Source organism: Cellulomonas sp. EB106-03-03-XG116, assembly GCF_058792015.1.
In genome coordinates, this window is the sequence record NZ_JBYTEP010000014.1 from 1 (window position 1) to 57,671 (window position 57,671).

Consider the following 57,671-nt stretch of genomic DNA (forward strand, 5'->3'; position numbering starts at 1 on the left):
GGCTCGGGGATGGGGAGAAGAGACAGGGTCCCCGGCGCCCCCGCGGCGGCCGCCGCCCGGGACGCCGCGCGGCTCGGCCACGTCGACTCCGCGCCCGGGCCGGTGTGCCCGCGCTCGGCGCGCCAGGCGTTGAACGCCTCGGCCCACGCCCGGTGCGCGGTCACCTGGTAGTCGTGCAGCGAGACGAGGTCGAGGTCGCCCAGGTGCGGGAACCGCCCGACGATCCGGTCCAGGACGTCGAGGGTCGCCACCACGTCGACGTCGGCGGTGTGCAGGCTGCCGGTGTCCACCACCTGGTAGACGCCGCACAGGTCCACGAGCTTGCGCTTGCCGGACCGGTACCGGTCCTCGGCGCGGTCCAGCACGAGCGGGTCGATGACCGGGCGCAGCTCGCCGCCGAGGCGGTCCTCGACGGTCGGCAGGTCGTGCCGGCGGAGCTCGGCCTCGAGCAGGCACAGGTCGAAGGAGGCGTTGTAGGCGACGACCGGGATCCCCTCGCGCACCGCGTCGGCGATGGCGGCCGCGATCTCGTCCAGCGCGCCGCGCGGCTCGACGCCGTGCGCGCGGGCGTGCTCGGTGCTGATGCCGTGGATCGCGCTGGCGCCCTCGGGGATCTCGACGCCGGGGTCGACCAGCCAGGTGCGCACGTCGGTGCCGTCGCGGTCCCGCCGGACGAGCGCGGCCGTCACGATGCGGTCGTGGTCGGTGTCCACGCCGGTGGTCTCGGTGTCGAACCCCAGCAGCGGCCCGTCGGTCCAGGTCATGCGTCTCCCTCTCCTTCCTGCGCGGTCAGCATCGCACCGGCCACCGACGCTCCCGGGGACCCCGCGCGGCGTGTGGCCCGGCCCGGATGCGACCGGCGGCCGTCCGGGTGAGGGTGGAGCCAGACCCCGCGGACCGCGGGGAGCCCCACGGAAAGGAGTCGTCATGGCCCGCCTGACCGGCCGTACCGTCGCGTTCCTCACCAGCTCGAAGGGCATCGAGGAGCCCGAGCTCACCACGCCCTGGAAGGCCGTCGCCGACGAGGGCGGCACCCCCGTCCTCGTGTCCGCCGAGGCCGGCACCGTCCGCGCCGTGAACAACGACCTCGACCCGGGCGGCGAGTACCCGGTGGACCGCACGCTGGACCAGGTGTCCGCGGACGAGATCGACGCGCTCGTCATCCCCGGCGGCACGGTGAACGCGGACACGCTCCGCACCCAGGAGGGTGCTCAGGCGCTGGTGAAGGCCGTCCTCGGCGCGGGCAAGCCCGTCGCCGCGATCTGCCACGGCCCGTGGACGCTCATCGAGGCCGGCGTCGTGGACGGCGTCACGCTCACCTCGTACCCGAGCCTCGCCACCGACCTGCGCAACGCCGGCGCCACCTGGGTGGACGAGGAGGTCGTCGTGTCGCAGGCCGCCGGCGCGACGCTCATCACGTCCCGCAACCCGGACGACCTGCCGGCCTTCAGCGCGGCGGTCGTGGACGCGGTCGCGGGCTGAGCCGCAGCACCCACCCGGGCCCCGTCGCACGCCGCGGCGGGGCCCGCGTCGTGCGTCCGCGCCGGTAGCCTGTCCCGGTGAGCAACGAGATCGAGATCGGCCGCGGCAAGCGGGGACGGCGCGCATTCTCCTTCGACGACGTCGCCGTGGTGCCCTCCCGGCGCACCCGGGACCCCGAGGAGGTGTCCGTCGGCTGGCAGATCGACGCGTACCACTTCGACCTGCCGGTGCTGGCGGCGCCGATGGACTCCGTGGTGAGCCCCGCGACCGCCGTCGCGCTGGGCCGCGCGGGCGGCCTCGGCGTGCTCGACCTCGAGGGCCTGTGGACCCGGTACGAGGACCCGGAGCCGCTGCTGGCGCAGATCGCCGAGCTGCCGGCCGCCGAGGCGACCGCCCGGATGCAGGAGATCTACTCCGCCCCGATCCAGCCGGAGCTGATCCGCCGCCGGGTCGGCGAGGTCCGGGACGCGGGCGTGACGGTCGCGGGCGCCCTGTCGCCGCAGCGCACGCAGGAGTTCTGGAAGGACGTCGTCGACGCGGGCGTCGACCTGTTCGTCATCCGCGGCACCACCGTCTCGGCCGAGCACGTGTCGGGCCGTGCGGAGCCGCTCAACCTCAAGCGGTTCATCTACGAGCTCGACGTGCCGGTGATCGTCGGCGGCGCGTCCACCTACACCGCGGCGCTGCACCTCATGCGCACGGGCGCGGCGGGCGTGCTGGTCGGCTTCGGCGGCGGCGCGGCGCACACCACCCGGGTGTCGCTGGGCATCCACGCCCCGATGGCCACCGCGGTCGCGGACGTCGCGGCCGCGCGCCGGGACTACCTCGACGAGTCGGGCGGCCGGTACGTGCACGTCATCGCCGACGGCGGCGTGGGGCGGTCCGGCGACCTGGTCAAGGCGATCGCCTGCGGCGCGGACGCGGTCATGCTCGGTGCCGCGCTGGCCCGCGCGACCGACGCCCCCGGCGGCGGCTGGCACTGGGGCCCCGAGGCGCACCACCCGCACCTGCCGCGTGGCGAGCGGGTGCAGGTCGGCCAGGCGGGCACGCTGGAGCAGGTGCTGTTCGGCCCGGGCCACACCGCGGACGGCTCGCTCAACCTCATCGGCGCGCTGCGGCGGGCGATGGCGACCACCGGGTACTCGGACCTCAAGGAGTTCCAGCGGGTGGAGATCGTGGTCTCCCCGTACCAGCCGCGCTGACGCCGGCACCCGCGCACGCCGAGGGCCGCGGCTCCCCGAGGGGAGTCGCGGCCCTCGCCTCGTCCGGGGGTGTGTGTGGTGCCCGGCCGTCCTGCGCTTGCGCCCGCCGCCGCGCCCTTCGTTCGCCCTTGCCCTCGCCTCCCCGGCCGCTGGCCCGCTGACCGCGCCCAGCAGCAGCCTTCGACAGTGGAAGGTTGTGACGGACACGCCGACGGCGCGTCCGTCACAACCTTCCACTGTCGGCGTCAGCGGCAGCGGTAGCGCTGGCGGTGGTGGTGCGGCGCGGAGGCGGGCCGGGGCTGACGTCGGGCAGCAGCCGGACCGGCGATCCGGGCGTGGGCGGATGCCCGTTTCGGTCGCGTTTGAGTCCGAGTCGGTTTGATTGCTTGCGTTTCGGTGTCCGAATGCGGCATGCTGGGTCCCGCAGCCGCCCAGCGCCGGGCCTCCCTCGGCGCCCCGGGCCACCTGCGCAGACGACCCGGAACCGACGGAGGCGACGTGTACGCAACGGAGCGCCAGCAGCAGATCCTCGCCGCCGCGCGGCGGGACGGGCGCGTGGACGTCGCCTCGCTCGCGACCACCCTGGACGTCACGCCGGAGACCGTCCGCCGCGACCTCACCGTCCTGGAGCGGCACGGCCTGGTCCGCCGGGTGCACGGCGGCGCGATCCCGGTCGAGCAGCTCGGCTTCGAGCCCGGCCTGGCGCAGCGCGAGGGCCTGCTGTCGGGGGAGAAGGACCGGATCGCCAAGGCCGCGCTGGAGGAGCTGCCGGCCGGCGGCGCGATCATCCTCGACGCGGGCACGACGACCGTGCGGCTGGCGGAGCTGCTGCCGACCGACCGCGAGCTGACCGTGGTCACGCACGCGCTCCCGGTCGCCACGGTGCTCGCGACCCGCCCCGGCATCACGCTGCACCTGGTCGGCGGGACGGTCCGCGGCCGGACGCTCGCGGCGGTGGGCACCTGGGCGCTGCGCGAGCTCGCCGACATCCACGTGGACACGGCGTTCCTCGGCACCAACGGCCTGAGCGTCGAGCACGGCCTGACCACCCCGGACCTGGCGGAGGCCGCGGTGAAGCGCGCGCTGGTCACCGCGGCCCGGCGCACGGTCGTGCTGGCCGACCACACCAAGCTCGGCCGGGCGGACTTCGCGCACGTCGCGTCGCTCGAGCAGGTCGACACGCTGGTCACCGACTCCGGGGTGATGGCCGAGCTCGCGGACGAGGTCGAGGCCGCCGGCCCGCGGGTGGTGCGCGCATGACCGCGCCGCGGGTCGTGACCCTGACCCCGAACCCCAGCCTGGACCGCGCCCTGCACCTGGAGCGCCTGGCGGTCGGCGAGGTGAACCGCGCCGCGGCCACCCACCTGCACCCGGGCGGCAAGGGCATCAACGTGTCCCGGGCCCTCGCCGCGCACGGCGTCGCGTCCCGGGCGGTCATGCCGTCGGGCGGTCCGGACGGCGCGCAGGTCGTGGCGCTGCTCGCGGCGCAGGGCGTGGACGCGCGGCCGGTGCCGGTCGCCGGCGACACCCGGTCGAACATCACGCTGACCGAGTCGAGCGGCGCGACGACCAAGATCAACGCCCCGGGCGCCGCGCTGACCCCCGACGAGGTCGCGGCGCTGCTGGCCGCGGTCGAGTCCGAGCTCGCCGGGGCGACCGCGGTGGTCGCGGCCGGCAGCCTGCCGGCCGGGCTGGGCGACGACTTCTTCACCGCGGTCGCCGACCTGGGCGCGCGGCACGGCGTGCCGGTCGTGCTGGACACCTCGGGCGCGCCGTTCGCCGCCGCGGTCCGGCACGGCGGCCTCGCGCTGGTGAAGCCGAACGACGAGGAGCTCGCCGAGCTCGCCGGCCACGAGCTGGTGACCGTCGGCGACGTCCTCGCCGCCGCCCGCGCGGTGCGGGCGCTCGGCACCGCCGCCGTGCTCGTCAGCCTCGGCGCGCACGGCGCGCTGCTCGTCGCCGACGGCGGCTCCTGGTGGGCCGGCGGCCCGGGCCTGGTCCCCGTGTCCACGGTCGGCGCGGGGGACTCGACCCTCGCCGGCTACCTCGCGGCCGACGGCCCGCCCCCGGACCGGCTGCGCCGCGCGGTCGCCTGGGGCCGCGCCGCCGTCCTGCTCCCGGGCAGCGCCGTGCCGCGCCCGTCCGACGTCCGTCCCGACGAGGTCGCCCTGGTGGCCGACCCCGACCCCGCCCTCGCCCTGAAGGAGCTCTGACATGAGCCTGCCCCTGACCTCCGCCGACCTCGTCGGCGTCGACCTGGTCGCGGCCGACCGCGACGACGCGACCCGCCAGCTGATCGCCCTGCTCGCCGCCGCGGGCCGGGTCACCGACGCCGAGGGCTTCCACGCCGACGTCCGGGCCCGCGAGGCGCAGATGGCCACCGGCATGCCCGGCGGCGTCGGCCTGCCGCACGCCCGGTCCGAGCACGTGTCCGCCCCGAGCCTCGCGGTCGGCAAGCTGCGCAAGCCCGTCGACTGGGGCGCCCCGGACGGGCCGGCCCGCCTGGTGTTCCTCATCGCCGCGCCCGCGGGCGGGGACGCCGACCACCTGCAGATCCTGGCCGCGCTCGCCCGCCGGCTCGTCCACGAGTCGTTCCGGCAGTCGCTGCTCGACGCCCCCGACGCGGCCACCGTGGCCGACATCGTCCAGCGAGAGGTGGTGCCGTCATGAAGTTCGTCGCCGTGTCCTCGTGCCCCACGGGGATCGCCCACACGTACATGGCCGCGGAGGCCCTCGAGCAGGCCGGCAAGGCGGCCGGCCACGAGGTGCACGTCGAGACGCAGGGCGCCGCGGGCTCGACCCCGCTGGACCCCGCGATCATCGCCGCGGCCGACGGCGTCATCTACGCCGCCGACCTCGAGGTCCAGGCCAAGGACCGGTTCGCCGGCAAGCCGTTCGTCGACGTCGGCGTGAAGAAGGCGGTGCACGACCCGAACGGCGTGCTCGCCCAGGCCGTCGCGGCCGTCGAGGCGGGCGTGCCCGCGGCCGACGCCGCCGCGGCGGGCGCCGCGCCCACCGCCGCCGGGGCCCCGCGCCCCGCGGTCAAGGTCGACCCGAACGCGGGCGTCGGCACCCGGATCCGGCAGTGGCTGATGACGGGCGTGTCGTACATGATCCCGTTCGTCGCCGCGGGCGGGATCCTCATCGCCCTCGGGTTCATGATCGCCCAGGCGGCGTGGCCGGGGAACGAGGGCCCGGTCGCGGTGACCGCCGTGCCGGTGCAGGACCTGATCACCTCGTTCAGCATCACGTCCGGGCAGGACTGGGCCGTGCTGCTCTACCAGACCGGGGCGGCCGCCTTCGGGTTCCTCGTGGCGGTGCTGTCCGGGTTCATCGCGTACGCGATCGCCGACCGGCCCGGCCTGGTGCCCGGCTTCGTCGGCGGCGCCATCTCCGTGGTGATCGGCGCGGGCTTCCTCGGCGGCCTGGTCACCGGCTTCGTCGGCGGGTTCCTCGCGCTGTGGATCAGCCGGTGGCGGGTGCCGAAGGGCGTGCGCGGCGTGATGCCGGTCGTGGTGACGCCGCTGCTGTCCTCGCTGGTCACCGGCTTCCTGATGTTCGTCGTCATCGGCCGGCCCATCGCGAACGTGATGGACGGGCTGACGAACTGGCTGAACGGCCTGTCCGGGTCGAACCTCGTGCTCATGGGCGCGCTGCTCGGCGCGATGATGGGCTTCGACCTCGGCGGCCCGATCAACAAGGTCGCGTACACCTTCGCGGTGACCGGCCTGGCGACCCAGGGGCTCACGGGCGACGCGGTGCAGTACCGGATCATGGCGGCCGTGATGGCGGCCGGCATGGTGGCGCCGCTGGCCATGGCCCTGGCGACCGTCGTCCGCAAGGGCCTGTTCACGCACGCCGAGCGGGAGAACGGCAAGGCGGCCTGGCTGCTGGGCCTGTCGTTCATCTCCGAGGGCGCGATCCCGTTCGCCGCGGCCGACCCGTGGCGGGTCATCGTGTCGTCGGTCGTCGGGTCCAGCGCCACCGGTGCCCTCACGATGGCGGTCGGCTCGGGGCTCCGGGCGCCGCACGGCGGCATCTGGGTGCTGCCGCTCATCTCGAACCCGCTCGGGTTCCTCCTGGCGGTCGCGGTCGGCACCGTGATCACCGCGGGCGTCGTGGTCGTGCTCAAGGGGCTGCGACCGAGCCCGCTGGTCGAGGCCGAGCGGGAGGCCGACGCCGCGGCCGCCGCGACCGCGCCGGCCGCCGCCCAGCCCGCCGTCGCCTGACGGCATCCTGGTGTCCCCGGGCCCGCCGCGGCCCGGGGACGCACGGGCGGGACCTCCGCCCCTTCACAGACCGATCTCGACGGGGAGACGCTCGCACCATGACCGACACGCGAACCGAGACGACCGCACCGCCCGCCGCCGGGACGGTGCTGCAGGGGGTGGGCGTCGGGCGCCGCGTCGCCGTGGGCCCGGTGGTGCGGGTGCGGCCCGCCCCGGCCGTGCCCGGCGACGCGCCGGTGCTCCGGGACGGCGCTCCGGTGCCGGCCGACGAGCTGCCCGACGCCGTGGCCGCCGCCTTCGCGGCGGTGGGCGACGGGCTGCGCGAGCAGGCGGCCCGCGCCACGGGCACCGTCGCCGAGGTGCTGGGCGCGACCGCGATGATGGCCGACGACCCCGCGCTCCGGGACCAGGTGCTCGGCCGGGTCCGCGGCGGCGAGCCGCCGGTCGCGGCGATCGACGCCGTGGTCGGCACGTTCGCCGCGATGTTCGAGCAGGCGGGCGGGTACCTCGCCGAGCGGGTCACGGACCTGCGCAGCGTCCGGGACCGGGTCGTGTCCCGGCTGGCCGGGCTGCCCGCGCCGGGGGTGCCCGAGCTCCGGGAGCCGTCCGTGGTCGTGGCCCTCGACCTCGCGCCCGCCGACACGGCCGCGCTCGACCTGGAGCGCGTGCTCGCCCTCGTCACCGAGGAGGGCGGCCCGACCGGGCACACCGCGATCATCGCCGGGCAGAACGGCATCCCCTGCGTCGTCCGGACCACGGGGGCGTCGGCGCTCGCGGACGGGGTCGTGGTCGGCGTGGACGCGGCGGCGGGGACCGTCCTGGTCGAGCCGTCGGCCGACGACCGCGCGGCGCTGGACACCCGCGCCGCCGCCGAGCGCGCGCTGGAGTCCGACACCGACCCGGGCGGCACGGCCGACGGGCACCGGGTGCAGCTGCTCGCCAACATCGGCACCGCCGAGGACGCCGAGAAGCTGGTCGGCGCGGCCGTCGAGGGCGTCGGGCTGTTCCGCACCGAGGTGCTGTTCCTCGGGCGGCAGCAGGCGCCGACGGTCGACGAGCAGGCCGCCGCGTACGCCCGGGTGCTGCGCGCGCTCGGCCCGGACCGCAAGGTCGTCGTCCGGACCCTCGACGCCGGGGCCGACAAGCCGCTCGCGTTCGCCAACCTGCACACGGAGGAGAACCCGGCGCTCGGCGTGCGCGGCTACCGGCTGGTCCGGTCCGCGCCCGGGCTGCTCACCGACCAGCTGACCGCGCTGGCCCGGGCCGGCGAGGAGACCGGCACCGAGCCGTGGGTGATGGCGCCGATGATCGCCACGCCGGCCGAGTCGCGCGCGTTCGCGGACGCCGTGCACGCCGCCGGCCTGCGGACGGCGGGCGTCATGGTCGAGGTCCCGGCCGCCGCGCTGCGCGCCGGAGCGGTGCTGGACGAGGTCGACTTCGTCTCGCTCGGCACCAACGACCTGGCCCAGTACACGATGGCCGCCGACCGGCTGCGCGGCGAGCTCGTCGACCTGCTCGACGCGTGGCAGCCGGCCGTCCTCGAGCTCGTCGCGGCGACCGCGCGGGCCGGGGCGGCGAAGGACCGGCCGGTCGGCGTCTGCGGCGAGTCGGCGTCGGACCCGCTGATGGCGCTCGTGCTCACCGGGCTCGGCGTCACCAGCCTGTCCATGTCGCCCGCCGCCCTGCCCGCGGTCCGGTTCGCGCTGCGGCGGCACACGCTCGAGGCGTGCCGCGCGATGGCGGACGCGGCGCTGGCCGCGGCGGACCCGGCCGCGGGCCGCGCGGCGGTCGCGGGGCTGCTCGACCCGGAGGCGCGGGCGGCGCTGGGGGTGTGAGGCGCGGGGGTGCGCCCCGGGTCCGGCGGTCCTAGGCCGCGGCCGGGGCGTGCCGCCGCGTCCGCGCCGGGGTCTCGCCGACCACGGCGCGGTACCGGCGGGTGAAGTGCGCCTGGTCGGTGTACCCGAGGTCCGCCGCGAGGCCCGCGAGGTCCGTGCCGGGGTCGGCGAACAGCGTGGTGGCCGCCGCCTGCAGCCGCCGGCACTCGATCAGCCACTTCGGCGTCAGCCCGGTGTGCTGCCGCACCACCCGGCTCAGGGTGCGCGGCGTCGTCCCGAGCAGGTCGGCCAGGTCGGTCACCCGCAGCACGTCCGCGCGCTCCTCGGCGACCCGGCACGCCGCGTTCGCCAGCCGCCCGGCGTCGTCCACCCGCGCGGCGGCCGGGGCGAGCCAGGCGCGCAGCAGCGCGGCGACCTCGGCGTCCGCCGCGTCCGGGGCCAGCGCCATCGCGGCGGCCACCGCCGGCAGCGGCGCGCCGGGCAGCGGCTCCCACCGCCCGACCAGCCGGGTGGGCTCGGTCGCCGTCAGCGCGCGGGCCGCGGCCGGCCGGAGCAGCACGCCGACCACCCACGACCGCCCGGTGAGGTCCTGCGTGGTGAGCACCCGGGACGGGCCGTGCAGGGTCGCGCCCGACGGCTGGAGCACCGCGTTGGCGGCGGGGTAGGTGAGCACGCGCTGCGTCCGGACCTCGCCGGGCGTGACGTCCCAGCGGGCGACCCAGACGTGCCGGACGAGGTCGTCGAGGCCGCCGCCGGGCACGGCGGGGTGCCCGAGGACGAACCGGGAGAACGCGACCCCGGGGTCGCCCGGGTTGAGGTGCCCCGCCGACTCGACCACGCGCCGCCCTCCTGTCCCGTTCGTACAAGACCCGCCGCCCCGGCCGGGCGAGGCTCGACCCCATGACCGAGAGCACCGCACCCGCACCCACGACCGGCACCGCGCCCGCGAGCGGCGCGCACACCACCGACGGCGTCCCGCACGGGATCACGTCGCTGACCCCGCACCTCGTCGTGCACCCGGCGGCCGAGGCCATCGGATTCTACGAGCGGGTCCTCGGCGCCCGGGTCGTCGACGTGTTCCGGATGGGCGACCTGGTCGGCGAGGCCTCGCTCGACCTCGGCAACGGCCGGTTCACGCTGGGCGACCCGATGCCCGCCTACGGCGTCACCACCCCGGACCCCGACGCCGCGACCTACTCGCTCGCCGTGCACGTCCGGGACGTCGACGCCACCGTCGAGCGCGCGGTCGCCGCGGGCGCGACGCTGCGCGAGCCCGTGACGACGTTCGTGTCCGGCGACCGCTACGGCTCGATCACCGACCCGTTCGGCGTGCGGTGGACCGTGATGGCCCGGGTCGAGGACCTGTCGCCCGAGGAGTCGGCGCGCCGGGTGGCGGCGTGGGCGGCGGAGCAGGCGGCGCAGGGCTGAGACGCCGGGCGCAGGGCGACGCCGGGGGCGCGGCGCCCTGCGTGCCGGGTCCGGGACCAGCCCCGGCCCGGCGCGTAGCCTGGCCGCATGGTGCCCGAGCACGGCGTCCTCGACCCGGAGACCGACCCCCTCGCCACGTACGTCCTGGAACCGGACGACCTGCGCGACCTGGCGGGCCGGGTCGCGAGCTCGCCCGCGGCGGGCACGCGCACGCACCACGCGCCGTGGACCCGCGCACCGCTCGCCACGCTCCCGCAGTCGACGCCGGACGACGTGGCCCGGGCGGCGCGCGCGGCCCGGGCGGCCCAGCGCCGGTGGGCCGCCGTCCCCGCCCGGGACCGCGCGCGCCTGCTGCTGCGCGTGCACGACCTGCTGCTCCAGCGGCAGAGCGACGTGCTCGACCTGGTCCAGCTCGAGAACGGCAAGGCGCGCGGCGCCGCGTACGAGGAGGTCGCCGACGTCGCCCTGCTCGCGCGGCACCTCGGCCGGACCGCGCCGCGGACGCTCGCGCCCGAGCGCCGGCCCGGGCTGGTGCCGGGCCTCACGTCGGTGCGCGTCGTGCACGACCCGGTGGGGGTCGTCGGGGTCGTCGCGCCGTGGAACTACCCGCTGAGCCTGACGCTCGGGGACGTGCTCCCGGCGCTCGCGGCCGGGGACGCCGTGCTGCTGCGGCCGGACCCGCAGACGCCGCTGACGGCCCTGTGGGCGGTGGAGCTGCTCGAGGACGCCGGGATGCCGCGCGGGCTGGTGCAGGTCGTGCTGGGCGACGGGCCGACGGTCGGCGCGGCGGTCGTCGACCACGTGGACCACGTCGTGTTCACCGGGTCGACGGAGACCGGCCGGGTCGTCGCCGCGCGGGCGGGGGAGCGCCTCGTGCCGAGCACGCTGGAGCTCGGCGGCAAGAACGCGATGTACGTCGCCGAGGACGTGGACGTCGAGGTCGCCGCGGAGGGCGCGGTCCGGGCGTGCTTCGGCGGCACCGGTCAGCTGTGCGTGTCCGTCGAGCGGCTGTACGTGCACCGGGACGTGTACGACGCGTTCGCCGCGGCGTTCGCGCGCCGGACCCGGGCGCTGCGCGTCGGCACCGGCCTGGACCACCGGTCGGACGTCGGGTCGCTCACCTCGGCCGAGCAGCTGGCCCGCGTCGTCGAGCACGTGGAGGACGCGCTGTCCGGCGGGGCGCACGTGCTCGCCGGCGGCGTGCACCGCACCGACCTCGGGCCGTACGTGTACGAGCCGACCGTCCTGGAGGGCGTCGGCCCGCACGCCCGGGCCTTCCGCGAGGAGACGTTCGGGCCGGTGGTCGCGCTGGCGCCGGTCGCCTCCGACGACGAGGCCGTGGCCGCCGTGAACGACTCGGCCTACGCCCTCAACGCGTCCGTCTGGACCCGGTCGACCCGGCGCGGCGCGGCGCTCGCGGCCCGGCTCCGCGCCGGCAGCGTGAACGTCAACGACGGCTACCAGGCGGCCTGGGGCTCGGTGGCGGCGCCGCAGGGCGGCCGCGGGGCGTCGGGCTGGGGGCACCGGCACGGGCGCGAGGGGCTGCTGGCGCTGACCGCGACCCGGACCGTCGCGGTGCAGCGCGGCGTGCACGGCGTGCGCGTCGCTGGCCGCACCGTCGTCCCGCCGCTCGGACCGGGCCGGCTGCTGGCGGGCGACCCGGGGCGCTGGACCGCGACGGTCACCGCCGCGCTCCGCGTCGCGAGGGCGGCCCGCCTGCGCTGAGCCGCGCGCCCCGCGCGCCCTGCGCTCCGCGCCCGGCGCCCGGCGCCGAGTCTCCACTTCCGCACTGCGCGCGCGGCGACCACGACAGGCGCGGGACGGAGACTCGGCGAGACCCGGCGCGGGGGCGAGGGCGGGCGTGTCAGCTCGGCTGGCAGGCGGCGGCCGTGCCGGCCGACGGGGTGCGCGGCCCGCCGGCGCGCGAGTCGCCCGCGGTGCGCGGGACCGGCACCGGGAGCGCCGCGGGGGTGGCCGGCGTGCCGTCGAACACGACCCGGTTCCGCCCCTCGCGCTTCGCGCGGTAGAGCGCCGCGTCGGCGCGCGAGACGAGCGCGTCGCCGGTCTCGCCGTCCGCGGCCATCGCGCCGCCGAAGCTCACCGTGACCCGCAGGCCCGGCGACAGCTCGTGCCACGGGTAGCCGGCGATCGTGGCGCGGATCCGCTCGCAGACGGCCAGCGCCTGCTCGTGCGGGGAGTCGAGGAGCACGAGCGTGAACTCCTCGCCGCCGATGCGCGCCGTGGCGTCGCCGACCCGCACCGCGCTGGTCATGATCTGCGCGACGCGCCGGAGCACCTCGTCCCCGACGGGGTGCGAGTGCTGGTCGTTGACGGCCTTGAACAGGTCGATGTCCGCGACGACGTAGGCCAGCTCCTCCTCGCGCCCGAGCCGCGCGGCGAGCACCGCGTCGAGCCCGCGGCGGTTCAGCAGGCCGGTGAGCGGGTCGTGCGCGGCGTCGTGCTGCAGCGTCTCGTTCAGGGCGGTGAGCTCGGCGGCGCGCTTGCGGGCCTGGTCGCGGGCCTGGCGGACGCGCTCGACGTCCAGCTGGGCGTTCACCACGATGCCGCGGCGCTCGGCGGCCTGGTCGCGCTGGGCCATGACGGCCTCGTGGTAACGGCGGTGGGTGTCGAGCGCGGCGCGCAGGTCGCCGGCGTCCTCGTGCACCTGGACGAGCTCGAGCAGGACGTCCGCGCGCTCCATCGGCCGCAGCGACTGCTCGGTCAGCAGCAGCCCCTCGTGCAGGGTGGCGACGGCGCCCGCGTGGTCGCCGCGCAGCCGGCGCAGCCGCCCGAGCGCCGCGTGGTACCGGATGGTGAGGTACCGGGCGGCGACGCGGGGGAGCGCGGCCTCGGCGGCGGTGAGGGCCTCCTCGGCGGCGTCCAGGTCGCCCCCGGCCATGTGGGCGCGCGCCAGCCGCACCTGGGCCTCGGCCGCCATGCGCGGGTTGCCGGAGTCGCCGCCGTCGGCGTCCGGGACCCCGTGCGCGGCCTCGAGCCCGCGCAGCGACAGCTGCACCGCCCGCTCGGCCAGCGCCCGCGCGCGCACGGGGTCGGTGGCGCGCAGGGCCTCGCTCTCGTCGGTGTCGAGCTTCGCCAGCCCCGAGAGGGTGGCGCAGGTGCCGTCCGGGCGGTCCAGCTCGGGCCACAGCCGCGCCGCCTCGTCCAGCAGCTCGCGGGCCTTCTCCGGGAACCGCCCCATCGAGATGTAGGTGTCCGCGAGGTTGTTCAGCGCCGCCGCGAGGCCCTCGGTGTCGTGGAGCTCGCGCCGGATGGTGAGCGACCGGTCCAGCAGCTCGAGGGCGGACAGGTTGTCGCCGAAGCCGTTGTAGACCGCCGCGAGGCCCTGCAGCAGCCGGCCCTCCCAGGCGCGCATCCCGTGGGTCGTCGCCAGCTCCAGGGCGTGCTCGATGGCTCGCAGCGCCATCGGGTCCTCGCCGAGCAGGTGGTGCGCCCAGCCGCCGTTGTACTCGAGCTCGATCTCGACGGCTACGGCGCCCTCCGCGCGGGCCTCGTCGAGCAGCGCGGGCAGGGCCGCGACGCACAGCGCGGGGGCCGCGTCGCACAGCCGGTCGACGCGCGCCAGCTCCGAGCGCCAGTAGGACTCGCGGTCCTCGGCGGTGGCTCGGGCATGCGTCATGTTCGTCGTATCGGCGGACCCCCCGGAGGGCTGGAGCGGTCGATCGGGTGAAGTCCGGGGCGGACAGGTGACGTCCCGGTGGCCGGTACGTGACGGGACAGGGACCGAACGGGTGACGCGTCAGGGACGGCGCGGCGCGGCGACTTGGGAGGCGCCGAGGGCCCGCCCCGGACGTGCCGGGACGGGCCCTGTCGTGCGGTGCGGCGCGGGCCGCGCGGCGTCAGGCGATCGCCGCGACCGACTGCCGCGCGATCTCCAGCTCCTCGTTCGTCGGGATCACCAGCACGGTGACCTCGGCGCCGTCGGGGGAGATGACCTTGGGCTCCTTGACCCGGCCGGCGTTGCGCTCCGGGTCGACCTGGATGCCGAGGCGCTCCAGCCCCGCGAGGGCGTTGAGGCGGACGATGTCGTCGTTCTCGCCGATGCCGGCGGTGAAGGTGATGACGTCGACGCGGCCGAGCTCGGCGTAGTACTTGCCGACGTAGCCCTTGATGCGGTGGTAGTAGACGTCGAGGGCGGTCTTGACCCGCTCGTCGCCCGCGGCCACGGCGTCGTGGACGTCGCGCATGTCGGTGTAGCCGGACAGGCCGAGCATGCCGGACTTCCGGTTGAGCAGCTCGTCCAGCTGGTCGATGGTGTAGCCGCCGACCCGGGCGAGGTGGAACAGCACGGCCGGGTCGATGTCGCCGGACCGGGTGCCCATGACCAGGCCCTCGAGCGGGGTCAGGCCCATCGAGGTGTCGATGCAGGCGCCGCCGCGCACGGCCGACGCCGAGGCGCCGTTGCCGAGGTGCAGCACGATCGTGTTGAGCTCCTCGAGCGGCTTGCCGAGGAACTCGGCGGTCGCGCGGGAGACGTACAGGTGCGACGTGCCGTGCGCGCCGTACCGGCGGATCTTGTACTGCTTCGCGACCTGCTCGTCGATCGCGTAGGTGTACGCGGCCGGCGGCATCGTGCGGTGGAACGCGGTGTCGAAGACCGCGACGTGCGGGATGTTCGGGAACGCGTGCCGCGCGGCCTGGATGCCCGCGACGTTCGCCGGGTTGTGCAGCGGGGCCAGCGGGGACAGCTCGTCGATCTGCGCGAGGACCGCGTCGTCGATCACGGCCGGGCCGTCGAAGACGTCGCCGCCCTGGACGACGCGGTGGCCGACGGCGGTGAGGTCCTCCTCGCGGAGCTGCGGGCCCTGCTCCTCGAACAGGCCGAGGACGAGGCGCATGCCGGTCTCGTGGTCCGGCACGGGCTGCTCGAGCACGGTGGCGCCGTTCGGGCCCTCGTGCTTGACCTTGCCGACCTCGAGGCCGATGCGCTCGACGATGCCGGAGGCGAGCGCGTCGCCGGAGGTGGCGTCGACGAGCTGGTACTTGATCGACGAGGAGCCGGAGTTGATGACGAGGACGTGGTTCACTTCGAGCCTTCCGGGGTCGCGCCCATGGCCTGGGCCTGGATCGCCGTGATGGCGACGGTGTTGACGATGTCCTGCACCAGGGCGCCCCGGGACAGGTCGTTGACGGGCTTGCGCAGGCCCTGGAGCACCGGGCCGACCGCCACGGCGCCGGCGGAGCGCTGCACGGCCTTGTAGGTGTTGTTGCCGGTGTTGAGGTCCGGGAACACGAAGACGGTGGCGCGGCCCGCGACGGCGGAGTCGGGCATCTTGGTCTGGGCGACCGAGGCGTCGACGGCGGCGTCGTACTGGATCGGGCCCTCGACGCTCAGGTCGGGGCGCCGCTCGCGGACGAGCTCGGTGGCGGTGCGGACCTTGTCCACGTCGGCGCCCGAGCCGGACGACCCGGTCGAGTAGGACAGCATCGCGATGCGCGGCTCGATGCCGAACTGCGCGGCGGTCTCGGCGGAGGAGATCGCGATGTCCGCGAGCTGCTCGGCCGTCGGGTCGGGGTTCACGGCGCAGTCGCCGTAGACCAGGACGCGGTCCTCGAGGCACATGAGGAACACCGAGGACACCACGGAGGTGCCGGGGGTGGTCTTGATGATCTCGAAGGACGGCTTGATGGTGTGCGCCGTGGTGTGCGCGGCGCCGGAGACCATGCCGTCGGCCAGGCCGAGCTGGACCATCATCGTGCCGAAGTAGGAGACCGAGGAGACGATCTCCCGCGCCCGCTCGACGGTCATGCCCTTGTGCTTGCGCAGCTCGGTGTACTCCGCGGCGAACCGCTCGAGCAGCTGGCCGGCCTTCGGGTCGATGACTTTCGCGGCGGACAGGTCCAGGCCGAGCTCGGTGGCGCGGGTCCGGATGGACGCCTCGTCGCCGAGGATCGTCAGGTCCGCGACCTCGCGCTGCAGCAGCGTGGACGCGGCGCGCAGGATGCGGTCGTCGCTGCCCTCGGGGAGCACGACGTGCTTGCGGTCGGACCGGGCCCGGTCGAGCAGCTCGTACTCGAACATGAGCGGCGTGACGACCTCGGGGGCCGGCACCTCGAGGGCGGCCAGGGCCTCCTCGGCGTCGGTGTGCTTCTCGAACAGCGCGAGGGCGGTGTCGACCTTCCGCTGCGAGTCGGCGGACAGCCGGCCGCGGGTGCCGGCGGCGGCGCTCGCGGAGGCGAAGGTGCCGAGCTCGGTGCGGATGATCGGCAGCCGGCTGCGCAGGCCGTCGACCAGGCGGGACACCGTGGCCGGGGGCTCGAAGCCGCCGTTGAGGATGATGCCGGACAGCGACGGGAAACCGTCGGCGGCGTGCGCCATGAGCAGGCCGAGCAGGATGTCGGACCGGTCGCCCGGGACGATCACGACGACGCCGTCGGACAGCCGCTCCAGCAGGTGCTCGATCGACATGGCGCCGACCAGGACGTCGGTGGCCTCGCGGGGCAGCAGCTGGGCGTCGCCGCCGACCAGGCTGCCGTCGACGGACTCCATGAGCTGGCGGACGGTGGGGGCGACGAGGAACGGCTCCTCGGGCAGGGCCCAGGCGGTGGCGCGGGTGGACAGCTCGGCGCGGATCGCGTCGAGGTTGTCGGGGTCGCACCGGTTGGCGACGATCGCGACGACCTGGGCGTGCCCGGCCTCGAGCTCCGCGGCGGCGACCTCGGCCACCTGCCGGACCTCCTCGGGGGAGCGGCCCTGGCCCTTGACGCACAGCAGCACCGGCGCGCCGAGGTTCGCGGCGATCCGGGCGTTGAAGCCGAGCTCGGCCGGGCCGGCGATGTCGGTGTAGTCCGTGCCGACGACGACCACCACGTCGCAGTCGCGGGCGACCGCGTGGTACCGCTGCACGATGGTGGCGAGCGCCGCCTCGGGGTCGTGGTGCACGGCCTCGTAGCTGGTGCCGATGCAGTCCTCGTAGGACAGGTCGACGCCGTCGTGGGCGAGCAGCAGCTCCAGCACGTAGTCGCGGGTCTCGGTGGAGCGCGCGATGGGCCGGAACACGCCGACCTTCTGCACGGTGCGGGTCAGCAGGTCGACCAGGCCGAGGGCGACGGTCGACTTGCCGGTGTCCCCCTCGGGGGACGTGACGTAGATGCTGCGGGCCACGGGTGGGCTTCTTCCTCGTCGGCGTGGGCCGGGGTCGCCGGCCGTCAGGTGGTGGGATGAATTCTGCCGGACGTCCGGCGCCGGATCGCGCCGGAGCCCGGGTGACGCGGGCCACCCGCGGTCCCTCCCGGCCGCCTGGCGGCCGCCCCGTGTGACCTAGGTCCCAGAAGGCCGATGGCCCGCACCGGGTGGTGCGGGCCATCGGCCACGTGGGGGTTACTCGTTGTCGCCGCCCGTCGACAGGGTGGCGGTGGACTGCTGCGGGCCGCCCTCCTCGGTGCCGGTCTCGCCGGCGTCCGGCCACACCCAGTCGCGCACCTCGGGGAGGTCCTCCCCGTGCGCCCGGGTGTAGTCGTGCGCCCGGAGCCGCGCGTCGACCATGCGCTGCCGCAGGCCGGCGTACTTCGAGCCCAGCGACGGCACCTGGTCGATGACGTCGATCACCAGGTGGTACCGGTCGAGGTCGTTGAGCATGACCATGTCGAACGGCGTGGTGGTGGTGCCCTCCTCCTTGTACCCCCGCACGTGCAGGTTCTTGTGCCCCTTGCGGCGGTACGTCAGGCGGTGGATCAGCCACGGGTAGCCGTGGTACGCGAACACGATCGGCTTGTCCGTGGTGAACAGCGTGTTGAAGTCGCGGTCCGACAGGCCGTGCGGGTGCTCCCGCTCGTCCTGCAGCCGCATGAGGTCCACGACGTTGACCACGCGGACCTTGAGGTCGGGCAGCTCCTCGCGCAGGATGTGCGCCGCCGCCAGCACCTCCAGGGTCGGCACGTCGCCGGCGCAGCCGAGGACCACGTCCGGGTCCTCGCCCTCGACCTCGGTGCCCGCCCACTCCCAGATGCCCAGGCCGCGGGTGCAGTGCGCGACGGCCTCGTCCATCGACAGGAAGTTCGGCGCGGGCTGCTTCCCGGACACCACGACGTTGACGTACTGCCGGCTGCGCAGGCAGTGGTCGTACGTCGACAGCAGGGTGTTCGCGTCCGGCGGCAGGTACACCCGGACGATCTCGGCCTTCTTGTTGACCACGTGGTCGATGAAGCCCGGGTCCTGGTGGCTGAACCCGTTGTGGTCCTGGCGCCACACGTGGCTGGACAGCAGGTAGTTCAGGCTGGCGATCGGCCGGCGCCACGGGATGTGGTTCGTGACCTTGAGCCACTTGGCGTGCTGGTTGAACATCGAGTCGACGATGTGGATGAAGGCCTCGTAGCTGGTGATCAGGCCGTGCCGGCCCGTCAGCAGGTAGCCCTCGAGCCAGCCCTGGCACTGGTGCTCGGACAGCATCTCGACGACGCGGCCCATCCGGGCCAGGTGGTCGTCGACGTCCGTCGGCAGGTACTCGGCGTTCCACTGCTTGTTCGTCACGTCGAACACGGCCTGCAGGCGGTTGGACGCCGTCTCGTCCGGGCCGAAGATCCGGAAGTTGTCCGGGTTCCGGCGGATGACCTCGGTGAGGTACTTGCCGAGCTCGCGGGTGGCCTCGGAGATCGAGCCGCCGGGCACCGGCACGTCGACCGCGAAGTCGCGGAAGTCGGGCAGCCGCAGGTCCTTGAGCAGCAGCCCGCCGTTGGCGTGCGGGTTGTCGCTCATGCGCAGCGTGCCGCCGGGGGACAGGGCCGTGATGTCGGCCCTGACCGAGCCGTCCGCCTCGAACAGCTCCTCCGGGCGGTACGACTTCAGCCACCCCTCGAGGACCTGCAGGTGCTCGTCGGTGTCGCGGGCGCTGGCCAGCGGGACCTGGTGCGAGCGCCAGGAGTTCTCGACCTGCTTGTCGTCGATGACCGGCGGGCAGGTCCAGCCCTTGGGGGTCTTGAAGACGATCATCGGCCAGGCCGGGCGGGACTCGTCGCCCGCCGCCGCGCGCGCCTTGATCTCGGCGATCTCGTCCAGCACGACGTCGAGCAGCTCGGCGAACCGGGCGTGCACGGCCGCGTGGTCCTCGCCGTCGAAGCCGCCGACGAACAGGTGCGGCTTGTGGCCGTACCCGCGCATCAGGTCGAGCAGCTCCTCCTCCGGGATGCGCGCCAGGACGGTCGGGTTGGCGATCTTGTACCCGTTGAGGTGCAGGATCGGCAGCACGACGCCGTCCTTGGCCGGGTCGATGAACTTGTTCGAGTGCCAGGACGTCGCCAGCGGGCCGGTCTCGGCCTCGCCGTCGCCGACCACCGCCGCGACCAGCAGGTCCGGGTTGTCGAACGCCGCGCCGTACGCGTGGGACAGCGCGTAGCCGAGCTCGCCGCCCTCGTGGATCGACCCGGGGGTCTCCGGCGCCACGTGGGACGGGATGCCGCCCGGGAACGAGAACTGCCGGAACAGGCGGCGCACGCCCTCCTCGTCCGGCGTGATGTCCGAGTAGACCTCGGAGTACGTGCCGTCGAGGTAGGCGCTCGCGACCAGGCCCGGGCCGCCGTGGCCGGGGCCGGTCAGGTAGAGCGTCGACTGCTGGCGCTCCGCGATCACGCGGTTCAGGTGCGCGTACAGGAAGTTCAGACCCGGCGTCGTGCCCCAGTGACCGAGGAGCCGCGGCTTCACGTGGTCCTTGGTCAGCGGCTCGCGCAGCAGCGGGTTGGCCAGCAGGTAGATCTGCCCGACCGACAGGTAGTTGGCCGTCCGCCACCAGGCGTCGATCCGTCGGAGCGTCTCGTCCGACACCGGCTGGCCGGAACCGGCCCGCCAGGTCTCGGGCCTCGACGTCGTCGTAGTCATGCTCTCTCCCCGTTTCGCAGAACCACGGATGTGCCGTGGGCCCGGTCGAGCACCCCCGCCGGGCCACACCAGCCTTGCGGCGCCTCGCGCCGCGAGCCGGGACGTCCGACCTAGGTCGCCCCGTGGCCGCGCAGGCGGCCGTCAACCATCCAACCCCATCGCCATCCCGGGCGCACGAGGCCCGGGTCGGCGGGCGGCTGTGGGGCGGGTCACCTGCGGCGACGCGCCCCCGGGACGGCCGCGGGGGCCGCTCGCCCAGTCGCGCCGGGTACCGTGACGGGGTGCCCCCGACCCCGCCCGCGGAGCCGCCGCCGACGCTGTGGCGGGTCGCCCGCACGCCCCGGATGGTCGGGCTGCTTGTCCTGCTCCTCGCCGTCGCCGCCGTCTGCGGTCGGCTGGGCACGTGGCAGCTCGAGCGCGCCGAGGTGCGGGGCGCCGCCGCGCAGGCCGCGAAGCTCGCCGAGGTCGAGGCCCAGGAGCCCGTGCCGATCGCCGACGTGCTGCTGCCCCAGACCACGTTCGAGGGCGCCCTGGTCGGCCGCCGGGTCGAGGTGACCGGGGAGTACGAGGCCGACGGGCAGCTGCTGGTGCCGGGCCGCGCGCTGGGCGACCGCACGGGCTCGCTGGTGCTGACGCCGCTGCGGGTGGCGTCCGACGACCCGGCCGTCGACGGGGCGGTCCTGCCCGTCGTGCGCGGCTGGGTCGCCACCGACGACCCCGCCGCGCCGGGGCTGGACGTGCCGACCGGGACCGTCATGGTCACGGGGTACCTGCAGGCGTCCGAGGACTCCGGCGCCGAGCACGGCGCGCAGGCCGCGGGGACGATCGACTCGATCTCGTCCGCCGAGCTGCTCGGGGTGTGGGGCGGGCCGATCTGGACCGGCTACGCCGTACTCACCAGCTCGCAGCCCGCACAGGACGTGACGATCGAGCTGCTGCCGCCCCCCACCCGGTCGGGGACCGGGCTGAACATCCAGAACCTCGGGTACGCCGCGCAGTGGTTCGTGTTCGGCGGGTTCGCGGTGTTCCTGTGGGTGCGGCTGCTCAAGGACGAGGTGCTGCGGCTGTCGGGGGCGTTCGATCCGGAGGAGGAGCCGGCGGACGGGCCGGAGCCGGCGGCCGAGAACCGGACGCCGAGCACCTGAACCCGACCGCCGTGCTCCCGCCGCGCGCGACCCGCCCGCGCTACTCCCGCTGCCAGGAGCGCCAGAGCGAGGCGTAGTCGCCGCCGGCGGCGACCAGCTCGTCGTGCGGCCCGATCTCGCTGATCCGGCCGGCGTCGACCACGGCCACCCGGTCCGCGTCGTGCGCGGTGTGCAGCCGGTGCGCGATCGCGACGACCGTGCGGCCCTCGAGCACGGCGGACAGCGACCGCTCCAGGTGCCGCGCCGCGCGCGGGTCGAGGAGCGAGGTCGCCTCGTCCAGCACGAGGGTGTGCGGGTCGAGCAGCACGAGCCGCGCGAGCGCGATCTGCTGCGCCTGCGCCGGGGTCAGCGCGGTGCCGCCCGAGCCGACCGGCGTCGCGAGGCCCTCGGGCAGCGCGCGCACCCAGTCCCACGCGTCGACCGCGCGCAGCGCCCGCTCGAGCGCCGCGTCGTCGGCCGCGGGGTCCGCGAGCCGCAGGTTGTCCGCGAGCGGGCCGACGAACACGTGGTGCTCCTGGGTGACCAGGGCGACGTGGCCGCGCAGCTCGTCCAGCGGCAGGTCGACCAGCGGGACGTCGCCGACGGTCACCGAGCCGCCCGTGGGCGGGTGGATCCCGGCGAGCATCCGGCCGAGCGTCGACTTGCCGGCGCCGGACGGCCCGACGACCGCGAGGCGCTCGCCCGGGCGCAGGCCGAGGTCGATGCCGTGCAGCACGTCGTGCCCCTCGCGGTACGCGTACCGCACCCCGCGGGCCGTGACGTCCGAGCCGGCCGGCCGCGCGTCGCGCGCGGTGCGGTCGGGGGAGACGTCGGCGACGCCCAGGATCCGGGCCAGCGACGTGGCGCCGACCTGGATCTCGTCGAGCCAGAAGATCAGCTCGCCGATCGGGTGGATGATCTGCGTCGCGTACAGCGCGATGGTCGTGACGGCGCCGATCGTCGCGTGCCCCGTCGAGATGAGGTACGCGCCCCAGGCGAGCACCGCGACCACGGGCAGCACGAACGAGGTGTCGACGCCGGGGAACAGCACCGAGCGCAGGTTGAGCGTGGCGCTCTCCGCGGCGAACGCCTCGCGCAGGTCGGCGTCCACCCGGGCGCGGCGGCGCGCGCCGAGGCCCAGGGCGTCGACGGTGCGGGCGCCCTCGACCGACTCGGTGATGGTGCCGTTGAGCGTGGCGTATGCGGCGGACTCGCGCAGGTAGGCCGGCGCCGCGCGGCGCAGGTACCACCGGGTGACGCCCAGCAGCAGCGGGACGCCCGCGAGCAGGCCGATCGCGACCAGCGCGTTCGTGGCGAACGCGGCGACCAGGGTCAGCACGGTCGTCGCGGCCGTGACCAGCAGGCGCGGCACGCCGAACCGGACCGTGTACTGCACGCGGTCGATGTCGGTCGTGGTGCGCGCGACGAGGTCGCCGGTGCCCGCCCGCTCGACGGTCGACAGCGGCAGCCGGGTCACCGTGGCGACGAACTCCTCGCGGAGCTCGGCGAACACGGACTCGCCGAGCACCATCGCGGCGCGCTGGGCGTACCGGATGAGCACGGTCTGGGCGAGCACCGCGACGACCAGCACCAGGACCGTCCGGTCGACGACCGACGTGGTGGTGCCGGAGACCACGGCGTCGACCAGCCGGCCGAGCAGCCACGGCCCGGCCAGGCCGGCGGTGGCGGCGAGCACGTGCAGCAGGACGACGACGCCCAGGCCGCGGCGGTGGCGGCGGAGCAGCGCGGCGGTGTGCCGGCGCAGCGCGGGGGCGTCAGCGACGGGCAGCTTCACGGCGGTCCTCCTCGGTCGTGGGCGTGGCGTCGGGCGGCGTGGCGTCGGACGGCGCGGGGTGGGGCGTGGCGTCGGACGGCGCGGAGGCGGCGGGCTCGTCCTCGGCGCGGGACACCACCGCGCGGTAGGCCGCGCCGGTCGCGTCGCGCGCCGTGACCAGGTCGCGGTGCGTGCCGGTCGCGACCACGCGGCCGCCGTCGACCAGCGCCACCTCGTCGACGACGTCGAGCACCAGCGGGCTGGCCGTCACGACGACCGTCGTCGCGCCGCGGCGGGCGTCGGCGAGCCGGCGGGCGATCCGCGCCTCGGTGTGGGCGTCGACCGCGCTGGTCGGCTCGACGAGCACCAGCACCTCCGCGGCGGTGAGCAGCGCGCGGGCGAGGGCGACGCGCTGCCGCTGGCCGCCCGAGAGCGAGCGGCCCTTCTCCTCGACCTCGCCGTCGAGCCCGCCGGGCACCGAGTCGAGCACGTCGCCCGCGTCGGCGACCCGCATGGCCTCGAGCAGGGCCGCGCGGTCGGCGCCGCCGCGCACGTCGAGCTCGTCCGCCAGCAGGCCGGTGAACAGGTGCGGGGTCGACTCGGCGACCACGACGCGGTCCCGGACCTCGGCGAGGCCGAGCTCGGACAGCAGCGTGCGACCCCAGCGGACGCGGGACAGGCCGGGGTCGGGCGCGGCCTCGCGCGCGTCGACCAGCGTCCCGTCCTGGCCCGAGTCGTCGAGGTCCTCGTCGTCGGCGCCCCCGTGCCGCGCCGGCCCGAGCCGGCCCAGCCGGAGGCCGATCCGCGCCGTCTCGTCCGGGTCGGCGCTCACCAGCGCGGTGATCCGGCCCGGCCGCACGACCAGCCCGCTGCCCTCGTCCACCAGCGGCTCGCCGGCCGCGGGCGACGGCGCCGGGGTGGCCGGGTCGTCCGAGCCCGCCACGCGCACGGACAGCACGCGGATGATCTTGCGCGCGCCGACCACCGCGCGGGTGACCACGCGGATCGCCTCGCTCGCGGTCCACAGCGGCTGGGTCAGGAACGCGGCGAAGCCGTAGAAGGCGACGAGCTGGCCCGGCGTGATGTCGCCGCTGATCGCGAGCCGCGCGCCGGCCCACACCACCACCGCGAGGAACAGGCCCGGCAGCAGGGTCTGCAGCGCGTCGAGCAGGGACTGGGTCTGCGAGACCCGCACGCCCGCCGCGCGCACCTGCTGCGACTGGGTCCGGTACCGGCCGGCGAACACGTCCTCGCCGCCGATGCCGCGCAGGATGCGCAGGCCGGAGACGGTGTCCGCGCCGAGCGTGGTGAGCCGCCCGGTCGCCTCGCGCTGCTCCGCCTGCCGCTTCTGCAGCGGGCGGACGAGCAGCGACAGCACCGCGACGACGACCGGCAGGCCCAGCAGCACCAGGAGGCCGAGGGGCACCGACGTGCTGAGCAGCACCGCGCCGAGCACCAGGTAGGCCGCGATGCCGCCGACGAGGCGGGGCAGGATCGCGTACACCTCGCCCATCCGGAGCGCGTCGGAGGCGACCGTCGCGACGACCTCGCCGGTCGGCAGCTCGTCGGTCACGGCGTCGCCCGTCCGGGTCACGTGGTGGCCGACCTGCTGCGAGGACGCGAACGCCGCGCGCAGCCAGTTCTCGACGTCGAGCCGGTGGCCCCACACGTTCGTGCCGACCTGCACCATGCCGAGCGCGAACACGCCGAGGCAGCCGAGCCACAGCGCGGCGCCCAGGCCGTCGTCGAGCCCGTCGTCGACCACGCGGCCGAGCTGCCACGGGAGCAGGGCGGCGGCCACGTTGCCGACGACGGCGACCGCGGTCGCGCCCGCGAGCACGCCGAGCTGCCGGCGTCCCTGCCAGAGCATGAGGCGCCAGGGGCCGGTCAGCGGCGGTCGGCCGGGGTCGGGCTGGGGGAGGGGTCGCACGTCGGTCAACGCTACGGGTGACCCCCGACACAGCGGCAAGCGTTTTGACCGGTGGACGCCGCCGCGGGGTGCCGCCGTCGCCACGGCGCCCGCCGGGTGAGGGAGAATCGTCGGAGCGTCCCGCCCCCGCCTGAGGAGACCTGCTGCGATGACCGAGCCCGCCGGCCAGCCCACGCCCGCCCCCGCCGCCCCGGCGGCGCGCCCGGCCCCGGTGCACCCCGCCGCGGCCGGCCGGCTGACGCGGTACCGCGTGATGGCGTTCGTCACCGGCACGATGCTGCTGGTGCTGTGCCTCGAGATGGTGCTCAAGTACGTGTTCCACGCCAACGGGGTCGACCCGGCGACCGGGTCGCCGCTGCCGGTCCTGGGCACCTGGATCGCCATCGTGCACGGCTGGATCTACGTGGTGTACCTGTTCACGGTCGTCCAGCTGTGGTCGGCGATGCGCTGGTCCCTGGGCCGGCTCGTGACGATGGCGCTCGCGGGCGTCGTGCCGGTCATGTCGTTCATCCTCGAGCGCCGCGTGCACGCCGACGCGCAGGCCCGCCTGGGCTGAGGCGCCGGGTCACGCCGCGGCGGCCGCCGACCGGCGCGCGCGCCACCGGGCCACGGGGCGCTCGACCAGCCACCAGCTCGCGGTCGCCGCCAGCAGGGTCAGCGCGACGCCGAGCGCCATCCCGCCGAGGTCGTCGGGGTGCCCGAGCCAGCGCACGATCGCGCCGTTCCAAAGGTACGCCGCGTACGACACCGTGCCGAGCGCGACGGCCGGCCGGAGCCAGCGCGACGGCAGCGCGCGCCAGCCGCCGACGTAGCTGATCAGCACCACGGTGGCGACCGCGACCGCCGGCACGCCCAGCAGGTACCAGGCGGTGTGCCCGGCCAGCCCGGTGAGCAGCGTGCCGCCGAGCAGCGCCGCCACGACCCCGGCCTGCACCGCCCGCCGGGCGCGGACGGTCTGCGGCAGCCGGGCCGCCAGCGCCGTGCGCCCCAGGTAACCCGCGCAGCCGATGAGCAGCGCCGCGCCCCACGACGTCGGCAGGGCGTACACCCGGGCCACGTCGGGCACGACCAGCAGGAGCGTCACCATGCAGGCGGCCAGCGCCGCGGCGACGGCGACCCCGGTGGTGGCGCGCAGCCAGCCACGGCGCCACGCCCACGCCAGCACCACGGGCCACACCAGGTAGAACTGCTCCTCCGCGGCGAGGGTCCAGAAGTGGTAGACCGACTCGCTGCCGTGGGGCAGGCCCGGGACGTTGATCGTGTACGTCAGCGCGGCGACCAGGGTCTCCGGCACCAGGTGCGCCTGCCCGAGCAGGTCGAACGCCCCCTCGACGACGACGTAGCCCGCGAGCATCAGCAGGAGCGGCGGGTAGAGCCGGAGCAGGCGGTGGCCGTAGAACCGGCCGAACCGGATCCGCCCGCCGCGGTCGAGGTCGCGCATCAGCACGCCGGTGATGAGCCAGCCCGACAGCGCGAAGAACACCGTCACGCCGAGGACGCCGGCGGCGCCGAACACGTCGGGCGCGGCGTGGTTCAGCAGCACCAGGCCGACCGCCAGGCCGCGGAGCGCGTCGAGGCCGGGCAACCGCGCCGGGCGGGCGGGGGCGCCGGGCGCGGGGGACGCGGGGACCGGCGACGCGAGGCCGGTGCCGGGCAGGCCGGGGCCGCTCGCCGGTGTCGGCGCGGTGGCCGGGCCGTCATCCCTCACGTGACGGAAGGTATGTTCACTCTGCGAGGTTTGAGAAGGGCCAGGCGCCGTGCGGGGCCGACCGGCACCGGATCTTCACACCGGGACCCGACGCTCACGTGACAGGAGGGTGCGGGGCGCGCGGCGACGCACCGGTCACGGGCCGGTGCTCCGGCGGAGGCGGCGTCGGTCCAGGTCGCGCCGACCTCGCGTGGCTATGCTGGCGCCGCCCGGAGCGGAAGGAGGTGGCCGTGAGCCTGCACCACATGCAGATCGGCGAGGTCGCCGAGCGCACCGGGCTGTCGCTGCGGACCATCCGGTACTACGGGGAGGTCGGCCTGGTCCGGCCCTCGGCCCGCACGCACGGCGGCTTCCGCCTCTACACCGAGCCCGACGTCGCACGGCTGGAGCTGATCAAGCGCATGAAGCCGCTCGACTTCTCCCTCGACGAGATGGGCGACCTGCTCGGGGTGCTCGACCGGATCAACGAGCCGGGCATCGGCGCCGACGAGCACGAGGCCCTCCTGGAGCGCCTGCGGATGTACCGGCTGGCCGCGGAGGAGCGGTCCCGGGCGCTGCGCGAGCAGCTCGCCGTCGCCGAGGACTTCCACGAGAGCCTCCGCAAGGAGATCAGCCGGCAGCGCCGGATCGGCGAGCGCTCCGGCTCCTGAGGTCGGCGCCCGCGGGGCCTCCCGCGCGTCCCGGGCTGTCGGCGGGGCGCACTACCCTGGTGGCGTGACCGACGCTCCCGACACGCCCGCGCCGCCGCCCACCGACTCGCCCCGTCCCGTCCTCGTCGTCGACTTCGGCGCGCAGTACGCGCAGCTGATCGCGCGCCGCGTCCGCGAGGCGAGCGTCTACTCCGAGATCGTGCCGCACACGGCCTCGGTGCAGGACATGCTGGCCAAGGACCCGTCGGCGATCATCCTGTCCGGCGGCCCGTCGTCGGTGTACGCCGCCGGCGCCCCGTTCGTCGACCCGGCCCTGTTCGACGCCGGCGTCCCGGTGCTCGGCATCTGCTACGGCTTCCAGGCGATGGCCAAGGCCCTCGGCGGCGAGGTCGCCCAGACCGGGAACCGCGAGTACGGCGGCACCCCGGTGGAGGTCGTCGCGAACGGCACCGTGCTCGCCGACAGCCCCGAGCAGCAGACCGTCTGGATGAGCCACGGCGACGCCGTGCACGCCGCGCCCGAGGGCTTCGAGGTGCTCGCGACCTCGGCCGGCTCCCCGGTCGCCGCGTTCGAGGACCGCGCCCGCCGGCTGTTCGGCGTGCAGTGGCACCCCGAGGTCAAGCACTCGCCGCTCGGCCAGCGCACCCTCGAGCACTTCCTCTACGAGGGCGCCGGCCTGACGCCCGACTGGAACCCGGGCAACGTGATCGCCGACCAGGTCGAGAAGATCCGCGCCCAGGTCGGCAGCGCCCGCGTCATCTGCGGCCTGTCCGGCGGCGTCGACTCCTCCGTCGCGGCCGCGCTCGTGCAGAAGGCCGTCGGCGACCAGCTCACCTGCGTGTTCGTCGACCACGGCCTGCTGCGCACCGGCGAGGCCGAGCAGGTCGAGCAGGACTTCGTCGCGTCCACCGGCGTCAACCTCAAGGTCGTCGACGCGCGCGAGCGGTTCCTGCAGGCGCTCGCCGGCCACACCGACCCCGAGACCAAGCGCAAGATCATCGGCCGCGAGTTCATCCGCGTGTTCGAGGACGCCGCGCGCGAGGTCGTCGAGGAGGCCGGCGCCCACGGCGACGAGGTCAAGTTCCTCGTCCAGGGCACGCTGTACCCGGACGTCGTCGAGTCCGGCGGCGGCGAGGGCGCGGCCAACATCAAGAGCCACCACAACGTCGGCGGCCTGCCGGACGACCTGCAGTTCGAGCTCGTCGAGCCGCTGCGCGCGCTGTTCAAGGACGAGGTCCGCGCCGTCGGCCTCGAGCTCGGCGTGCCGGAGGCCATCGTCTGGCGCCAGCCGTTCCCGGGCCCCGGCCTGGGCATCCGGATCATCGGCGAGGTCACCCAGGAGCGGCTCGACGTGCTCCGCGCCGCGGACGTCATCGCCCGCGAGGAGCTGACCCGCGCCGGCCTGGACCGCGACATCTGGCAGTGCCCGGTCGTGCTCCTCGCCGACGTGCGCTCGGTGGGCGTGCAGGGCGACGGCCGCACCTACGGCCACCCCGTCGTGCTGCGCCCGGTGTCCTCCGAGGACGCCATGACCGCCGACTGGACCCGCCTGCCGTACGACGTCCTGGCGACGATCTCCACCCGCATCACCAACGAGGTGCCGGAGGTCAACCGCGTGGTGCTCGACGTCACGAGCAAGCCGCCGGGCACCATCGAGTGGGAGTGAGCTGACGCGCCACGGCCCGGTACCCCGCAGGGGGTGCCGGGCCGTCGTGCGTCCGGTTCATTCGGAGCGGGTGGGCGCTCGACCAGGACCTATGTCCTAGGCTGACTGAGTGTCATAGCGGGGACCAAGGGCCCGACCAGCGGAAATCCGGTGTGTGTGCCCGGCTTCACAAGGCGGGATCGTCGCCGGTTCCGTGACCTTGGTCCCACGGCGCGGCCGACGGGGGAGACAGGCTCTTCCACGTGGGGCTCACAGGTTCCACCGGGTCGACCGACGGTCGTCCCGCACCGGGGGTATCGAAGGGAACACGACCATGGCAACCGTGGCAGCGACGGGCGGCTCGAAGGCTGCTCGCGTCATCGGCATCATCACGGCGATCGCCGGCATCGTCCTCATCATCGCCGGCGGTGTCACCTGGGGCTCCGTCTCCAGCCACCTCGCCGACGAGAACATCACCGTCTCGGAGGACGCGGCCGCGTTCGGCGGCCAGGCCGTCACCAGCCCGTGGACGGCGTTCGCGCAGGCCGACATCATCCAGCAGCACGCCCTCGAGGCCACCGGCGGCAAGTCCTACGCCGAGCTCGAGCAGGACGACCCGCTGCGCGACGTCGCGATGAACGCGTCCTTCCTGCGGGCCTCGCTGTTCACCTCGGTCGTGGCGTTCGGCGTCGCCGCCCTGGTCATGGGCCTGGGCGTCATGTTCATCCTGATCGGCTGGGCGCTGTACGCCCTCGCCGGCCGCAAGACCGTCGCGACCACGGACGCCACCCGCCCCGCCGGCACCACGCCGGGTGTGGAGGAGCTCTTTCTCCCCCCCCCCCCTCTCCCTTGCGCCGGGCCGGCTGCCCGGCGCACGCCCGGCGCACGCCGCGAGTGCACAAGAAACGGCTCGAGTGCCTATCCGCCGGATAGGCACTCGTCGCGTTCCTTGTGCACTCGGCGTCACCGACCGCGCGCGACGGCGCGGGTGGTGCTCGCGGGGCCGGGTGTCAGGCGCCAGGGTGGATGCCGGCGGCCGCGAGGACTCGCGCCAGGCGTGCCGGGTCGAGGGCGTCGGCCCAGGTCCAGCGCACGACGCGCAGGCCGGTGGTCCGGATCCGGTCCTCGCGGCGCTTCTCCGCCCACACCCGGTCCTCCACGGCAGCACGGTCGCCGACCGCTCCCGCGCGGTACTTCAGCCGCCCGTCGAACTCGCCGACGACGCCCTGCTCCTCCCAGAGGAAGTCGACCCGCCCGACGAACCCGCGACGGTCGCGCACCTCGTGCTGCAGCACGGGGCGCGGGAGGCCGAGCTCGATGATCCGCGCGCGACTCAGCGACTCCCCGGGCGACTCCGCCGCCGCATCCGCCTCGGTCGCCACCCGACGCGCCGCACGGACGCCCCGTCCTCTGGCCGCCGACAGCACCAGCCGGTCGAGGTCGCCCCGGTCGACCCCCTGCCGGCGCAGGGCGTCGTCGGCCAGGACGAGCCCGCGGGCGAACGAGCCCGTCCGGGCGAGGTCGACGACCGTCCAGGCGACCGTGGTGACGGTGACGCCGTCCACGACGCGCGTGTCCGGGAGCGTGGCCACGCGGTGCCGCCGCACGCCGGGCGTCGACGGGGCGCCGCCGGCGCGCGGGAGGACCACGTGCAGGTCCGCCGGCCAGCCGCCGAGCAGAGGCAGTCGCCACATCGCCGCGGCGGACTCGTGGCTGAACACCGGAGCCCGCATCCGGCGGGCTGCCGCGCGCACGCGCAGCCGGTGTCGCTCGGCCTCGTCGGCGGAGGTCCAGGTCGGGGCGGAGACGTAGGCGCCGTGCCGGACGCGCACGAGGGAGCCGGCACGGGTGGCGCGGCGCAGGTCGTCGCCGGCCAGGCCGCTGGCCCGCGCATCGGCTGCGGTCACCGGTGCCGATGCGGCCAGGGCCGGTGGCGCGGCGCCCGTGCTGCTCATGCGTCCACCCTGCCGGACACCGAGTCCCAGGCGACCACCGTCCACAGCCCGAATCCGGGCGCCCGCGGCGTCGCCCGCAGCCCTGCCCGGAGCCCGGTCCTCCGCGACTGCACAACAAACGCGTCGAGTGCCTATCCGCCGGATAGGCACTCGACCCGTTTGTTGTGCAGTCGACCGCTGAGCGCCGCGGGTCAGCGGGCGGGGCGCTGCTCGCGGCGCTTGCGGCGGCCCGCGGTCAGGAGCGAGCCGACCAGGAGGGCCACGCCCGCGGCGGCCAGCAGCACGATGAGCGCGAGCTGCAGGTCGATGCTGACGCCCGCCGCGACGGCGAGCACCAGGATGCCGACGGCCGCGACGATCAGGCCCCACACCACGGTGCCCGCCCGCGGGCCGCGGTCCTCCGGCTCCGGCGTGGGGGCCGGGACGGGGGTGGTCGTCGCCGGGGTGCCGTACGCGGGTGCGCCGTACCCCGTGCCGCCCGCGGCGGGTGCGCCGTACCCCGCGCCGCCGGCGCCGGGTGCGCCGTACGCCGGGGTGCCCGAGGGCGCGGAGCCGTACGGGGACGGGCCCGTCGACGGTGCGGCCGCCCACGACGACTCCCGCACGGGCGGCGCGGGGGCCACGGGCGTGCCCGTCGTCGGGGCGTCGCCTCCCGGGGCGGTGCCCGCGACGGTCTCCAGGCGGGCCGTGTCGCCCACCGCGTCGAGCCGCTCCGTCGCGTCGTGCGTCTCGATGACGGCGGTGTCGCCGTCCGAGTCGGCCCGCCGGGTGGCGTCGTGCGTCTCGATGACGGCCGTGTCGTCCGCCGCGCCGGCCCGCGGGCCGGCGTCGTGCGTCGGGATCACCGCGGTGCCGCCCACGGCGTCGATCCGCTGGGTGGCGTCGCCCGCGTCCTCGGCGACGGCCTCCGCGTCGACCCGGTCGATCTGCTCGGTGGCGTCCGCGGGGGCCTCGGCGTCGGTGCGCGCGATGCGCTCGGTGACGGGCTCGTCCGCGCCGTCGGGGCGGGGGGCCTCGGGGCCGGTGCTGGTCATCAGTCCTCCTCGATGGTGATGCTGCCGACGCCGACCTCGACCGTGAGCTCGATCTCGGCGTCCTCGCGGCCCGACATGGCCTCGCTGGTGAAGGTGCGGTCGTGCCCGACGCCGTCGCTGCGCTCGTTCTTGCCGTCGACCTTCCAGGTGACGTTGCCGGCGCCGGAGCTGACCTGCGCGACGACCGCGGCCCCCTCCGGGACGACGACGGTGACGTCGCCGAGGCCGCCGCTGATCGGCACGACCAGGGTGTCGTCGGTGAGCGGGACGCCGGTGAGGTCGACGGTGGCGTCGCCGACGCCGAACGAGTAGCCGCGCTCGGCCACCGCGCGGGACGTGACGGTGGTGTCGATGCTCTGCACCGGGCCGCTGCCGTTGTCCCAGCGGTCCCACTCGCCCCACCGGGCGTCGTTCGTGACCGCTGCGGGGCCGGCGACGACCATGCCGACGATCGCCAGCGCGGTCAGGCCGCCCGCGGTGCGACCGCGGAGCCCGGAGACGATGATCGCGAGGCCGACGAGCGCGAGACCGCCGCCGACGACCACGGCCGCGATCGGGCCGTCGTAGACGCCGGCGCGTTCGGCGGCGAGCAGCGCGGCCAGGCCGATGAGGATGAGCGCGACGACGACGCCGGTGAGGGCGGCGCCGGGGCCACGGCGCGGGGGGCGCGGCGGGCGCGGGGGCGTGGGCGGCGCCGGGGGCGGCGGGGTCCAGCCGCGGCTCGGGGGCGTGGGCGGGTTGGGCGGGCCCTGGTGCCGCCGCGCGCCGGAGCCGGCCGGGACCGAGCCGTACGGCTGCGGGCCGGCGGGCGGCGCCGCGGGGCCGGTGCCGTACGGCGCGCCGACCGGTGCGGAGGCGCTCGGGCCGGCCGGGGCGGCGGCCGCGTACGGCGCGGCCGGGCGCGGGGCGGCGTCGGCCGGCGGGGTCGGAGGGGTGCTGGGGCTGGTCATCGGACGCTGTCCTTCCGGGTACGGGGGCTGCCACGACGCGGAGGGCGGCTGGCCGTCCCGCCCCCGCCGCAGTGCGGTGACGAGGACGACGATCCCGGCGACCACGGCGGCGAACCACGCGAAGCCGCTGAACCAGCCGGACCGGAACGGGCCCCAGCTGAACCACCAGTCGCCCGCGCTGAACCCGACGACCACGAGGGCGATCGCGCCGAGCAGGGCGACGTCGAAGTTCCCGCGGATGGTCTCCTCGAGGTGGATCCGGCCGTCGGTCTCCTCGGGGAGCAGCGCCCAGGCGAGCCCGTACAGCACGAAGCCGAAGCCCATGAGCAGGGTCACGCCGACGAGGCCGCGGGCGAGGAGCGGGTCGATGCCGAACCGGGTGGCGAGCCCGCCGGCGACGCCGCCGACCCAGCGGTCCTGGGAGCGGGAGATGCCGGCGCGGCGGATCGCGGCGAAGAAGCCGGCCATCGCGTGGCCGTCGGTCGGGGGAACGGGTGGGGGCACGGGGCCGGGCGCGCCGCCGCCGCTCGGCGGCACGGTGCCCGACCCGCGGTCGGCGCTGTCGTTCGTCATGGCTCGATCCTGACGCGCGGGGCACCCCCGGCGGCATCGGGTACCCCCCTGACCCGCCCCTGAATGTGCCTCGGGGGTCCCTGATCCTGGGCCCCGAGAGGCGCCCGGGGGGTCCGGGACGTGTGACGATCAGGGCATGGAGTCCCCGTCCCGCCTGCCGCTGCGGCGCCCGGAGCGCGGCCGCGTGGTCGGCGGCGTCGCGGCCGGCCTCGCGCTGCACCTGGGCGTGTCCGTGCGCCTGGTGCGCGTGCTGTTCGCGCTGCTCACCCCGGTGGGCGGGATCGGCGTGGCCCTGTACGTCTTCTGGTGGGTGACGATCCCGGTGGGCGACCCCGCGGCCGCCGCCGGCGAGGGTCGCCCCGCCGAGCTGTCCCGCCTGCACCGCCCGCTGGAGCGCGACGCCGTGCAGCGGCTGCGCCGGCTGCCGTGGACCGAGATCGCGGTCGGGGTCGCGCTGCTCGCCGGCGCGGTGGCCATGCTGCTGGCCCGGGCGGGCACGGACGTGGTCGGCAACTGGGTGGTGCCGGTGCTGCTGCTCGTGGCGGGCGCGGCGCTCGCGTGGAGCCAGCTCGACGCGGTGCAGCGTGGGCGCCGGGGCGGCGGCCGCGGCCCGGTGAGCGTGCTGCGCCTGGTCGGCGGCCTGGTCATCGCGGGCGTGGGCGTGCTGCTGCTGGTCGGCCAGGAGGCGACGCCCGGCACCCTCGTCCAGTCGACGGTCGCCGCGGTGGCGGTGCTCGGCGGCGTCGCCCTGGTGCTCGCGCCGTGGTGGCTCCGGCTGGTGCGGGAGCTCGGTGACGAACGCGCCGCCCGCGCCCGCGAGTCCGAGCGCGCCGACATCGCCGCCCACCTGCACGACTCCGTGCTGCAGACCCTGGCGCTGATCCGCGCCCGCGCGGACGACCCGACGGAGGTCGCCCGGATGGCCCGCGCCCAGGAGCGCGAGCTGCGCGCGTGGCTGTACGACGACCGACCGGCGCCCGGCACCTCGGTGGCCGCGGTGCTGGCGGCGATCGTCGCGGAGATCGAGGACACCCGCGCCGGCCCGGACGGCGAGGCCGTCACGATCGAGACGGTGGTCGTCGGCGACACCGAGCCGGACGCCAGCACCGACGCGCTGCTCCAGGCGACCCGCGAGGCGCTGCTGAACGCGGTCCGGCACGGGCGCCCGCCGGTGTCGCTCTACCTGGAGGCCGGGCCCGACGAGGTCGAGGTGTTCGTCCGCGACCGCGGGGACGGCTTCGACCCCGACGCCGTGCCGGACGACCGGTTCGGCGTGCGGGAGTCCATCCTGGGGCGCGTGCGCCGCCGGGGCGGGACGGCGTCGGTGGTGTGCAAGGACGGCGGCGGCACCGAGGTGCGGCTGCGGATGCCGCTGGTGCGCGAGCGCGCGACGGCGGAGGACGAGAGGACGGTGCAGGGATGAACGACGCTCCGGTCGACGTGGTGCTGGTCGACGACCACCTGATGTTCCGCGCGGGGGTCAAGGCGTCCCTCGACGACCGGGTGCACGTCGTCGGCGAGGCCGCCACGGTCGACGAGGCGATCCAGGTCGTGCGGGCGACGCAGCCCCCGGTCGTGCTGCTCGACGTGCACCTGCCCGGCGGCGACGGCGGCGGCGGTGCCGAGGTCATCCGCGCGTGCACCGACCTGCTGGGCGGGACCCGGTTCCTCGCGCTGTCGGTGTCGGACGCGGCGGAGGACGTGGTCGCGGTGATCCGCGCCGGGGCGCGCGGCTACGTGACCAAGGCGATCTCCGGTCCCGACCTGTGCGACGCGGTGCTGCGGGTGGCCGGCGACGACGCGGTGTTCTCGCCGCGGCTCGCGGGGTTCGTGCTCGACGCGTTCGGCGCGGCCGCGGGTGACGTGGCGACGGGCGACGACGAGCTCGACCGGCTGTCGGCGCGCGAGCGGGAGGTCATGCGGCTGATCGCCCGGGGGTACTCCTACCGCGAGGTCGCGGGGGAGCTGTTCATCTCGATCAAGACGGTCGAGACGCACGTGTCCGCGGTGCTGCGGAAGCTGCAGCTGTCCTCGCGGCACGAGCTGACCCGGTGGGCGGCGGCGCGCCGGCTGCTCTGAGCCGCCTCGCGCCGCTGCGGCCGCGCGAGGCGGCGACGCGTCACCCGATGCTGCACTCGTAGCGCACGCCGTCGACGTAGTGCACGCCGTTCCCGAGGTCGGCGCAGGTCTCGACGAGCGAGGCGACGCCGAACGCGCCGAGCGCCAGCGCCACGACCCCGGCGACCAGCCACAGGGCGCCCACGATCACGCCCGCGACGGCCAGGCCGCGGCCGGGCACGCCGCCGCGTCGGCCGCGGACCAGCACCACGATGCTGATCACGAGGCCGACCAGGGCGGTGCAGGGGATCAGCGCGGTGACGAGGCCGACGATCGCGAGCGTCGGCGACGGGGCCGGCTGCGGCGCGACCGGGTACGGGCCGGGCAGGGCCGCGGGGTCGGGGTAGCCGGCGGCGGGCTGCGGGACGCCGGGGGTCGGGTAGGCGCCGGGAGCGGGGTACGCCCCGGAGGTCGGCTGCGCCGCCGGGGGAGAGTACGCGCCGGCCGCCGGGTGCGTCTCGGGCGTCGGCTGCGACGCGCCGGGGGACGACTCGCCGGGGTTCGGGTGCTCGGGGCTCGTCATGACATCCTCAGGGCTCGGGGTCGTCGGGCACAGCGGTGCGCGGCCGGCGAGGCCGCGCAGGGGATCCTTGCACGCACCGGGCACCGAGCGAGGGAAGTCCCATGAGCGTCGTGTACGGCCTGCTGGTCGTGCTGCACCTGGTCGGCTGGGCGATCGTGCTGGGCGGGTGCCTGGTCACGCTGCGGCAGCCGGCGTTCCCGAGGGGCGCGCTGCACGGCGCCCTGACCGCGCTGGTCACGGGGATCGTCATGGTCGGCCTGCGGTCCGCGGAGGTCGCCGGGCTGGAGCCGCCGGACAACGCCAAGATCGGCGTGAAGCTGCTGGTCGCGCTCGTCGTGACCGGGCTGGTCTGGTACGGCACCCGCAGGCCGGAGAAGGTCACCCGCGGCCTGGTCGGCGCGACCCTGGGCCTGACGCTCGCGAACGTGGCGATCGCGGTGCTCTGGCGCTGAGCCGCGTCCTCGGGCGGACGGTCCGGCCGGACCGTCCGCTCAACCGACCGGCGCCGGCCCCGCCGACTCCCGCGCCACCAGCGCGACCGGCACCGTCGCCGAGCGCGGGGCCGCGTCGTCGCCGGTCACGAGGCCGAGCAGCAGCTCCGCCGCCAGCCGGCCCTTGCCCGCCGTGTCCTGGGCGACCGTCGACAGCCGCGGGGTGACCTGCCGGGCGAGCTCGGCGTCGTCGTAGCCCAGCACCGACACGTCCTCGGGCACCCGCAGCCCTGCCTCGGCGAGCCCGCGCACCACCCCGGCGGCCAGGACGTCGGCGGTCGCGAACACCCCGGTCACGGACCCGGCGCGCACGTCCTCGGCCAGCCGCCCGCCGAGCGCGACCCCCTCGTCGTAGGTCGTCCGGGCGTGCACCGTCCGCACCGCCCCCGGGGGCAGCCCGGCGTCTGCGGCGGCCCCGCGGAACCCGGCGAGCCGCTCCGCCACCACCCAGCTCGCCGAGCCGACCGGCCCGCACAGCAGCAGCCGGCGGTGTCCGAGCCCGGTCAGGTGCGTCCCGGCGAGGCGTCCGCCGGCCCGGTCGTCGGACCGGACGTGCGCGTGCCGCCGGCCGCCGTCGCCCGGGCCGCCCTCGGCGTCGACCAGCACGGCCGCGAGCCCTCCTGGCAGGTCGAGGCCGGCAAGGGCGTCGTCGGTGAACCCCATGACGACCACCCCGTCGAGCCCCCACCGGCGCACGGAGTCCCGGACGTCGACCGCGTCGGCGACGCCGCGCAGCATGAGGTGGTGGTCCCGGCCGCGCAGCGCGGCCTCGAGCGCGCCGGTGACGGCGACGTCGTGCGGGCTGCCGAGCAGGGTGACGCCCTCGGGGCGGCCCGGCAGCAGCAGGCCGACCAGGCGGGAGCGGCGCGCGACCAGCGAGCGGGCGGCGGCGCTGGGCACGTAGCCGAGGTCGGCGACGGCGCGCTCGACGCGGGCGGCGGTCGCGGGGGACACCCGCCCGGCGCGGCCGTTCACCACGTTGGACACGGTCATCACGCTGACGCCGACCTCGCGTGCGATGTCCTTGAGCGTGACGCGGTCCACCGGTGGCCTCCAGGCGGGGCGGGGTCGCGGCGGCTCGCGGCCCGTTGACGCTCCCGCGAGTTTAACGCTAAACATGAGGAGTGACCGCGCCGACGCAGCCCCAGCCCGACCGTCCCCGGCAGCCCGGCGGGCCCCTCGCCCTCGCGACCGGACCCGCGCCCGACGGCACGGCCGACCCGCGCGCGGTGGTGCAGGGCGACCGCTGGCGCGTCACGGTGCTCGCCGACGGGCTCGTGCGGCTGGAGCACGCCGAGGACGGCCGGTTCGAGGACCGGCCCAGCACGTTCGCCCGGCACCGCGCGCTCCCGGTGCCGGAGTTCCGCGTGGTCGACCGCGGCCACGTCGTCGAGGTCGTCACGTCGCGGCTGCGCGTGGTCTACGACCGGGGCCCGTTCAGCACCGCGGGTCTGTCCGTCGAGGTCACCGGCGGCGTCAGCGCCTACCACTCGGTGTGGCGGTACGGGCAGCCGGCCGAGGGCCTGGGCGGCACCGCGCGGACGCTCGACGAGGCGGACGGCCGGGTCCCGCTCGAGGGCGGCGTCGTGTCCCGGCAGGGCTACGCGGTGCTCGACGACTCGCGGTCGATGGTGTTCGAGCCGGACGGCTGGGTGGCCCCGCGCGACGGCTCCCGGCAGGACCTCTACGTGTTCGGCTACGCCCACGACCACGCCGAGGCGCTGCGCGCGTTCCACGCCGTGTCCGGGCCGGTGCCCGTGCTGCCGCGGTGGGCGCTCGGCACCTGGTGGAGCCGGTTCCACCGGTACACCGCGGAGGGCTACCGGGCGGTCGTCGAGCGGTTCGCCGCCGAGCGGATCCCGCTGTCGGTGTCGGTGCTCGACATGGACTGGCACGTCACCGAGGTCGACCCCGCGCTCGGCTCCGGCTGGACCGGGTACACGTGGAACCGCGACCTGTTCCCCGACCCGCCCGCGCTGCTGTCCTGGCTGCACGACCGGGGCCTGCGGGTCACGCTCAACGTGCACCCGGCGGACGGCGTGCGCGCGCACGAGGACGCGTACGCCGCGATGTGCGCCGCGCTCGGTCGGGAGCCCGACGGCGACCCGATCGCGTTCGACGTCACCGACCGGGAGTTCCTCGCGGCGTACTTCTCGGTGCTGCACCGCGGGCTGGAGCGGGACGGCGTCGACTTCTGGTGGGTCGACTGGCAGCAGGGCGCGCACTCGCGCGTCGCCGGGATCGACCCGCTGTGGATGCTCAACCACTTCCACTACCTCGACAGCGCCCGGGACGGCCGGCGCGGGCTGACGTTCTCCCGGTACGCCGGGCCGGGCAGCCACCGGTACCCGGTCGGGTTCTCCGGCGACACCGTCATCACCTGGGACTCGCTGGCGTTCCAGCCCGAGTTCACCGCGACGGCGGCGAACATCGGCTACGGCTGGTGGTCGCACGACATCGGCGGGCACTACTTCGGCGTCCGCGACGAGGAGCTCGCGACCCGCTGGGTGCAGCTCGGCACCTTCTCGCCGATCCTGCGGCTGCACTCCTCGGACAACCCGTTCACCAGCAAGGAGCCGTGGTCGTTCGGGCCGCACGCCCGCCAGGTGCAGACGGCGTTCCTGCGGCTGCGGCACCGGCTCGTGCCGTACCTGCACACGATGAACCACCGGGCCGCCGCGGAGTCGCAGGCCCTGGTCCGCCCGCTCTACCACGCGTGGCCGGACCGCCCGGAGGCGTACGACGTGCCGCAGCAGTTCCTGTTCGGCTCGGAGCTGCTGGTCGCGCCGGTGACGACGCCCACCGACCCGGTGACCCGCGCGTCCGCGGTGCGGGCGTGGCTGCCGCCGGGCACCTGGGTCGACGTGCTGACGGGCGCGGTGTACGACGGCGACCGGCTGCTCGACCTGCACCGGTCGCTCGACTCGATCCCGGTGCTGGCGCGGCCGGGCGCGGTCGTGCCGCTGGACGGCGCCGAGGTGCCGGGCAACGACCCGGTGAACCCCACGCACCTGGAGCTGCTGGTCGTGCCGGGGGCCGACGGCGCGTTCACGCTGGTCGAGGACGACGGCGCGGGCGACGGCACGGACCCGGCGGGGATCGCGCGGACGCCGATCACCTGGGCCGACGCGCCGGGGGCGCTCGCGGTCGGGCCGGTCGAGGGCGCGGCGGCGTGCGTGCCGGCGGAGCGGGACTGGACGCTGACGCTGGTGACCGCCGGGGCGACGGAGGGCGCGGCGGGGGCCGTGCGCGCCACCGTCGACGGGGCAGCGGTGCCCGCCGAGGCGCGCGTCACCGACGACGGCCGGCTCCGCGTGGACGTGCGCGGCGTGCCCGCCGGCGCGCGGCTCGAGGTGACGTGCGGCACGGTCCCGCTCGCCGGCCCCGAGCCCGACGCCGAGGTGCTGCGGGTGCTCCGCGGGGCGTGGACCGAGAACGCCCTGCTGACCCGCGCCCTGGCCGCGGCGACGTCCGACCGGCCGCTGCACGTGCGGCTGTCGCACCTGGAGGCGCTGGGGCTCCCGGCGTCGCTGCTGTCCGCGCTGCGCGAGGTGCTGCTGGCACGCGGCTGAGCGCCGCGGGTGTCGGTGGGGGCGCCTAGGCTTGGCCCTGCCATGACGTCGCTCTTCGAGAACCTGCCGCTGCCCGGACTCGCCCTCTCCGACCTCGGTCGCCTGCCGGCCGCGGTGCCGCCGCGCGGCGACCAGCCCTCCGGGGACGCCGACGCGCCCGCGGACGTCGACGACCGCCGGGGCCGCGGCCGCGCGCCGTCCATCGACGCGGACGCGCTGCTGGTCGGCCTCAACCCGCAGCAGCGCGCCGCGGTGCTGCACCACGGCGGGCCGCTGCTCATCGTCGCGGGCGCCGGCTCGGGCAAGACCCGGGTGCTGACGCACCGCATCGCGCACCTGCTGGCGACCCGGCAGGCGCGCGCGGGGGAGATCCTCGCCATCACGTTCACCAACAAGGCCGCGGCCGAGATGCGCGAGCGCGTGGCGTCGCTGGTGGGTCCGTCCGCCCGGATGATGTGGGTCTCGACGTTCCACTCGGCGTGCGTGCGGATCCTGCGCCGGGAGGCGACGACGCTCGGCCTGCGGCAGTCGTTCTCGATCTACGACTCCGCGGACTCGCAGCGGCTGCTGAGCCTCGTGGCGCGCGAGCTCGACCTGGACCCGAAGAAGTACCCGCCGAAGGCGCTGCAGTCCAAGATCTCCAACCTCAAGGACGAGCTGGTCGACCCCGACGCGTTCGCGGCCACCGCGAGCGGGTCGAACGACTTCGACCAGGCGCTCGCGCAGGTCTACACCCGGTACCAGCAGCGGCTGCGCCAGGCGAACGCCCTCGACTTCGACGACCTCATCATGACCACGGTGAACCTGCTGCAGGCGTTCCCCGCCGTCGCGGAGCACTACCGCCGCCGGTTCCGGCACGTGCTCGTCGACGAGTACCAGGACACCAACCACGCGCAGTACGTGCTGGTGCGCGAGCTCGCGGGCGTCGGCGCGGCCGACCCCGGCGCGGACGCCGCGGTGCCGCGCGGCGAGCTCACCGTCGTCGGCGACGCCGACCAGTCGATCTACGCGTTCCGCGGCGCCAGCATCCGCAACATCATGGAGTTCGAGGCCGACTACCCGGACGCCACGACCATCCTGCTCGAGCAGAACTACCGCTCGACGCAGACCATCCTGTCCGCCGCCAACGCGGTGATCAGCAAGAACCCCGGCCGCAAGCCCAAGCGGCTGTGGACCGACTCCGGCTCCGGGCCGAAGATCGTCGCCTACGTCGCCGACAACGAGCACGAGGAGGCGCGGTTCGTCGCGGAGGAGATCGACCGCCTCGGCGACGCCGACGGCGTCCGCCCCGGCGACGTCGCGATCTTCTACCGGGCCAACGCGCAGTCCCGCGCGCTGGAGGAGGTGCTGATCCGCGTCGGCCTGCCGTACAAGGTCGTCGGCGGCACCCGGTTCTACGAGCGCCGCGAGATCAAGGACGCCGTGGCGTACCTGCGCGCGATCGCGAACCCCGACGACGACGTGAACCTGCGCCGCATCCTCAACGTGCCCAAGCGCGGGCTCGGCGACCGGTCCGAGGCGATGGTCGCCGGGTACGCGGAGCGGGAGCGCATCTCGTTCGGCCAGGCGCTGGAGCGGCTGGAGGAGGTGCCCGGCCTCGGGACCCGGGCGCTCACCGGCCTGCGGGCGTTCGCCGAGATGATGGCCGACCTCCGGGCGCTCACCGAGTCGGGCGCCGGCCCGGCGGAGATCCTGTCGGTCGTGCTCGACCGCAGCGGCTACCTGGCGGAGCTGCGCGCGAGCGAGGACCCGCAGGACCAGACCCGGGTCGAGAACCTCGCCGAGCTGCACGCGGTGGCCTCCGAGTTCGAGCAGTCCGACCCCGAGGGCGACCTCGCCGACTTCCTCGAGCGGGTGTCGCTCGTCGCCGACTCCGACCAGATCCCGTCGGACGACGGCGGCGACGAGGACGGCGGCGCGCCGAAGCCGGACCAGGGCGTCATCACGCTGATGACCCTGCACACGGCCAAGGGCCTGGAGTTCCCGGTCGTGTTCCTCACCGGCATGGAGGACGGCACGTTCCCGCACATGCGGTCGCTCGCCGACACCGACCAGCTCGCCGAGGAGCGCCGGCTCGCCTACGTCGGCCTGACCCGGGCGCGGCAGCGGCTGTACATCTCCCGCGCCGCGGTCCGCACCGCGTGGGGCGTGCCGAACGAGTTCCCGCCCAGCCGGTTCCTCGACGACCTGCCCGAGGACCTCATCGACTGGCGGCGGCGCGAGTCGTCCAACGACCGGCTGCGCGGGCCGGGCGGGTTCCTCGGCGGCCGGTCCGGGTACGCCTCGGGTGGCGGCTACGGGGAGCGGTCGTCGTCGGGGTCCGGGTCCACACAGAGCTGGAAGAAGAGCTCCGCGGCGTCCCGCGCGGGCGAGCCGCCCCGCAAGGCCCCCGGGTCGGGCGGCGCCACGTTCGGCTCGGCGACCCCGCGCCCGGACGCGGCCATCCCGACGCTGACGGTGGGGGACAAGGTCACCCACGACGCGTACGGCCTCGGCACGGTCGTCGCGGTCGAGGGCGGCGGGCCGAACGCGGTCGCGAAGGTCGACTTCGGCACCGAGGGCACCAAGCGGCTGCTGCTGCGGTACTCGCCGGTCACCAAGCTCTGACCCGCGCGCGGGCGGACGGGTGGTCCCGGCCGCCCGCGCGGCGCCCGCGAGGCCGCCACCTGCACATATCGGGCATGATCGACCCATGCGCAGCCCGATCTTCGACCAGGCCAACGCCGAGGTGCAGACCGCCGAGCGGTTCGTCCTGCAGAGCACCAAGATGCTCAAGGTCACCCTCGGCCCCGACGTCCTCGCGGCGAAGGGCGCGATGGTCGCCCACCAGGGGCAGGTGCAGTTCCACCACGAGTCGTCCGGCTCGCTCGCCCGGTTCGTCAAGCGCGCGATGAGCGCCGACGACCAGCCGCTCATGCGGGTGTCCGGCCCGGGCGAGGTGTTCTTCGCGCGCGCCGCGGAGCACGTGTTCCTGCTCCAGCTGGAGGGCGACGCGATCAGCGTCGGCGGCTCCTCGCTGCTCGCGTTCGACGCCGCGCTCCAGTGGGACATGCACCGCACCAAGGGCGCCGGGATGATGACCGGCGGGTTCTGGAACACCCTGATCCAGGGGCACGGCACGGTGGCGCTGACGTCGCACGGTCAGCCGATGATCCTCGACTGCTCGCAGCAGCCGACCTACGTCGACCCGAACGCGGCGGTGTGCTGGTCGGCGAACCTCACGCCCGGCGTCGTGTCGAGCATGAACGTCAGCTCGCTGCTCCGCGGCGGCACGGGGGAGGCGTTCCAGTACGCCTTCCACGGCCCGGGGTTCGTGGTGGTGCAGCCGTCGGAGGGGTACCCCGTCCCGACGGCCTGACGGTCGGGGCCGCGCCCCCGCACGACGCCTCGGCCTCCCGCGGGCGCCGTCGGCACCCCGCACGCGCCGACGCGTGGATCCCTACGGACGGACACGCCCGCGCGCGTCTGCCCGTGCGGATCCACTCGCCTTGCCGGCCCCGGGGCGCGCCGTCCGCCCTCCGGGGTCAGGCCGCCGCGGCGGCGGCCAGGCGGGCCGTCACGTCCGCCGCCAGGGCCGCCGGGTCGACGCCCGCGCGGCGGAGCAGCGCGTACCCGTCGGTGTCGGACAGCCGGACGACCGCGAGCAGCACGTGCCCGGCCTCGATCCGCTTGTGACCGAGCCGGATCGCCTCGCGCAGCGCGACCTCGAGCGTCTTCTTGGCGTCCCGGGTGAACGGCACGTGCCCGGCGCCCCGCCGCCCGGCCGGCCCCGCCCGGCGCGCCCGGTCGGCGCGGTCGGCGCGGTCCAGCGCACCCGCGCCGAACACGGTGTCCGCGCGCCGGCGCACGGCGTCCAGGTCGATCCCGAGCGCCGCCAGCGCCGCGGCGTCCAGCCCGTCGCCGTCGAACGCGTCGAGCAGCGCGGCCCGGTCGGCCCCCTGCGCGGCGAGCGCCTCGGCCGCCGGGTCCGCGACGGACGCGACCGCGACCACGAGGTGCGCGGGGGAGATGCGGGGGTCGCCCAGGTCGCGGGCGATCTCCTGGGACTGCACGACCGCGGCGCGGGCGCCGGCGGTGAACCTCTCGAACATCGTCGTCTCCTCTCGGGGGTGGCGCGGCGGGCGGGGCGCCGGTCGCGCCGGCGGCCCTCAGGCCTTCCGGTGGTGCTTCTGGTGGACGGCCTGCCGGCTCACGCCGAGGGCGTCCGCGATGTCCTGCCAGGACCAGCCGAGCTCGCGCGCCCGGCCGACCTGCAGGGTCTCCAGCCGGTCGGCGAGCACCCGCAGGGAGCGCACGGCGCGCAGCCCGGTGGCGGGGTCGTCGGCCGTCGCCGCGGCGAGCGCGCCGTCGGCGGAGTCGGTGGTGGGGTCGGTGCCGGTCATGCGTCAACTTTGCTTGACGAGCGATCCGCGTGTCAAGACACGTTGACGAATCCCGTGCGACCTGGGTCACATATCTCGACGTGGAGATAAACCCGGGACCCCGGGCTACGATCGTCCGCGGCAGAGCAGCCAGATCCCACCCACGGGACCGCAGGGCGAGGGAAGGACCGCAGCAGGTGGACCTGTTCGAGTACCAGGCACGTGACATCTTCGAGCGGCACGGGGTACCCGTCCTGGGAGGGATCGTCGCGACGACGCCCTCCGAGGCGCGTGCGGCGGCCGAGACCCTGCTGGGCGCCGACGGCGCGACCGGCGTGGTGGTCGTCAAGGCGCAGGTGAAGACCGGTGGCCGAGGCAAGGCCGGCGGCGTCAAGATCGCCCGCTCCGCGGAGGAGGCCGAGCAGCGCGCCGGCGAGATCCTCGGCATGGACATCAAGGGCCACACCGTCCACCGCGTGATGATCGCCGCCGGGGCGAGCATCGCGAAGGAGTACTACTTCTCCCTCCTCCTCGACCGCGCCGAGCGGCAGTACCTCGCGATGGCGAGCGTCGAGGGCGGCATGGAGATCGAGCAGCTCGCGGTCGAGCGCCCCGAGGCGCTGGCGAAGGTCCCGGTGGACCCGCGGGTCGGCATCGACCAGGCGAAGGCCGACGAGATCGTCGCCGCCGCGGGCTTCGACGCCGAGGTGGGCCCGAAGGTCGCCGCCGTGCTGACGAAGCTGTGGGACGTCTACCGCGAGGAGGACGCCACGCTCGTCGAGGTGAACCCGCTCGTGCTGACCGAGGCCGGCGACGTCGTCGCGCTCGACGGCAAGGTGACGCTGGACGGCAACGCCGACTTCCGGCACGAGGACCACGCGTCCCTCGAGGACGCCGCCGCGGCGGACCCGCTCGAGGCGCGCGCCAAGGAGAAGGACCTCAACTACGTCAAGCTCGACGGCGAGGTCGGCGTGATCGGCAACGGCGCGGGGCTCGTCATGAGCACCCTCGACGTCGTCGCGTACGCCGGGCAGCAGCACGGGGGCGTGAAGCCGGCGAACTTCCTCGACATCGGCGGCGGCGCCTCGGCCGAGGTCATGGCCGCGGGCCTGGACATCATCCTGTCCGACCCGCAGGTCAAGTCCGTGTTCGTCAACGTGTTCGGCGGCATCACGGCGTGCGACGCGGTCGCCAACGGCATCGTCGCGGCGCTCGGCATCCTCGGCGACGAGGCCACCAAGCCGCTCGTCGTGCGCCTGGACGGCAACAACGTGCTCGAGGGCCGCCGGATCATCCGGGACGCGGCCCACCCGCTCGTCACGCTGGCCGAGACCATGGACGGGGGCGCCGCCGAGGCCGCCCGCCTGGCCGCCACCGCCTGACCGACCGCAGCGACGCGAGAGACGAGAGACAACCCACCATGGCGATCTTCCTGACCGCGGACTCCAAGGTCATCGTGCAGGGCATGACCGGGTCCGAAGGCAGCAAGCACACCACCCGCATGCTGGCGTCGGGCACCACCGTCGTCGGCGGCGTGAACCCGCGCAAGGCGGGCACCAGCGTCGAGTTCCCCCGCGGCGACGGCTCCGGCCTGACCGTGGCGATCCCGGTGTTCGGCTCGGTGGCCCAGGCCGTCGAGGCGACCAAGGCCGACGTGTCGGTCATCTTCGTGCCGCCGGCCTTCACCAAGGCCGCTGTCATCGAGGCGATCGACGCCGGCGTGCCGCTGATCGTGATCATCACCGAGGGCGTCCCGGTCGCCGACACCGCCGAGTTCTTCGCCTACGCCCAGGCCAAGGGCGTCCGGCTGCTCGGCCCCAACTGCCCGGGTCTCATCAGCCCCGGGAAGTCGAACGTCGGCATCATCCCGTCGGACATCACCGGCCCCGGCCGGATCGGCCTGGTGTCGAAGTCCGGCACGCTGACCTACCAGATGATGTACGAGCTCCGGGACCTCGGGTTCTCGACGGCCGTCGGCATCGGCGGCGACCCGATCATCGGCACGACGCACATCGACGCGCTCGCCGCGTTCGAGGCCGACCCCGAGACCGACCTCATCGTCATGATCGGCGAGATCGGCGGCGACGCCGAGGAGCGGGCCGCGGCGTACATCACCGAGCACGTGACCAAGCCGGTCGTCGGCTACGTCGCGGGCTTCACCGCCCCCGAGGGCAAGACGATGGGCCACGCCGGCGCGATCGTGTCCGGCTCGGCCGGCACCGCGCAGGCCAAGAAGGAGGCCCTCGAGGCCGCCGGGGTGAAGGTCGGCACCACGCCGACCGAGACGGCCGAGCTGGCGCGCGCGCTGCTCAGCTGACCTCCGCACGCCCGACGGGCGCCGCACCCTCCCGGGGGTGCGGCGCCCGTCGCGCGTCCGCCGCCCGGGCGTGGGGCACGCCACCCCGCGGCGCGCCGGGGCGGTTGGGCCGCCCGGCGGCGTGCGGCGGGGACCATGGGGCGGTGAGCAACGCGCCCGGCACCCGCCCCGACGGACGCGGCTCCGGCGCGCCCGGCGGTCGGCCGCGGCGCCGGGTGCTCGACGACGCCGCCCCGCCGCGGTTCTTCGTCAGCGACCTCGACGGCGCCCCGCGCTGGGTCGGCGGCATGCTGGCCGGCCTGCAGGCGGCGCTGCTGTCGCTGCTGGTCGTGGTGCTGCCGGCGATCGCGGCGTACGTCGCCACCTCCGCGGCACCGGCGACGACCGGGATCCCGTGGACCCGGGCCGTCGAGGTGGCCGCCGGGCTGTGGCTGCTCGCCCACGGCGTGCCGCTGACCGACGCCCCGTCCGTGACGCTCGTGCCGCTGGGGCTCACCGCGCTCGCCGTGTTCGGCTGCTACGCCTCCGCGCGCCGGTCCGGGTACGCCACCCGGTCCGCGTTCGGCGCGGGCGTCGGGGCGTACGTCGGCGTGGTGCTCGTGGTCGGGCTCGTCACCGGGGTGCCGCTGCTGCACGTCGGGATCGGCCTGCTCGGCGCCGCGGTCGTCGCGGCCGCCGGGCTCGGCGCGGGTCTGCTCCGGCGCCCCGAGGCGCCGCGGTTCCGGGACGTCGTGCAGCCGGTGCGCGCCCGGCTGCCCGAGCCCGTCGCGCACGGCGTCGCCGCCGGGACGACCGCGCTGGCGACGCTCGTGCTGCTGGCGGCCGTGCTCGCCACGCTGTGGGTCGTGACGGGTCGGAGCGCGGTCGCGGAGGTGGTCGGCAGCCTGCGGCTCGACGCGGTGGGCGGCATCGTGCTCGCGGTGGCGCAGCTCGCCTACGCCCCGACCCTCGTGCTGTGGGCGCTGGCGTGGCTCGTGGGGCCGGGGTTCGCGGTCGGCACGGGGACGTCGTTCGCCGTCGGCGGGGTGCAGGCCGGCGCCCTGCCGGCGGTACCGCTGCTGGGCGCGCTGCCCGCGCCGGACGTGGTCGGCGGCGTCCTGGTGGCGATCCCCGTCGTCACGCTGCTGGCCGGCGCCGCGGCCGCGCTCGTGCTGCGCCGCCGGCTGGCCACCGAGCGCGCGCTGGACGCCCCGGTCGCCGGCCTGGTGTCCGCCGCGACCGCCGGGCTCGGCGCGCTGCTGCTCGCGGCGCTCGCGCGCGGGGGGATCGGGCCCGGGCGGATGACGGAGCTCGGCCCGGAGCCGGTGCTGGTGGCGCTCGCCGTCGCGGGCGGGGTGGCGCTCGGGGCGCTGCTGGTGCTGCTGCCCGGCGACCGGCACGTCCGCGCGGCGGTCGCCGGTGCGGCCCGCCGGGCGTGGGCCGGCGTGACGGGGTCGCGCCGGCGGGGCTGAGCCCGGGTCAGCCGCGCCCGCCGGTCAGCCGGTCGGTCAGGTCGCCCACCGCGTCGTCGTAGGCGCGCTCGCACGCCGCCTCCGCCGACCGCGTCAGCGCGCCCTGCAGGCACGCCTGCCGGTCGGCGTCGACCCGCCACGTCGCCAGCGAGCCCAGCGAGCCGACGAGCACCAGCCCCGTCATCAGCAGGCCCGCGACCAGCATGGCGCCCACGCCGCCGCGCAGCCCCGAGCGGACCACGGCCAGCAGCGCGCGGATGCCGGTGACGACGGCGCCGACCAGGAACACGATCGACGCGAACCGCCACGGCAGCGGCAGCAGCGTGACCGCGACGCCCGCGAGCAGCCACACGCCGAAGTGCCGCACGAGCCGGCCGACGCGCGCCAGCGCCTCGGGCGACGGCGGCGGCGCGGCGGGGCCGGGGTGCGGGCGCGGCGGGTGCGGGCCGGGCGCGGGGTGCGGCGGCAGCGGGTGCCCGGGGCCGGACGGGCCGGGGCCGGTGGGGCCGGCGGGGTCCGGGCCGGTGGGACCGGTCGGGTCGGCGGGGTCGGTGGGGTCGCCCGCCGCGCGCCCGGGGCCGTCCGCGGCGGCGCGGTCGGACGAGGGCGGGGCGTACGGGTTGCTCACGCGGGCCATTCTCGCGCACGACCCGCGCGCCGCCGCACCCGGGCCCGGCCCGCGCGCCGCCGCACCCGGACCCGCTCGTCGAGACGGCAGCTCTCGGCTGTCGGGGAGCACCTGGGCGCAGCCGAGGGTTGCCATCTCGGCGGAGGCTGGCGGAGGCGGGGGCAGGCGGGGGAGGAAGCGGGGGCGGGGATGTGCCCGGGCGGCCGGGGAGCGCGGTTAGGGTGTGCGGTCATGGCCGCCCCCACGCCCAGCACCCCCGACGCGCCCCGACCCGCCACGCGCACCGCCGGCCGGCTCGTCGTGCTGGTGTCCGGCGGCGGGTCGAACCTCGCCGCCCTGCTCGCGGCCCACGACGGCCCCGGGTACCCGGGCCGCGTGGTCGGCGTCGTGGCCGACCGCGCGTCGGCCGGCGGCCTCGACCTGGCCCGTGCCGCGGGCGTGCCGACCGCGGTGGTGGCGCCCGGCGACTTCGACGACCGCGCCGCCTGGGACCGCGCGCTCGCGGAGGCGATCGCGGTGTTCCGCCCCGACCTGGTCGTGTCGGCGGGGTTCATGCGGATCCTCGGCGCGGCGGTGCTCGACCGGTGGCCCGGCCGGGTCGTGAACACGCACCCCGCGCTGCTGCCCGCGTTCCCCGGGGCGCACGCGGTCCGGGACGCCCTGGCGTTCGGGGCGAAGGTCACGGGGTGCACGCTGCACGTCGTCGACGCCGGGGTGGACACCGGCCCGGTCGTGGCGCAGGTCGCGGTGCCGGTCGAGCCCGGCGACGACGAGGCCACGCTGCACGAGCGGATCAAGGTCGCCGAGCGCCGGCTGCTCGTCGAGTGGGTCGCCCGGATCGTCGCGGGCGGGCTGACCGTCGACGGCCGGACCGTCACCGTCGGCTAGCTCCGCCGCCGGCCGGGCCCGCCGGCCGGACCAGCCGCCGACCCGGCCCGCCCCCGGCCCGGCCCGGCCCGCCACCGGCCCGGCCCGCCCCCGACGCGGGACCTCCGGCCCCTGCCGCGCGGCGACGGACCCGCGTAGCGTCGGCCCATGGGACACGCACGCGCGGGTAAGCACTGGTCCGAGCTCAGCACCGGGCGCAAGGTCGGCACGGTGGTCGTGACGGCGGCGCAGCTCGCGCTGACGGCCGCGGCCTACCGCGACCTGGCCAAGCGCCCGGCGGCGCTGGTCAACGGCCCGAAGGCGGCGTGGGGCCTCGCCATCCTGGTGAACTGGGTCGGGCCGATCGCCTACTTCGCCAAGGGGCGCCGCACGGACTGAGCCGCCGACGCCGGCGCCGTCGTCGGCTAGGCTCGTGCACGGTCGTGACTGGCGTAGAGGTGGAACTGACCACCGGGGAGCGACCGACGCAGTCCCGCCGACGCACCGTTCGCCTGGGTGCAGGGTCCCGAGCGGCACCCACCGTGGTGCCCGACCGACCACCCGGAGGACCGCCATGTCCCACGCCCTGCCGCCCGTCGAGCCCGTCGCCGACCCGACCGCGGACAGCACCCGCCGCCCGGTGCGCCGCGCGCTGCTGTCCGTCTACGACAAGTCGGGCCTGGTCGAGCTCGCGACCGCCCTGCACGCCGCCGGGGTCGAGCTCGTGTCCACCGGGTCGACGGCCGGGACCATCGCGTCCGCCGGCGTGCCGGTCACGCGGGTCGAGGAGCTGACCGGGTTCCCCGAGTGCCTGGACGGCCGCGTGAAGACGCTGCACCCGCGCGTGCACGCCGGGATCCTCGCCGACACCCGCCGCCCGGAGCACCTCGCCCAGCTCGACGAGCTCGGCGTCGCGCCGTTCGAGCTGGTCGTCGTCAACCTGTACCCATTCACGCAGACCGTGGACTCGGGCGCGACCCCGGACGAGTGCGTCGAGCAGATCGACATCGGCGGCCCGTCGATGGTCCGCGCCGCGGCGAAGAACCACCCGAGCGTCGCGGTCGTCGTGGACCCGGCCCGGTACGACGAGGTGGTCGCGGCCGTGCAGGGTGGTGGCTTCACCCTGGCCGAGCGCACCCGGCTCGCCGCGCAGGCCTTCGTGCACACCGCGACGTACGACGTCGCCGTCGCGTCCTGGATGGGCAACGTCGCCACCACGACCGACGAGGTCGACGGCGTGAGCACCGGCTTCCCGGCCTGGGTCGGGGCGACCTGGGACCGCGCGGACGTGCTGCGCTACGGCGAGAACCCGCACCAGCGCGCCGCGGTCTACACCTCCGGGTACGGCCCCGCGGGGCTGGCGCAGGCGCAGCAGCTGCACGGCAAGGCGATGTCGTACAACAACTACGTCGACGCGGACGCGGCCTGGCGCGCGGCGCACGACCACGACGGTCCGGCTGTCGCGATCATCAAGCACGCGAACCCGTGCGGCATCGCGGTCGGCGCGGACATCGCGGACGCGCACGCGAAGGCGCACGCCTGCGACCCGGTGTCGGCGTTCGGCGGCGTGATCGCGGCCAACGGCACGGTCACGCTGGCCGCCGCGGAGCAGATCGCCGAGGTGTTCACCGAGGTCGTCGTCGCCCCGGCGTACGAGCCCGAGGCGCTCGAGGTGCTGAGCCGCAAGAAGAACATCCGCCTCCTCGTGGTCGAGGGGGCGCCGTCCGCCGGCGTCGAGCTGCGGCCGATCAGCGGCGGGCTGCTCATGCAGCAGGTCGACCGGATCGACGCCGCGGGTGACGACCCGACCACCTGGACGCTCGCCGCGGGCGAGGCGGCCGACGAGGCGACGCTCGCGGACCTGGCGTTCGCCTGGCGCGCGGTGCGGGCCGTGAAGTCGAACGCGATCCTGCTGGCCGACGGCGGCGCGTCGGTCGGGGTCGGCATGGGCCAGGTCAACCGGGTCGACTCGTGCCGGCTCGCGGTCGAGCGGGCGAACGCGGGCGACGCCGAGCGGGCGCGCGGCGCGGTGGCGGCCTCGGACGCGTTCTTCCCGTTCGCCGACGGCCTCCAGGTGCTCCTGGACGCCGGCGTGCGCGCGGTCGTCCAGCCGGGCGGGTCGGTCCGCGACGAGGAGGTCGTCGCCGCCGCGCAGGCCGCCGGCGTGACGCTCTACCTGACGGGCACCCGCCACTTCGCGCACTGACGCGCCGCTCCACGACGAGGCCTACGGTCTCCGGCCGCGCCCCCCGAGATCCAGGGAGGGCGGGCCGGAAGCCGTAGGCCTCGTGGCGTGAGGGGTCGGTCGGAGCGAGGAGGCTCGACCTGTACGGCGTTGCAGGACGTTTCTGCAAACGCGTACAGTCGCTGGTAGCCGCGCTGCTGATGCTCACCCCCGACGATGGAGTCCTGTGATGACGCACGCCCGCAGGCGCCCTCTGGCGCCCCGGACACCCCTCGAACCCCGCGGCGCCGCGCGCCGCGCGCTCGCCGTGCTGGCCGCCGGCGCGCTGCTCGCGTCCGGCGCCGCGACGGCCGGCGCGGACGACCCCGCCGGCCCCGCGGCCGCCGACCCGGCGCCCGCGTTCACCTCCGTGTCCGTCCCCGGCAGCCACAACACCGCGATGGGCTGCGCCGGAGACTGGGCGCCCGACTGCGACGAGGCCCAGCTCGCCGAGCGTCCGGACGGCGTCTGGGAGGGCACGTTCGCGCTGCCGCCGGGCGACTACGCGTACAAGGTCGCCCTCGACGGGACGTGGGACGTGGCCTACGTCGTCGGCGGCGCGGACGTCGCGTACACCGTGCCGGGCGCCCCGGGCGGCGCGCCGGTCGACGTGACGTTCTACTGGGATCCGGTGTCCGGCGACTTCCAGAACACGGCCCAGGGGCCGGTCGTCACGCTGCCCGGGTCGTACCAGGCCGCGGTCGGCTGCCCCGGCGACTGGTCCCCGGACTGCCTCGCCACGTGGGCCAAGGACCCGGACGGCGACGGCGTGTACGAGTGGTCGACGACGCAGATCCCGGCAGGCTCGTACCAGGTCAAGGTCGCCCACGGGATGTCGTGGGACGTCAACTACGGCCAGGGAGGCGCGGTGGGCGGGGACAACTACGCGTTCGCGACGTCCGACGGCGAGCAGGTGTCGTTCGCGTACGACGTCGCGACGCACCTGCTGGAGATCACCGTCGAGAACCCGCCGCTGACCGGCGTCGGCCAGCAGCGGGCGCACTGGGTGCGCCCCGACCTGCTCGCCTGGCCGCGCGACCTGCTCGGCGGCGCCGACCCGGCGGACCTGGCCTGGGCGCTGCACCACGCGGCCGAGGGCGGGATCGGCGTGACCGACGGCGCGGTGACCGGGCCCGCGGGCACCGGCGAGGTCCCGCTGACCTACGACGCCGCGGGCCTGCCCGCCGACGTGCGCGCCGACTTCCCGGCGCTCGCGGGCGCAGTCGCGCTGCGGGTCGAGCCGGGCGCCGACGCGGCCGCGGTGCTCACCGGCGAGGTCCAGGTCTCCCAGGCGGACGCGGACGGGCTGACCGCGCTCACCGGCGTCCAGGTCCCGGGCGTGCTCGACGACCTGTACGGCGCGGCCGCCGACGCCGAGCTCGGCACCACGTGGGCCGGCGGCGTGCCGACGTTCCGGCTGTGGGCCCCGACCGCCCGGGCGGTCACGCTGCTGACCTGGGCGCCGGGTGCGGACCTCGCGGACGCCCCGTCCCGGGTCGCCACCACCCGGGCCGCCGACGGCACCTGGTCGGTGACCGGCGACGCCACGTGGTCCGGCGCCCGCTACCGGTACGAGGTCGAGGTCTACGTGCCGTCGACCGGCCGCGTGGAGACGAACGTCGTCACCGACCCGTACGCCGTCGCCCTGACGCTGAACTCGACGCACGCCGTCGCGGTCGACCTGGCCGACCCGGCGTACCGCCCGGCGCTGTGGGCCGACACGGCCCAGCCGGTCGTCGAGCGGGCCGTGGACCACACGATCTACGAGCTGCACGTGCGCGACTTCTCGATCGCCGACCAGACCGTGCCCGAGGCCGAGCGGGGCACCTACCTGGCGTTCGCCCGGGACTCGGACGGCACCGCGCGGCTGCGGGAGCTCGCCGACGCAGGGCTGACCACGGTGCACCTGCTGCCGACGTTCGACATCGCGTCGATCGAGGAGGACCGCGCGCGGCAGGCGACCACCGCCGACCTGACCGGCTTCGGCCCGGCCGCCCAGGACCAGCAGGCCGCCGTCGGCGCGATCCGCGAGCGCGACGGCTTCAACTGGGGCTACGACCCGTGGCACTTCACCGCGCCCGAGGGGTCCTACGCGACCGACCCGGAGGGCGGCGCCCGGGTCGCCGAGTTCCGCACCATGGTCGGCGCGCTGCACGACATGGGTCTGGGCGTCGTCCTCGACCAGGTGTTCAACCACACCGCGGCGAGCGGCCAGGACGCGAGGTCGGTGCTGGACCGGGTCGTCCCCGGGTACTACCACCGGCTCGACGGCACCGGCCAGGTGCAGACCAGCACGTGCTGCCAGAACGTCGCCACCGAGCACGCGATGGCCGAGAAGCTCATGGTCGACTCGGTGGTCACCTGGGCCCGGGACTACAAGGTCGACGGGTTCCGGTTCGACCTGATGGGCCACCACTCGAAGCAGAACATGCTGGCCGTGCGGGCGGCGCTGGACGCGCTGACCGTCGAGGCGGACGGCGTCGACGGCTCGGCGGTGTACCTGTACGGCGAGGGCTGGGACTTCGGCGAGGTCGCCGGCAACGCCCTGTTCGAGCAGGCCACGCAGGGGCAGCTCGGCGGCACCGGGATCGGCACGTTCTCCGACCGGCTCCGCGACGCGGTGCACGGCGGGTCGCCGGTCGAGGGGTCGTCGATGTTCACGCAGGGCTTCGGCACCGGCCTGGCGACCGACCCGAACGGGCAGCCCGCGCAGCTCGGCGACCCGGCCTCGGTGAACACCGGCTCGGCCGCCGAGCTCGAGGACCTCGGCCTCGCGACCGACGTGGTCCGGCTCGGGCTGGCCGGCAACCTGCGCGACTACGTGCTGCCGACGCACACCGGGGAGGTGCTGCGCGGCGACCAGATCGACTACCGCGGGGCGCCCGCCGGGTACGCAGACTCCCCGGAGGAGGTCGTCAGCTATGTCGACGCGCACGACAACGAGACGCTGTTCGACCTGCTGACGATCAAGCTGCCGCAGGCCACGTCCATGGACGACCGGGTCCGGATGAACACGCTGTCGCAGGCCACGGCCGCCCTCTCCCAGACGGTGTCGTTCTGGCACGCGGGGACGGACCAGCTGCGGTCCAAGTCGCTCGACCGGGACAGCTACGACTCCGGCGACTGGTTCAACGCGATCGACTGGACCGGCCAGGACAACGGCTTCGGCCGCGGCCTGCCGGGGGCGTGGGCGAACGCCGAGAAGTGGCCGCAGATGACGCCGCTGCTCCAGGACGCCGCGCTGAAGCCCACCCCCGCGCACATCGCCACGGCCCGCGCCGCGGCGGACGACCTGCTGCGGCTGCGGTTCTCCACCCCGCTGTTCCGGCTCGGCGACGCCGACCTGATCCGGCAGAAGCTCACGTTCCCCGACGCCGGCGCGGACGCCACCCCGGGCGTGATCGTCATGCACGTCGACGACACGGTCGGACCGGACGTCGACGCGGACCTGGACGGGCTGCTCGTGGTGTTCAACGCGTCCCCGGACGCCGTGACCCAGGAGCTGCCGGCGCTGGCCGGCGCGAGGTACGCGCTGTCGCCGGTGCAGGCCGCGGGCGGCGACGACGTGGTCCGGACCACGACCTGGGACGCGGCGAGCGGGACCGTGACGGTGCCGGCGCGGACCGTGGCGGTGCTGGTCCAGGCCGCCGGCGGCGCCCCCGTCGACCCGGGACCGGGCGCGCCCGGCACCCCGGGCGGCGGCGACCCGTCCGGGACGCCCGGCGGTGCCCCGGACGGCGATCCCGCGGCGTCCGGCCCGGGTGCCGGCGACGGCGCCCCCCTGGCCGTCACGGGCGCGCAGCTGCTGCTCGGCCTGCTCGCGGCGCTCGCCGCGGTCGGCGGCGGCACCTGGCTGGTGCGGGCGCGTGCCCGGGCCGCCGCGGTGGCCGCGCGCGAGGGGGTGGCCGACCGTCTGCCATGATGCGTCCAGCCGACCCGGGCGCGCCGCCGCGCCCCGGTCGCCCGGCGGACGGACGGAGGCACGATGCGTCGCGGGACCAACCTGCCGCGGATGGGCGACTTCAACCAGACGGTCGTGCTGGACGTGGTCCGGCGCGCCGGCGGGGGCCTCGCCCGCGCGGAGGTGGCCCGGCGCACGGGGCTGTCCCCGCAGACCGTGACGAACGTGGCGCGCCGCCTCCTCGACCTCGGCCTGGTGGTCGAGGAGGGCGAGGCGGCGCGTCGCGGCCCCGGCCGCCCCGGCACGCTGCTGCGGCTCGCCGCGGGCAGCCGGTTCGCGGTCGGCGTGCACCTGGACCCCGCGACCATGACGTTCGTGCTGCTCGACCTGTCCGGCGCCGTGGTCGCCCGCGCGCAGGTCCCGACGCCCGTCCCGGAGGACCCGCAGGCCGTCGTCGCCGGCCTCGTCGCCGAGATCGAGGGGCTCATCGCCGGTGCCGGCGTGGCGCGCGAGCGGGTGCTCGGCGTCGGCATCGCGGCCCCCGGGCCGATCGACGTCGAGGCCGGCGTCGTGGTCGACCCGCCGCACCTGCCCGGCTGGCACGACGTGCCGCTGCGGGACGCGGTCGCCGAGCGCACGGGGCTGCGCGCGGTGCTCGACAAGGACGTGATCGCCGCGGCGAGCGCCCACCTGTGGCACCCCGGCGAGCACGCGTCCGACTTCGTGTTCTTCTACCTGGGCACCGGCGTCGCCGTGTCGACGGTGCTGCACGACGAGGTGGTGCGCGGCGTCTCGGGCAACGCGGGGGAGTCGGGGCACCTCGTCGCCGACCCCGAGGGTGCCCGGTGCTGGTGCGGGCGGCGCGGCTGCCTGGGCGCGGTGCTGCGGGCCGAGGCGCTCGCGGAGCAGGGTCGCGCGGCGGGCGTCGACCTCCCCGGCTGGGGTGACGGCACCGACCCGCGCGCGGTGGACGACGCGGTGACCGCGCTGTGCGCCGCCGCGGACGCGGGACACCCCGGCGCGCGGGAGGTGCTCGCGCTCGCGGGCCGGCGGGTCGGCATGGCCGCGGGCGTGCTGACCGACCTGCTCGACGTCCCGGCCGTGCTGGTCGGCGGCCCGCTGTGGGACCGGATCGCCCCGCACGCGGAGGCGGCGCTGGAAGCGGAGATCGCCGCGCACGTGGTCCCCGGCGGGCACGCGCTCACCGTCGCCTCGTCGGCGTTCGGGCCGCAGGTCGGCGCCGTGGGCGCGGGCTGCATCCTGCTGGGCCGCGCGTTCACCCCGCGGCCGACGGACCTGCTGCTGGTCAGCTGACCGTCAGCACCACCTTGCCGCGCGCGGCGCCCGACGCCACGTGGTCGATCGCGGCGGCCGCCTCCGCCAGGGGGAACGTCCGGTCGAGGACCGGTGCGAGCGCGCCGTCGGCGAGCAGGTCCCGCAGGTGCGCGAGGTCGGCCGGGTTCTCGCGGGACACCACGCTCCGCAGCCGGTGCCGGACCCACGGGTCGAGCGCCGCGGCCCGGGCCTGGCGCGCGAGGCCGCCGCCGAGGACCCGGCCGCCGCCCTCCGCGCCGACGAGCACCAGCGAGCCCCGCGGGGCCAGCAGCCGGCGCAGGTCGCGCAGCGGCGTCAGCCCGCCGGTGACCAGCACCGCGTCGTAGCCCGCGCCCGGCGCCGCACCGGCCGACCGGTCCAGCACGGCCACGGCCCCGGCCGCCCGGAGCGCGTCGGCGAGCCCGGGCCGTGCCGTCGCCGCCGTGACCTCGGCGCCCGCCAGCACCGCGAGCCGCACCGCCAGCGTCCCCACCCCGCCCCCGGCGCCGAGCACCAGCACCCGGGTCCCCGCGCCGACCCGGCCGGCGCGCAGCGC

Annotated in this window: 46 protein-coding genes and 1 riboswitch (1 of these 47 running past the window's edge); of the genes, 27 read left to right on the forward strand and 19 right to left on the reverse strand. The window is 76.1% G+C overall.

Annotation, left to right across the window (positions count from 1 at the left end):
- Positions 1–764: exonuclease domain-containing protein (locus AC3WUG_RS07570; RefSeq protein ID WP_492327116.1), on the reverse strand; the 764-nt coding region annotated here is incomplete at its 3' end.
- Between the two features lie 163 nt (positions 765–927).
- Here AC3WUG_RS07570 and AC3WUG_RS07575 point away from each other — a divergent pair.
- The 7 genes from AC3WUG_RS07575 to ptsP all read left to right on the forward strand — a co-directional run bounded on the left by AC3WUG_RS07575 (position 928) and on the right by ptsP (position 8,748).
- A complete protein-coding gene (locus AC3WUG_RS07575; protein WP_492327117.1) occupies positions 928–1,482 on the forward strand; it encodes a type 1 glutamine amidotransferase domain-containing protein in 555 nt (184 codons plus the stop codon).
- Positions 1,483–1,559: 77 nt separating this feature from the next.
- The gene (locus AC3WUG_RS07580; protein WP_492327118.1) at positions 1,560–2,684 is read left to right on the forward strand and encodes a GuaB3 family IMP dehydrogenase-related protein; all 1,125 of its coding nucleotides are present in this window, start codon (positions 1,560–1,562) and stop codon (positions 2,682–2,684) included.
- Positions 2,685–3,182: 498 nt separating this feature from the next.
- Positions 3,183–3,944: a DeoR/GlpR family DNA-binding transcription regulator gene (locus AC3WUG_RS07585; protein WP_492327119.1), complete on the forward strand. Its 762-nt coding sequence runs from the start codon at positions 3,183–3,185 to the stop codon at positions 3,942–3,944.
- Entirely contained in the window at positions 3,941–4,897 is a 957-nt protein-coding gene (gene pfkB, locus AC3WUG_RS07590; protein WP_492327120.1) for a 1-phosphofructokinase, read from the forward strand. The genes AC3WUG_RS07585 and pfkB overlap by 4 nt, the downstream gene beginning before the upstream one ends.
- 1 nt (position 4,898) lies before the next feature.
- Positions 4,899–5,354, forward strand: coding sequence for a PTS sugar transporter subunit IIA (locus AC3WUG_RS07595; RefSeq protein ID WP_492327121.1), 456 nt, complete (start codon positions 4,899–4,901; stop codon positions 5,352–5,354).
- A complete protein-coding gene (locus AC3WUG_RS07600; protein ID WP_492327122.1) occupies positions 5,351–6,913 on the forward strand; it encodes a PTS fructose transporter subunit IIC in 1,563 nt (520 codons plus the stop codon). Before AC3WUG_RS07595 ends, AC3WUG_RS07600 begins: the two co-directional genes overlap by 4 nt.
- A 98-nt stretch (positions 6,914–7,011) precedes the next feature.
- Positions 7,012–8,748 carry a phosphoenolpyruvate--protein phosphotransferase gene (gene ptsP, locus AC3WUG_RS07605; RefSeq protein ID WP_492327123.1) on the forward strand — a complete coding sequence of 579 codons (1,737 nt, stop codon included), beginning with the start codon at positions 7,012–7,014 and terminating at the stop codon, positions 8,746–8,748.
- A gap of 31 nt (positions 8,749–8,779) precedes the next feature.
- Here ptsP and AC3WUG_RS07610 read toward each other — a convergent pair whose 3' ends face one another.
- On the reverse strand, positions 8,780–9,586 hold the full coding sequence (locus AC3WUG_RS07610) for an AraC family transcriptional regulator (RefSeq protein ID WP_492327124.1): 807 nt from the start codon (positions 9,584–9,586) through the stop codon (positions 8,780–8,782).
- Between the two features lie 62 nt (positions 9,587–9,648).
- Between AC3WUG_RS07610 and AC3WUG_RS07615 the strand changes: the two genes are divergently transcribed.
- Both AC3WUG_RS07615 and AC3WUG_RS07620 read left to right on the forward strand, forming a co-directional pair.
- Positions 9,649–10,176, forward strand: a complete 528-nt coding sequence (locus AC3WUG_RS07615) for a VOC family protein (protein WP_492327125.1) — start codon at positions 9,649–9,651, stop codon at positions 10,174–10,176.
- An 87-nt stretch (positions 10,177–10,263) separates the two neighbouring features.
- A complete protein-coding gene (locus AC3WUG_RS07620) occupies positions 10,264–11,901 on the forward strand; it encodes a succinic semialdehyde dehydrogenase (RefSeq protein ID WP_492327126.1) in 1,638 nt (545 codons plus the stop codon).
- 139 nt (positions 11,902–12,040) lie between these two features.
- On the opposite strand, the gene AC3WUG_RS07625 is transcribed toward AC3WUG_RS07620, so the two are convergent.
- From AC3WUG_RS07625 to AC3WUG_RS07640, 4 genes are all read right to left on the reverse strand, one after another.
- Entirely contained in the window at positions 12,041–13,813 is a 1,773-nt protein-coding gene (locus tag AC3WUG_RS07625; protein WP_492327127.1) for a diguanylate cyclase, read from the reverse strand.
- A gap of 220 nt (positions 13,814–14,033) precedes the next feature.
- Complete coding sequence (locus tag AC3WUG_RS07630; RefSeq protein WP_492327128.1) at positions 14,034–15,221, reverse strand: acetate/propionate family kinase; 1,188 nt, start codon at positions 15,219–15,221, stop codon at positions 14,034–14,036.
- On the reverse strand, positions 15,218–17,299 hold the full coding sequence (pta, locus tag AC3WUG_RS07635; protein WP_492327129.1) for a phosphate acetyltransferase: 2,082 nt from the start codon (positions 17,297–17,299) through the stop codon (positions 15,218–15,220). The genes AC3WUG_RS07630 and pta overlap by 4 nt, the downstream gene beginning before the upstream one ends.
- 216 nt (positions 17,300–17,515) lie before the next feature.
- The gene (locus AC3WUG_RS07640) at positions 17,516–20,005 is read right to left on the reverse strand and encodes a phosphoketolase family protein (RefSeq protein ID WP_492327130.1); all 2,490 of its coding nucleotides are present in this window, start codon (positions 20,003–20,005) and stop codon (positions 17,516–17,518) included.
- 281 nt (positions 20,006–20,286) lie between these two features.
- On the opposite strand from AC3WUG_RS07640, the gene AC3WUG_RS07645 reads away from it, so the two are divergent.
- On the forward strand, positions 20,287–21,150 hold the full coding sequence (locus AC3WUG_RS07645; protein ID WP_492327131.1) for an SURF1 family protein: 864 nt from the start codon (positions 20,287–20,289) through the stop codon (positions 21,148–21,150).
- Between the two features lie 40 nt (positions 21,151–21,190).
- Here the strand turns inward: AC3WUG_RS07645 and AC3WUG_RS07650 are convergent, their stop codons facing one another.
- Both AC3WUG_RS07650 and AC3WUG_RS07655 read right to left on the reverse strand, forming a co-directional pair.
- Positions 21,191–22,924: an ABC transporter ATP-binding protein gene (locus AC3WUG_RS07650; protein WP_492327132.1), complete on the reverse strand. Its 1,734-nt coding sequence runs from the start codon at positions 22,922–22,924 to the stop codon at positions 21,191–21,193.
- A complete protein-coding gene (locus AC3WUG_RS07655) occupies positions 22,905–24,833 on the reverse strand; it encodes an ABC transporter transmembrane domain-containing protein (protein ID WP_492327133.1) in 1,929 nt (642 codons plus the stop codon). Before AC3WUG_RS07655 ends, AC3WUG_RS07650 begins: the two co-directional genes overlap by 20 nt.
- 148 nt (positions 24,834–24,981) lie before the next feature.
- Here AC3WUG_RS07655 and AC3WUG_RS07660 point away from each other — a divergent pair, with 148 nt between their 5' ends.
- Positions 24,982–25,389, forward strand: a complete 408-nt coding sequence (locus AC3WUG_RS07660) for a DUF3817 domain-containing protein (RefSeq protein ID WP_492327134.1) — start codon at positions 24,982–24,984, stop codon at positions 25,387–25,389.
- A gap of 9 nt (positions 25,390–25,398) precedes the next feature.
- Here AC3WUG_RS07660 and AC3WUG_RS07665 read toward each other — a convergent pair whose 3' ends face one another.
- Positions 25,399–26,541: an acyltransferase family protein gene (locus AC3WUG_RS07665; RefSeq protein WP_492327135.1), complete on the reverse strand. Its 1,143-nt coding sequence runs from the start codon at positions 26,539–26,541 to the stop codon at positions 25,399–25,401.
- A gap of 245 nt (positions 26,542–26,786) precedes the next feature.
- Here AC3WUG_RS07665 and AC3WUG_RS07670 point away from each other — a divergent pair, with 245 nt between their 5' ends.
- Positions 26,787–27,191, forward strand: a complete 405-nt coding sequence (locus AC3WUG_RS07670) for a MerR family transcriptional regulator (protein ID WP_492327173.1) — start codon at positions 26,787–26,789, stop codon at positions 27,189–27,191.
- A gap of 64 nt (positions 27,192–27,255) precedes the next feature.
- Positions 27,256–28,857 (forward strand): glutamine-hydrolyzing GMP synthase, encoded by a 1,602-nt coding sequence (gene guaA / locus AC3WUG_RS07675; protein ID WP_492327136.1) that lies wholly within the window; start codon positions 27,256–27,258, stop codon positions 28,855–28,857.
- Between the two features lie 570 nt (positions 28,858–29,427).
- Here the strand turns inward: guaA and AC3WUG_RS07680 are convergent.
- The 4 genes from AC3WUG_RS07680 to AC3WUG_RS07695 form a co-directional block, all read right to left on the reverse strand.
- Positions 29,428–29,556, reverse strand: coding sequence for a hypothetical protein (locus AC3WUG_RS07680; protein WP_492327137.1), 129 nt, complete (start codon positions 29,554–29,556; stop codon positions 29,428–29,430).
- Between the two features lie 290 nt (positions 29,557–29,846).
- The gene (locus tag AC3WUG_RS07685) at positions 29,847–30,791 is read right to left on the reverse strand and encodes a type IV toxin-antitoxin system AbiEi family antitoxin domain-containing protein (RefSeq protein WP_492327138.1); all 945 of its coding nucleotides are present in this window, start codon (positions 30,789–30,791) and stop codon (positions 29,847–29,849) included.
- 191 nt (positions 30,792–30,982) lie between these two features.
- Positions 30,983–31,825, reverse strand: coding sequence for a hypothetical protein (locus AC3WUG_RS07690; RefSeq protein ID WP_492327139.1), 843 nt, complete (start codon positions 31,823–31,825; stop codon positions 30,983–30,985).
- Positions 31,825–33,348: a PspC domain-containing protein gene (locus tag AC3WUG_RS07695; protein WP_492327140.1), complete on the reverse strand. Its 1,524-nt coding sequence runs from the start codon at positions 33,346–33,348 to the stop codon at positions 31,825–31,827. The genes AC3WUG_RS07690 and AC3WUG_RS07695 overlap by 1 nt, the downstream gene beginning before the upstream one ends.
- A 136-nt stretch (positions 33,349–33,484) precedes the next feature.
- Here AC3WUG_RS07695 and AC3WUG_RS07700 point away from each other — a divergent pair, with 136 nt between their 5' ends.
- Together AC3WUG_RS07700 and AC3WUG_RS07705 are read left to right on the forward strand one after the other, a co-directional pair.
- Complete coding sequence (locus tag AC3WUG_RS07700; RefSeq protein WP_492327141.1) at positions 33,485–34,771, forward strand: ATP-binding protein; 1,287 nt, start codon at positions 33,485–33,487, stop codon at positions 34,769–34,771.
- Positions 34,768–35,427, forward strand: coding sequence for a LuxR C-terminal-related transcriptional regulator (locus tag AC3WUG_RS07705; protein ID WP_147794287.1), 660 nt, complete (start codon positions 34,768–34,770; stop codon positions 35,425–35,427). The genes AC3WUG_RS07700 and AC3WUG_RS07705 overlap by 4 nt, the downstream gene beginning before the upstream one ends.
- A 40-nt stretch (positions 35,428–35,467) precedes the next feature.
- Here AC3WUG_RS07705 and AC3WUG_RS07710 read toward each other — a convergent pair whose 3' ends face one another.
- Positions 35,468–35,989: a hypothetical protein gene (locus AC3WUG_RS07710; RefSeq protein WP_492327142.1), complete on the reverse strand. Its 522-nt coding sequence runs from the start codon at positions 35,987–35,989 to the stop codon at positions 35,468–35,470.
- Positions 35,990–36,090: 101 nt separating this feature from the next.
- Between AC3WUG_RS07710 and AC3WUG_RS07715 the strand changes: the two genes are divergently transcribed.
- The gene (locus tag AC3WUG_RS07715) at positions 36,091–36,441 is read left to right on the forward strand and encodes a hypothetical protein (protein ID WP_492327143.1); all 351 of its coding nucleotides are present in this window, start codon (positions 36,091–36,093) and stop codon (positions 36,439–36,441) included.
- Positions 36,442–36,480: 39 nt separating this feature from the next.
- Here AC3WUG_RS07715 and AC3WUG_RS07720 read toward each other — a convergent pair whose 3' ends face one another.
- Complete coding sequence (locus tag AC3WUG_RS07720) at positions 36,481–37,524, reverse strand: LacI family DNA-binding transcriptional regulator (RefSeq protein ID WP_492327144.1); 1,044 nt, start codon at positions 37,522–37,524, stop codon at positions 36,481–36,483.
- Positions 37,525–37,604: 80 nt separating this feature from the next.
- On the opposite strand from AC3WUG_RS07720, the gene AC3WUG_RS07725 reads away from it, so the two are divergent.
- The 3 genes from AC3WUG_RS07725 (at position 37,605) to AC3WUG_RS07735 (ending at position 43,410) form a co-directional block, all read left to right on the forward strand.
- Entirely contained in the window at positions 37,605–40,052 is a 2,448-nt protein-coding gene (locus AC3WUG_RS07725) for a glycoside hydrolase family 31 protein (RefSeq protein ID WP_492327145.1), read from the forward strand.
- Positions 40,053–40,094: 42 nt separating this feature from the next.
- Entirely contained in the window at positions 40,095–42,659 is a 2,565-nt protein-coding gene (pcrA, locus tag AC3WUG_RS07730) for a DNA helicase PcrA (RefSeq protein WP_492327146.1), read from the forward strand.
- Between the two features lie 85 nt (positions 42,660–42,744).
- The gene (locus AC3WUG_RS07735) at positions 42,745–43,410 is read left to right on the forward strand and encodes an AIM24 family protein (protein ID WP_492327147.1); all 666 of its coding nucleotides are present in this window, start codon (positions 42,745–42,747) and stop codon (positions 43,408–43,410) included.
- A gap of 166 nt (positions 43,411–43,576) precedes the next feature.
- Here AC3WUG_RS07735 and AC3WUG_RS07740 read toward each other — a convergent pair whose 3' ends face one another.
- Entirely contained in the window at positions 43,577–44,143 is a 567-nt protein-coding gene (locus tag AC3WUG_RS07740) for a Clp protease N-terminal domain-containing protein (RefSeq protein ID WP_492327148.1), read from the reverse strand.
- Positions 44,144–44,200: 57 nt separating this feature from the next.
- Positions 44,201–44,434, reverse strand: a complete 234-nt coding sequence (locus AC3WUG_RS07745) for a helix-turn-helix domain-containing protein (protein ID WP_218708384.1) — start codon at positions 44,432–44,434, stop codon at positions 44,201–44,203.
- Positions 44,435–44,610: 176 nt separating this feature from the next.
- Here AC3WUG_RS07745 and sucC point away from each other — a divergent pair, with 176 nt between their 5' ends.
- The 3 genes from sucC to AC3WUG_RS07760 all read left to right on the forward strand — a co-directional run bounded on the left by sucC (position 44,611) and on the right by AC3WUG_RS07760 (position 48,181).
- A complete protein-coding gene (sucC, locus tag AC3WUG_RS07750; RefSeq protein ID WP_217617097.1) occupies positions 44,611–45,795 on the forward strand; it encodes an ADP-forming succinate--CoA ligase subunit beta in 1,185 nt (394 codons plus the stop codon).
- A gap of 38 nt (positions 45,796–45,833) precedes the next feature.
- Complete coding sequence (sucD, locus tag AC3WUG_RS07755) at positions 45,834–46,730, forward strand: succinate--CoA ligase subunit alpha (protein ID WP_492327149.1); 897 nt, start codon at positions 45,834–45,836, stop codon at positions 46,728–46,730.
- A gap of 143 nt (positions 46,731–46,873) precedes the next feature.
- The gene (locus AC3WUG_RS07760; protein WP_492327150.1) at positions 46,874–48,181 is read left to right on the forward strand and encodes a cell division protein PerM; all 1,308 of its coding nucleotides are present in this window, start codon (positions 46,874–46,876) and stop codon (positions 48,179–48,181) included.
- A 7-nt stretch (positions 48,182–48,188) separates the two neighbouring features.
- Here AC3WUG_RS07760 and AC3WUG_RS07765 read toward each other — a convergent pair whose 3' ends face one another.
- Positions 48,189–48,809, reverse strand: a complete 621-nt coding sequence (locus AC3WUG_RS07765) for a hypothetical protein (protein ID WP_492327151.1) — start codon at positions 48,807–48,809, stop codon at positions 48,189–48,191.
- Between the two features lie 231 nt (positions 48,810–49,040).
- Here AC3WUG_RS07765 and purN point away from each other — a divergent pair, with 231 nt between their 5' ends.
- The 5 genes from purN to AC3WUG_RS07790 all read left to right on the forward strand — a co-directional run bounded on the left by purN (position 49,041) and on the right by AC3WUG_RS07790 (position 57,115).
- Positions 49,041–49,697 carry a phosphoribosylglycinamide formyltransferase gene (gene purN / locus AC3WUG_RS07770; protein ID WP_492327152.1) on the forward strand — a complete coding sequence of 219 codons (657 nt, stop codon included), beginning with the start codon at positions 49,041–49,043 and terminating at the stop codon, positions 49,695–49,697.
- A gap of 147 nt (positions 49,698–49,844) precedes the next feature.
- On the forward strand, positions 49,845–50,075 hold the full coding sequence (locus AC3WUG_RS07775) for a PLDc N-terminal domain-containing protein (protein WP_492327153.1): 231 nt from the start codon (positions 49,845–49,847) through the stop codon (positions 50,073–50,075).
- 34 nt (positions 50,076–50,109) lie between these two features.
- Positions 50,110–50,201: riboswitch (ZMP/ZTP riboswitch) on the forward strand.
- A 49-nt stretch (positions 50,202–50,250) separates the two neighbouring features.
- On the forward strand, positions 50,251–51,882 hold the full coding sequence (purH, locus tag AC3WUG_RS07780; RefSeq protein ID WP_492327154.1) for a bifunctional phosphoribosylaminoimidazolecarboxamide formyltransferase/IMP cyclohydrolase: 1,632 nt from the start codon (positions 50,251–50,253) through the stop codon (positions 51,880–51,882).
- 205 nt (positions 51,883–52,087) lie between these two features.
- Positions 52,088–55,822, forward strand: a complete 3,735-nt coding sequence (pulA, locus tag AC3WUG_RS07785) for a pullulanase-type alpha-1,6-glucosidase (RefSeq protein WP_492327155.1) — start codon at positions 52,088–52,090, stop codon at positions 55,820–55,822.
- 63 nt (positions 55,823–55,885) lie between these two features.
- The gene (locus AC3WUG_RS07790; RefSeq protein WP_492327156.1) at positions 55,886–57,115 is read left to right on the forward strand and encodes an ROK family transcriptional regulator; all 1,230 of its coding nucleotides are present in this window, start codon (positions 55,886–55,888) and stop codon (positions 57,113–57,115) included.
- On the opposite strand, the gene AC3WUG_RS07795 is transcribed toward AC3WUG_RS07790, so the two are convergent.
- Positions 57,108–57,671, reverse strand: the 3' portion of a protein-coding gene (locus tag AC3WUG_RS07795) for a quinone oxidoreductase family protein (RefSeq protein WP_492327157.1). Its footprint extends 438 nt past the window's final position; 564 of the gene's 1,002 nt are visible here — the last part of the coding sequence; its start codon lies off the right edge, out of view; its stop codon occupies positions 57,108–57,110. The genes AC3WUG_RS07790 and AC3WUG_RS07795 overlap by 8 nt on opposite strands.

Bases quoted from the DNA above. Each gene is read 5' to 3' on its own strand.
- AC3WUG_RS07575 (WP_492327117.1), top strand. From the start codon at position 928: ATGGCCCGCCTGACCGGCCGTACCGTCGCGTTCCTCACCAGCTCGAAG.
- pfkB (WP_492327120.1), top strand. From the start codon at position 3,941: ATGACCGCGCCGCGGGTCGTGACCCTGACCCCGAACCCCAGCCTGGAC.
- AC3WUG_RS07595 (WP_492327121.1), top strand. From the start codon at position 4,899: ATGAGCCTGCCCCTGACCTCCGCCGACCTCGTCGGCGTCGACCTGGTC.
- AC3WUG_RS07600 (WP_492327122.1), top strand. From the start codon at position 5,351: ATGAAGTTCGTCGCCGTGTCCTCGTGCCCCACGGGGATCGCCCACACG.
- ptsP (WP_492327123.1), top strand. From the start codon at position 7,012: ATGACCGACACGCGAACCGAGACGACCGCACCGCCCGCCGCCGGGACG.
- AC3WUG_RS07615 (WP_492327125.1), top strand. From the start codon at position 9,649: ATGACCGAGAGCACCGCACCCGCACCCACGACCGGCACCGCGCCCGCG.
- AC3WUG_RS07620 (WP_492327126.1), top strand. From the start codon at position 10,264: ATGGTGCCCGAGCACGGCGTCCTCGACCCGGAGACCGACCCCCTCGCC.
- AC3WUG_RS07625 (WP_492327127.1), bottom strand. From the start codon at position 13,813: ATGACGCATGCCCGAGCCACCGCCGAGGACCGCGAGTCCTACTGGCGC.
- AC3WUG_RS07640 (WP_492327130.1), bottom strand. From the start codon at position 20,005: ATGACTACGACGACGTCGAGGCCCGAGACCTGGCGGGCCGGTTCCGGC.
- AC3WUG_RS07660 (WP_492327134.1), top strand. From the start codon at position 24,982: ATGACCGAGCCCGCCGGCCAGCCCACGCCCGCCCCCGCCGCCCCGGCG.
- AC3WUG_RS07670 (WP_492327173.1), top strand. From the start codon at position 26,787: ATGCAGATCGGCGAGGTCGCCGAGCGCACCGGGCTGTCGCTGCGGACC.
- AC3WUG_RS07680 (WP_492327137.1), bottom strand. From the start codon at position 29,556: ATGACGCCCAGGCCCATGACCAGGGCGGCGACGCCGAACGCCACGACC.
- AC3WUG_RS07685 (WP_492327138.1), bottom strand. From the start codon at position 30,791: ATGAGCAGCACGGGCGCCGCGCCACCGGCCCTGGCCGCATCGGCACCG.
- AC3WUG_RS07690 (WP_492327139.1), bottom strand. From the start codon at position 31,825: ATGACCAGCACCGGCCCCGAGGCCCCCCGCCCCGACGGCGCGGACGAG.
- AC3WUG_RS07695 (WP_492327140.1), bottom strand. From the start codon at position 33,348: ATGACGAACGACAGCGCCGACCGCGGGTCGGGCACCGTGCCGCCGAGC.
- AC3WUG_RS07700 (WP_492327141.1), top strand. From the start codon at position 33,485: ATGGAGTCCCCGTCCCGCCTGCCGCTGCGGCGCCCGGAGCGCGGCCGC.
- AC3WUG_RS07705 (WP_147794287.1), top strand. From the start codon at position 34,768: ATGAACGACGCTCCGGTCGACGTGGTGCTGGTCGACGACCACCTGATG.
- AC3WUG_RS07710 (WP_492327142.1), bottom strand. From the start codon at position 35,989: ATGACGAGCCCCGAGCACCCGAACCCCGGCGAGTCGTCCCCCGGCGCG.
- AC3WUG_RS07715 (WP_492327143.1), top strand. From the start codon at position 36,091: ATGAGCGTCGTGTACGGCCTGCTGGTCGTGCTGCACCTGGTCGGCTGG.
- pcrA (WP_492327146.1), top strand. From the start codon at position 40,095: ATGACGTCGCTCTTCGAGAACCTGCCGCTGCCCGGACTCGCCCTCTCC.
- AC3WUG_RS07735 (WP_492327147.1), top strand. From the start codon at position 42,745: ATGCGCAGCCCGATCTTCGACCAGGCCAACGCCGAGGTGCAGACCGCC.
- AC3WUG_RS07740 (WP_492327148.1), bottom strand. From the start codon at position 44,143: ATGTTCGAGAGGTTCACCGCCGGCGCCCGCGCCGCGGTCGTGCAGTCC.
- AC3WUG_RS07745 (WP_218708384.1), bottom strand. From the start codon at position 44,434: ATGACCGGCACCGACCCCACCACCGACTCCGCCGACGGCGCGCTCGCC.
- sucD (WP_492327149.1), top strand. From the start codon at position 45,834: ATGGCGATCTTCCTGACCGCGGACTCCAAGGTCATCGTGCAGGGCATG.
- purN (WP_492327152.1), top strand. From the start codon at position 49,041: ATGGCCGCCCCCACGCCCAGCACCCCCGACGCGCCCCGACCCGCCACG.
- AC3WUG_RS07775 (WP_492327153.1), top strand. From the start codon at position 49,845: ATGGGACACGCACGCGCGGGTAAGCACTGGTCCGAGCTCAGCACCGGG.
- purH (WP_492327154.1), top strand. From the start codon at position 50,251: ATGTCCCACGCCCTGCCGCCCGTCGAGCCCGTCGCCGACCCGACCGCG.
- AC3WUG_RS07790 (WP_492327156.1), top strand. From the start codon at position 55,886: ATGCGTCGCGGGACCAACCTGCCGCGGATGGGCGACTTCAACCAGACG.